Origin of the sequence: Streptomyces sp. NPDC049585 (assembly GCF_040675615.1) — a bacterium.
In the GTDB taxonomy this organism is placed as follows: domain Bacteria; phylum Actinomycetota; class Actinomycetes; order Streptomycetales; family Streptomycetaceae; genus Streptomyces; species Streptomyces luteosporeus.
In genome coordinates this window covers 281164-336714 of sequence record NZ_JBFAPE010000005.1, presented here as the reverse complement: position 1 = coordinate 336714, position 55551 = coordinate 281164, and the positions used below count along the sequence as shown (strand labels likewise).

53 protein-coding genes and 3 riboswitches (2 of these 56 cut by a window edge) are annotated in these 55551 nt (G+C 73.8%); of the genes, 20 read left to right on the top strand and 33 right to left on the bottom strand.

What is annotated here, in order from left to right:
- Positions 1-2633, top strand: the 3' portion of a protein-coding gene (locus AB0K17_RS09080; protein WP_365968143.1) for a BTAD domain-containing putative transcriptional regulator. Its footprint begins 274 nt before the window's first position; the window shows 2633 of its 2907 coding nt (coding positions 275-2907); its start codon lies off the left edge, out of view; it ends in the stop codon at positions 2631-2633.
- Positions 2634-2652: 19 nt separating this feature from the next.
- Here AB0K17_RS09080 and AB0K17_RS09075 read toward each other — a convergent pair whose 3' ends face one another.
- From AB0K17_RS09075 to AB0K17_RS09045, 7 genes are all read right to left on the bottom strand, one after another.
- Positions 2653-2883, bottom strand: a complete 231-nt coding sequence (locus tag AB0K17_RS09075) for a hypothetical protein (protein ID WP_365968144.1) — start codon at positions 2881-2883, stop codon at positions 2653-2655.
- 80 nt (positions 2884-2963) lie between these two features.
- A complete protein-coding gene (locus AB0K17_RS09070; RefSeq protein WP_365968145.1) occupies positions 2964-3191 on the bottom strand; it encodes a hypothetical protein in 228 nt (75 codons plus the stop codon).
- The gene (locus AB0K17_RS09065) at positions 3188-5047 is read right to left on the bottom strand and encodes an ABC transporter ATP-binding protein (protein ID WP_365968146.1); all 1860 of its coding nucleotides are present in this window, start codon (positions 5045-5047) and stop codon (positions 3188-3190) included. Before AB0K17_RS09065 ends, AB0K17_RS09070 begins: the two co-directional genes overlap by 4 nt.
- Positions 5044-6000 carry a cupin domain-containing protein gene (locus tag AB0K17_RS09060; RefSeq protein WP_365968147.1) on the bottom strand — a complete coding sequence of 319 codons (957 nt, stop codon included), beginning with the start codon at positions 5998-6000 and terminating at the stop codon, positions 5044-5046. Before AB0K17_RS09060 ends, AB0K17_RS09065 begins: the two co-directional genes overlap by 4 nt.
- A gap of 103 nt (positions 6001-6103) precedes the next feature.
- A complete protein-coding gene (locus AB0K17_RS09055) occupies positions 6104-7396 on the bottom strand; it encodes a lanthionine synthetase C family protein (protein WP_365968148.1) in 1293 nt (430 codons plus the stop codon).
- A complete protein-coding gene (locus AB0K17_RS09050) occupies positions 7393-10560 on the bottom strand; it encodes a lantibiotic dehydratase (RefSeq protein ID WP_365982608.1) in 3168 nt (1055 codons plus the stop codon). The genes AB0K17_RS09055 and AB0K17_RS09050 overlap by 4 nt, the downstream gene beginning before the upstream one ends.
- Before the next feature lie 100 nt (positions 10561-10660).
- On the bottom strand, positions 10661-10786 hold the full coding sequence (locus AB0K17_RS09045; protein ID WP_344435466.1) for a hypothetical protein: 126 nt from the start codon (positions 10784-10786) through the stop codon (positions 10661-10663).
- A 239-nt stretch (positions 10787-11025) separates the two neighbouring features.
- On the opposite strand from AB0K17_RS09045, the gene AB0K17_RS09040 reads away from it, so the two are divergent.
- Positions 11026-11934: a nuclease gene (locus AB0K17_RS09040; RefSeq protein ID WP_365982607.1), complete on the top strand. Its 909-nt coding sequence runs from the start codon at positions 11026-11028 to the stop codon at positions 11932-11934.
- Between the two features lie 59 nt (positions 11935-11993).
- Here AB0K17_RS09040 and AB0K17_RS09035 read toward each other — a convergent pair whose 3' ends face one another.
- From AB0K17_RS09035 to AB0K17_RS09025, 3 genes are all read right to left on the bottom strand, one after another.
- A complete protein-coding gene (locus AB0K17_RS09035; protein ID WP_365982606.1) occupies positions 11994-12686 on the bottom strand; it encodes a pyridoxamine 5'-phosphate oxidase family protein in 693 nt (230 codons plus the stop codon).
- Between the two features lie 220 nt (positions 12687-12906).
- On the bottom strand, positions 12907-13362 hold the full coding sequence (locus AB0K17_RS09030; RefSeq protein ID WP_365982605.1) for a cyclic nucleotide-binding domain-containing protein: 456 nt from the start codon (positions 13360-13362) through the stop codon (positions 12907-12909).
- Positions 13363-13610: 248 nt separating this feature from the next.
- On the bottom strand, positions 13611-14294 hold the full coding sequence (locus AB0K17_RS09025) for a hypothetical protein (RefSeq protein ID WP_365982604.1): 684 nt from the start codon (positions 14292-14294) through the stop codon (positions 13611-13613).
- 69 nt (positions 14295-14363) lie between these two features.
- Here AB0K17_RS09025 and AB0K17_RS09020 point away from each other — a divergent pair, with 69 nt between their 5' ends.
- Entirely contained in the window at positions 14364-14717 is a 354-nt protein-coding gene (locus tag AB0K17_RS09020; protein WP_365982603.1) for a zinc ribbon domain-containing protein YjdM, read from the top strand.
- A gap of 85 nt (positions 14718-14802) precedes the next feature.
- Here AB0K17_RS09020 and AB0K17_RS09015 read toward each other — a convergent pair whose 3' ends face one another.
- The 7 genes from AB0K17_RS09015 to AB0K17_RS08985 form a co-directional block, all read right to left on the bottom strand.
- Complete coding sequence (locus AB0K17_RS09015; RefSeq protein ID WP_365982602.1) at positions 14803-15987, bottom strand: acyl-CoA dehydrogenase family protein; 1185 nt, start codon at positions 15985-15987, stop codon at positions 14803-14805.
- A 184-nt stretch (positions 15988-16171) separates the two neighbouring features.
- Positions 16172-16675, bottom strand: coding sequence for a CAP domain-containing protein (locus AB0K17_RS09010; protein WP_365982601.1), 504 nt, complete (start codon positions 16673-16675; stop codon positions 16172-16174).
- Positions 16676-16870: 195 nt separating this feature from the next.
- Complete coding sequence (locus tag AB0K17_RS09005; RefSeq protein ID WP_365982600.1) at positions 16871-17431, bottom strand: class F sortase; 561 nt, start codon at positions 17429-17431, stop codon at positions 16871-16873.
- A 26-nt stretch (positions 17432-17457) separates the two neighbouring features.
- Entirely contained in the window at positions 17458-18156 is a 699-nt protein-coding gene (locus tag AB0K17_RS09000) for a DUF4142 domain-containing protein (RefSeq protein WP_365982599.1), read from the bottom strand.
- 258 nt (positions 18157-18414) lie between these two features.
- Positions 18415-18972 carry a phosphatase PAP2 family protein gene (locus tag AB0K17_RS08995; protein ID WP_365968159.1) on the bottom strand — a complete coding sequence of 186 codons (558 nt, stop codon included), beginning with the start codon at positions 18970-18972 and terminating at the stop codon, positions 18415-18417.
- Positions 18969-19934 (bottom strand): YihY/virulence factor BrkB family protein, encoded by a 966-nt coding sequence (locus tag AB0K17_RS08990; RefSeq protein WP_365968160.1) that lies wholly within the window; start codon positions 19932-19934, stop codon positions 18969-18971. Before AB0K17_RS08990 ends, AB0K17_RS08995 begins: the two co-directional genes overlap by 4 nt.
- A 73-nt stretch (positions 19935-20007) precedes the next feature.
- Entirely contained in the window at positions 20008-20556 is a 549-nt protein-coding gene (locus AB0K17_RS08985) for a histidine phosphatase family protein (protein WP_365968161.1), read from the bottom strand.
- Between the two features lie 111 nt (positions 20557-20667).
- A riboswitch (cobalamin riboswitch) is annotated at positions 20668-20801 on the top strand.
- 42 nt (positions 20802-20843) lie between these two features.
- On the opposite strand from AB0K17_RS08985, the gene AB0K17_RS08980 reads away from it, so the two are divergent.
- Complete coding sequence (locus AB0K17_RS08980; protein ID WP_365968162.1) at positions 20844-21068, top strand: CbtB-domain containing protein; 225 nt, start codon at positions 20844-20846, stop codon at positions 21066-21068.
- A 21-nt stretch (positions 21069-21089) separates the two neighbouring features.
- On the top strand, positions 21090-21854 hold the full coding sequence (locus tag AB0K17_RS08975; protein ID WP_365968163.1) for a CbtA family protein: 765 nt from the start codon (positions 21090-21092) through the stop codon (positions 21852-21854).
- Positions 21855-21930: 76 nt separating this feature from the next.
- Here the strand turns inward: AB0K17_RS08975 and AB0K17_RS08970 are convergent, their stop codons facing one another.
- The 5 genes from AB0K17_RS08970 to AB0K17_RS08950 are packed head-to-tail and all read right to left on the bottom strand — an operon-like array spanning position 21931 to position 27416.
- Positions 21931-22722: an enoyl-CoA hydratase gene (locus tag AB0K17_RS08970; RefSeq protein ID WP_365968164.1), complete on the bottom strand. Its 792-nt coding sequence runs from the start codon at positions 22720-22722 to the stop codon at positions 21931-21933.
- Complete coding sequence (gene mmsB / locus AB0K17_RS08965; RefSeq protein ID WP_365968165.1) at positions 22719-23660, bottom strand: 3-hydroxyisobutyrate dehydrogenase; 942 nt, start codon at positions 23658-23660, stop codon at positions 22719-22721. The genes AB0K17_RS08970 and mmsB overlap by 4 nt, the downstream gene beginning before the upstream one ends.
- Positions 23657-24736, bottom strand: a complete 1080-nt coding sequence (locus AB0K17_RS08960; protein WP_365982598.1) for an enoyl-CoA hydratase/isomerase family protein — start codon at positions 24734-24736, stop codon at positions 23657-23659. Before AB0K17_RS08960 ends, mmsB begins: the two co-directional genes overlap by 4 nt.
- Positions 24733-25911, bottom strand: a complete 1179-nt coding sequence (locus AB0K17_RS08955) for an acyl-CoA dehydrogenase family protein (protein ID WP_365982597.1) — start codon at positions 25909-25911, stop codon at positions 24733-24735. Before AB0K17_RS08955 ends, AB0K17_RS08960 begins: the two co-directional genes overlap by 4 nt.
- Before the next feature lie 5 nt (positions 25912-25916).
- Complete coding sequence (locus tag AB0K17_RS08950) at positions 25917-27416, bottom strand: CoA-acylating methylmalonate-semialdehyde dehydrogenase (protein ID WP_365982596.1); 1500 nt, start codon at positions 27414-27416, stop codon at positions 25917-25919.
- A 219-nt stretch (positions 27417-27635) separates the two neighbouring features.
- Positions 27636-27817, bottom strand: a riboswitch (cobalamin riboswitch).
- Between the two features lie 458 nt (positions 27818-28275).
- On the opposite strand from AB0K17_RS08950, the gene AB0K17_RS08945 reads away from it, so the two are divergent.
- Positions 28276-28956 (top strand): hypothetical protein, encoded by a 681-nt coding sequence (locus AB0K17_RS08945; RefSeq protein WP_365982595.1) that lies wholly within the window; start codon positions 28276-28278, stop codon positions 28954-28956.
- Between the two features lie 17 nt (positions 28957-28973).
- Here the strand turns inward: AB0K17_RS08945 and AB0K17_RS08940 are convergent, their stop codons facing one another.
- Positions 28974-29507 (bottom strand): hypothetical protein, encoded by a 534-nt coding sequence (locus AB0K17_RS08940; RefSeq protein ID WP_365982594.1) that lies wholly within the window; start codon positions 29505-29507, stop codon positions 28974-28976.
- 194 nt (positions 29508-29701) lie between these two features.
- Positions 29702-29862: riboswitch (cobalamin riboswitch) on the top strand.
- 190 nt (positions 29863-30052) lie between these two features.
- Here AB0K17_RS08940 and metE point away from each other — a divergent pair.
- The 6 genes from metE (at position 30053) to AB0K17_RS08910 (ending at position 37100) form a co-directional block, all read left to right on the top strand.
- The gene (gene metE, locus AB0K17_RS08935) at positions 30053-32377 is read left to right on the top strand and encodes a 5-methyltetrahydropteroyltriglutamate--homocysteine S-methyltransferase (RefSeq protein ID WP_365982593.1); all 2325 of its coding nucleotides are present in this window, start codon (positions 30053-30055) and stop codon (positions 32375-32377) included.
- 123 nt (positions 32378-32500) lie between these two features.
- Complete coding sequence (locus tag AB0K17_RS08930) at positions 32501-32986, top strand: hypothetical protein (protein WP_365968172.1); 486 nt, start codon at positions 32501-32503, stop codon at positions 32984-32986.
- Between the two features lie 391 nt (positions 32987-33377).
- The gene (locus AB0K17_RS08925; RefSeq protein WP_365982592.1) at positions 33378-35012 is read left to right on the top strand and encodes an alpha/beta hydrolase; all 1635 of its coding nucleotides are present in this window, start codon (positions 33378-33380) and stop codon (positions 35010-35012) included.
- Between the two features lie 91 nt (positions 35013-35103).
- Positions 35104-35766 carry a LysE family translocator gene (locus AB0K17_RS08920; protein ID WP_365982591.1) on the top strand — a complete coding sequence of 221 codons (663 nt, stop codon included), beginning with the start codon at positions 35104-35106 and terminating at the stop codon, positions 35764-35766.
- 8 nt (positions 35767-35774) lie between these two features.
- Entirely contained in the window at positions 35775-36440 is a 666-nt protein-coding gene (locus AB0K17_RS08915) for an HAD family phosphatase (protein WP_365982590.1), read from the top strand.
- A gap of 51 nt (positions 36441-36491) precedes the next feature.
- The gene (locus AB0K17_RS08910) at positions 36492-37100 is read left to right on the top strand and encodes a 2'-5' RNA ligase family protein (RefSeq protein WP_365982589.1); all 609 of its coding nucleotides are present in this window, start codon (positions 36492-36494) and stop codon (positions 37098-37100) included.
- A gap of 349 nt (positions 37101-37449) precedes the next feature.
- On the opposite strand, the gene AB0K17_RS08905 is transcribed toward AB0K17_RS08910, so the two are convergent.
- The 4 genes from AB0K17_RS08905 to AB0K17_RS08890 form a co-directional block, all read right to left on the bottom strand.
- Entirely contained in the window at positions 37450-38064 is a 615-nt protein-coding gene (locus tag AB0K17_RS08905; RefSeq protein ID WP_365968177.1) for a hypothetical protein, read from the bottom strand.
- 28 nt (positions 38065-38092) lie between these two features.
- Positions 38093-38791, bottom strand: a complete 699-nt coding sequence (locus AB0K17_RS08900) for a hypothetical protein (protein WP_365982588.1) — start codon at positions 38789-38791, stop codon at positions 38093-38095.
- A gap of 287 nt (positions 38792-39078) precedes the next feature.
- Positions 39079-40290, bottom strand: coding sequence for a cytochrome P450 (locus tag AB0K17_RS08895; RefSeq protein WP_365968179.1), 1212 nt, complete (start codon positions 40288-40290; stop codon positions 39079-39081).
- A gap of 166 nt (positions 40291-40456) precedes the next feature.
- A complete protein-coding gene (locus tag AB0K17_RS08890) occupies positions 40457-41347 on the bottom strand; it encodes an NAD(P)-binding domain-containing protein (protein WP_365968180.1) in 891 nt (296 codons plus the stop codon).
- Positions 41348-41580: 233 nt separating this feature from the next.
- Between AB0K17_RS08890 and AB0K17_RS08885 the strand changes: the two genes are divergently transcribed.
- On the top strand, positions 41581-42300 hold the full coding sequence (locus AB0K17_RS08885) for a CPBP family intramembrane glutamic endopeptidase (protein WP_365968181.1): 720 nt from the start codon (positions 41581-41583) through the stop codon (positions 42298-42300).
- A gap of 3 nt (positions 42301-42303) precedes the next feature.
- Here AB0K17_RS08885 and AB0K17_RS08880 read toward each other — a convergent pair whose 3' ends face one another.
- The gene (locus AB0K17_RS08880; protein ID WP_365968182.1) at positions 42304-43161 is read right to left on the bottom strand and encodes a methyltransferase domain-containing protein; all 858 of its coding nucleotides are present in this window, start codon (positions 43159-43161) and stop codon (positions 42304-42306) included.
- 140 nt (positions 43162-43301) lie between these two features.
- On the opposite strand from AB0K17_RS08880, the gene AB0K17_RS08875 reads away from it, so the two are divergent.
- Both AB0K17_RS08875 and AB0K17_RS08870 read left to right on the top strand, forming a co-directional pair.
- The gene (locus AB0K17_RS08875; RefSeq protein WP_365968183.1) at positions 43302-44174 is read left to right on the top strand and encodes a MerR family transcriptional regulator; all 873 of its coding nucleotides are present in this window, start codon (positions 43302-43304) and stop codon (positions 44172-44174) included.
- A 48-nt stretch (positions 44175-44222) separates the two neighbouring features.
- Complete coding sequence (locus tag AB0K17_RS08870; protein ID WP_365982587.1) at positions 44223-45485, top strand: glycosyltransferase; 1263 nt, start codon at positions 44223-44225, stop codon at positions 45483-45485.
- Here the strand turns inward: AB0K17_RS08870 and AB0K17_RS08865 are convergent.
- Positions 45451-45993 carry a hypothetical protein gene (locus AB0K17_RS08865; RefSeq protein ID WP_365982586.1) on the bottom strand — a complete coding sequence of 181 codons (543 nt, stop codon included), beginning with the start codon at positions 45991-45993 and terminating at the stop codon, positions 45451-45453. The genes AB0K17_RS08870 and AB0K17_RS08865 overlap by 35 nt on opposite strands.
- Positions 45994-46262: 269 nt before the next feature.
- Here AB0K17_RS08865 and AB0K17_RS08860 point away from each other — a divergent pair, with 269 nt between their 5' ends.
- Complete coding sequence (locus tag AB0K17_RS08860; protein ID WP_365982585.1) at positions 46263-47105, top strand: arylamine N-acetyltransferase; 843 nt, start codon at positions 46263-46265, stop codon at positions 47103-47105.
- 6 nt (positions 47106-47111) lie between these two features.
- On the opposite strand, the gene AB0K17_RS08855 is transcribed toward AB0K17_RS08860, so the two are convergent.
- The 3 genes from AB0K17_RS08855 to AB0K17_RS08845 are packed head-to-tail and all read right to left on the bottom strand — an operon-like array spanning position 47112 to position 50969.
- A complete protein-coding gene (locus AB0K17_RS08855; protein WP_365982584.1) occupies positions 47112-47690 on the bottom strand; it encodes a hypothetical protein in 579 nt (192 codons plus the stop codon).
- 47 nt (positions 47691-47737) lie between these two features.
- A complete protein-coding gene (locus AB0K17_RS08850) occupies positions 47738-50653 on the bottom strand; it encodes a hypothetical protein (protein WP_365982583.1) in 2916 nt (971 codons plus the stop codon).
- A 4-nt stretch (positions 50654-50657) separates the two neighbouring features.
- A complete protein-coding gene (locus tag AB0K17_RS08845) occupies positions 50658-50969 on the bottom strand; it encodes a trypco2 family protein (protein WP_365968189.1) in 312 nt (103 codons plus the stop codon).
- Positions 50970-51116: 147 nt separating this feature from the next.
- On the opposite strand from AB0K17_RS08845, the gene AB0K17_RS08840 reads away from it, so the two are divergent.
- Positions 51117-51695 carry a PadR family transcriptional regulator gene (locus tag AB0K17_RS08840; protein WP_365968190.1) on the top strand — a complete coding sequence of 193 codons (579 nt, stop codon included), beginning with the start codon at positions 51117-51119 and terminating at the stop codon, positions 51693-51695.
- Between the two features lie 77 nt (positions 51696-51772).
- On the top strand, positions 51773-53494 hold the full coding sequence (locus tag AB0K17_RS08835) for an acyl-CoA dehydrogenase family protein (protein ID WP_365968191.1): 1722 nt from the start codon (positions 51773-51775) through the stop codon (positions 53492-53494).
- A 73-nt stretch (positions 53495-53567) separates the two neighbouring features.
- On the opposite strand, the gene AB0K17_RS08830 is transcribed toward AB0K17_RS08835, so the two are convergent.
- Positions 53568-53789, bottom strand: coding sequence for a hypothetical protein (locus AB0K17_RS08830; protein ID WP_365968192.1), 222 nt, complete (start codon positions 53787-53789; stop codon positions 53568-53570).
- A 122-nt stretch (positions 53790-53911) separates the two neighbouring features.
- On the opposite strand from AB0K17_RS08830, the gene AB0K17_RS08825 reads away from it, so the two are divergent.
- Positions 53912-54688 carry a TetR/AcrR family transcriptional regulator gene (locus AB0K17_RS08825; protein WP_365968193.1) on the top strand — a complete coding sequence of 259 codons (777 nt, stop codon included), beginning with the start codon at positions 53912-53914 and terminating at the stop codon, positions 54686-54688.
- A 151-nt stretch (positions 54689-54839) separates the two neighbouring features.
- Positions 54840-55551: the 5' portion of a PP2C family protein-serine/threonine phosphatase gene (locus tag AB0K17_RS08820; protein ID WP_365968194.1), read on the top strand. Its footprint extends 344 nt past the window's final position; 712 of the gene's 1056 nt are visible here — the first part of the coding sequence; it begins with the start codon at positions 54840-54842; its stop codon lies beyond the right edge, outside the window.

Sequence of the window (55551 nt, the reverse complement as noted above, 5' to 3'; positions counted from 1 at the left end):
ACGCCTTCCGGGCCGAGCACCTGGCGGCGCAGGCGGCGCGGGCGCGCGCCGCCGAGGAGTACGACGAGTGCGCCGCGCTGCTGACCGAGGCCGTGGCCCTGTGGCGGGGCGAGCCGCTGGCCGGGGTGCCGGGGCCGTTCGCCGAGCGGCAGCGCTCCCGGCTGGCCGAGCTGCGGCTGACCCTGCTGGAGGAGCGCTTCGACGTCGATCTGCTGCTGGGGCGGCACGCGCAACTGGTGCCGGAGCTGACGGCGTTCATCCGGGAGCAGCCATTGCGGGAGCGTCCGTACGGGTTCCTGATGCGGGCGCTGTACGCCGCCGGGCGGCAGGCCGACGCCCTGGCGGTGTTCGGCAGGGCCCGCGAGGTGCTGTCCACGGAACTCGGCCTGGATCCGGGGCCGGAGCTGCGCGCCCTGCACGAGCGGATCCTGGCCCGCGACCCCGCTCTCGCTCCTGCTCCCGCTCCCGCCGCAAGCGTGTCGGCGACTCCCGCCCGGCCTGCTCAGCTTCCGGCCGACACGGCGGACTTCAGTGGCCGCGACGAGGCGGTCGCCGAGCTGTGCCGGGCCCTGACCGACCCGGACCGCACCGCACTCGCGGTCGCCTCCGTCAGCGGCATGGGCGGCATCGGCAAGAGCACCCTGGCCCTGCGCGTGGCGCACCAGGTCAAGGGGGACTTCCCGGACGGCCAGCTGTACGCCGACCTGCGCGGCACGGGGACGGACGCCGCCGACCCCGGCACCATCCTGGGCAGTTTCCTGTCCGCGCTCGGCGTCCCCCGGCAGGAGATGCCCGGCTCGGTGGAGGACCGCTCCCGGCTGTTCCGTACGCTCCTCGACGGCCGCAAGGTGCTGTTGCTGCTCGACAACGCCCGCGACGCCGCCCAGGTCAGGCCGCTGCTGCCGGGCGCGGCCCGCTGCGCGGTGGTGGTGACCAGCCGGGCGCGCCTGGTGGGCGTGCCGTCCGGCGCCCACGTACGGCTGGCGGAGTTCAGTACGCAGGAGGCGCTGTCCCTGGTGCGGCGCATCGTGGGTGCGTCCCGCACCGACCCGGAGCAGGAGGCCGCGCTGGCGCTGGTCACCGCCTGCGCCTGCCTGCCGCTGGCGGTGCGGATCGTGGCCACGCGGCTGGCGTCCCGGCCGAACTGGACGGTGGCGCACCTGGTGGCCCGGCTCGCCGACGAGCGGCGCCGGCTGGCCGAGCTGCGCGCCGACGACCTCGCCGTCGCCGCCGCGTTCGAGCTGGGCTACCGCCAGCTGACCGACCGGCAGGCGCTGGTCTTCCGGTCGCTGGCGTCGGTGGCCTGGCCGGGCATCGGACTGGGTGCGGCCGCGGCCGCGCTGGGCCTGGACGAGCCGGAGGCGGAGGACCTGCTGGAGCCGCTGGTGGACGCCGCGTTGCTGGAGTCACCGGCGCCGGGCCGCTACCGGTACCACGACCTCGTACGGGACTTCGCCCGACAGCTGGCCCCGGCGCAGGAGACCCTCGCCGTGGAGCGCCGGCTGCTCGACCACCTCCTCGCCATGGCGGGGGAGGCGTTCCGGTGGATGGTGCCCGGCGATCCGGTGCACAGCACCATCGCCGCCGGTGCCGTACGGCCGGGGGGACCGCGCTTCGCGGACCTGGCCGAGGCCCGCGCCTGGGTGATCAGCGAGTGCGACTGCGCGGTGCACGCCGTCCAGTTGCTGGTCAGACGGTGGGAGGCCGCCGAGCCGCAGTCGCTGACGACGGCCGCCGACCTCCTGGTGGCCCTGAGCTCGTTCGGCCAGGACATCCCGTACGCGCAGATGGCCCTGGCCGCCGAGGCCCTGGCCGAGGCCGCCGCGCTCGCGGGCAACCACCGAGCGGCCGGCCGCGCCCACTTCATCTGCGGCAACGCGGCGATCCAGGAGACCCGGCTGGCGCGGGCCCGTACCCACGCGCAGCTGGCCGCCCGGTTCTGCCGGCAGGCCGGCGACCGGGCCATCCTGCAGCAGGCGTGCAACGACCTCGGGGTGATAGCCCAGTTCGAGCAGCGGTACGACGACGCGGCCGGATTCTTCGACGAGGCGCTCGTCCTGGCCCGTGAGTGGGGGCAGCGGTCGGGCGAGCTGATCACCACGCTCAACGCGGCGCTGGCCCGCATCCGCGGCCGCCGCGCCGAGGAGGCGCTGCCCGCCTGCGAGGAGGCCCTGCGCGCCCTGCGCGAGATGGCGGACCAGCACGGGGTGGCCCACGCCCTGTGCGTGCGCGGCCAGGCGCTGCACGAACTCGGCCGGTATCCGGAGGCGCTGGCCGGCTACCGCGAGTGCCTGGAGGTGTGCACGACGGCCGGCATCCCGGGCCAGCAGGCCCAGGCCTGGTACCGGTACGCCGAGACCCTGCGCGTCATGGGCGAGGTCGAGCAGGCGCTGGAGGCGGCCGACCGGGCGGTGGCCTACTACAGGGCCGTGCCCGGCCGCGACCGCGACCGCGGCTACGCGCTGTGGACCCGGGCGCGGGTCTCGCACAGTGCCGGCCACCGTGAACCGGCGCTGGAGCAGGCCCGGGAGGCGCTGGAGGTCTTCACCCGCACCGCGCTGCCCGAGGCCGCGCAGGTGCGGGCGCTCGTCGACGCGCTCGCCGAAGAGGGACGTCCCGCGCCGGCTGCGTGAAGCGCAGGCCGACAGGCCCTCACGCCTTGGTGTTGTACTCCTCGCGGCCCTTGTTGCCGTCGCCGGACCGGTGACCGTCATGCCCGTCGGTGTACGTGAAGTGGGTGACGGGGGAGTCGGCGGAGGTCCGTACGGAGCTGCCGGAGCCGGCGGCGGAGGACAGGGAGCCGGCGAGGGCCACAAGCGCGACCAGGGTGGCCGGGGCGAGAACGGCTGCACGACGCTTGCGGGACACGAAGGAGCGCGACACGGGAGGGTCCTGTCTCTTGGCGGAACACGTGATGCACTGATTGTGCGGGCCGCCGATCTACGTTCGATATACGGCCGCGTTCAGCTCTCCCCTTCCGGACCCTCCCAGGGGCCGCCCGGCTCCAGGGCGCCCGCCAGCCGGATCTTCGCCGCTTCGAGCATTCCCAGCGCGCCCCAGGAACTGGTGCCCGTGTACAGGTAGCGCAGGACCGGGCCCGCTTCGGTGAGGCACTCGACGACCACGACCGCACGCAACGCATGGTGGTCCGAGGGCAGTGGGGGCAGGCCGAGCCCGTAGACGTCGTTCACGCGCGTCCCGCCTCCTGAGGGAGCTGTGAGATGTGAGGGGCGTGCGGGGTCCGAGGGGTGTGCGGGGTCTGCAGCAGCTGGGTGCGCACGAGACGGGCGTAGAGCCCGTCCGAGGCGAGCAGCTCGCCGTGCGTGCCGGCGGCGCGGGCACGGCCCGCCTCCAGGACCACGATCCGGCGGGCCCCGGTGACGGTGGAGAGCCGGTGCGCGATCACCACGACGGTCGTCTCCCGGGCGATGTCGGCGACGGCGTCGCGCAACGCCTGCTCGTTCTCGGCGTCCAGCTGGGAGGTCGCCTCGTCCAGGAGCAGCAGCCGGGGGCGGCGCAGCAGGGCACGGGCGATGGCCACGCGCTGGCGCTGGCCGCCGGACAGGGCCGTGCCGCGGTGGCCGAGGTCCGTGTCCAGGCCCGCGGGCAGCCGGTCGGTCAGCCCGTCGAGGCGGGTGAGCCGCAGGACGGTGCGCAGCTCCTCGGGCGAGGCCCAGGGCGCCGTCCGCAGAAGGTTGTCGCGCAGCGTGCCGGACAGGACCGGAGCGTCCTGCTCCACGTACCCGATGGCGGCCCGCAGCTCGCTCAGCGGCCAGTCCCGCAGGTCCCGGCCGTCGAGCAGGATCCGGCCCGAGGAGGGCTCGTGGAACCGCTCCAGCAGCGCGAACACGGTGCTCTTGCCCGCCCCCGACGGGCCGACGAGCGCCGTGAGCCCGCCGGCCGGGACGTCCAGCGACAGTCCGTCCAGGACGGTGGCGTCCCGGCCCGGGTAGCCGAAGGAGACCTCCCGCAGCTGAAGCGCCACCGGCGCGGGCCGCGGTGCGGGCGGCGCGGGAGCCCGGTCCGCGACGGGCTCGACGGTCAGGGCCTCGATCTCCTCGATGCGCTGCGCGGCGGCCGCGCCCCGCTGCAGCAGCCCGGCGCTCCCCGCCAGTTGGGTGATCAGCGGACCGACGAACAGGATGTAGAAGAGGAAGGCCACGAGCGCCGACATCGTCAGCCGCCCGGTGGCCACCCGCGTGCCCCCGAACCCCAGCACGGTCAGGAACGTCAGCCGTACCGAGAGCCCGGAGGCGACCTCGGCGGCGGCCTCCCAGCCGACGGCACGCACCCCGCTGCGCCAGGCCCGGTGGGCGGCTTCGCGGACGGCGGCGGTCTCCTGCGCCTCCAGGCCGCCCGCCTTGACGGTGCGGAAGGCGCCGAGCGAGCGCTCCAGCACGGCACCGAGCTCGCCGGTGACCTGCTGGGAGCGCCGGGCGGCCCGCCCGATCCGGGGCAGGGTGAGCATGCCGGCCCCGCAGACGGCGCCGATCACGGTGACGGTCACCGCCGTCAGCACGGGGTCGAGCAGGAACATCGCCACCAGCCCGCCGAGCACCATCAGCGTCGAGGTCGCACAGACCGCGAGCGCCTGCCCGGCCGCGGCCCGCAGCTGGACGGTGTCGGACGTCAGCCGGGCCACCAGGTCACCGGGGCGCTGCCGGTCCATCTCGGCCACCGGCAGCCGCAGGACCCGGGCGGCGAGCCGCTCGCGGGTGGTGCGCACCACGCCCTCGGCCGTGCGTTCCAGCAGGTACGAGCCCGCCGCCGTGACCAGGACGGACGCCAGTACGAGCACGGCCAGGCCGACCGCGGACGCGGTGGGCGAGCCGCCCTCGGCGAGCCGGTCGATGAGGGCCTTGGCCGCCAGGGGCTCGGCCAGCCCCGCCAGCCCGCCGAGGAGCGCGAGCGCCGCACCGGCCGCGAGCCGCCCGCGGTGCGGGCGCAGATGACGTGTCAGCAGGATACGCAGCCCGGACGTCGGCCGGGCGGGCGCGGCGGCGCGGGTCGTCGCCGGGGGGCCGGCCGGCGCCTGGGTGCCGCTCATGCGGCGGCCGCCGCCGGGCCGTGGGGCGTGCCGAGGCGCGCGGCCAGCGCGGCGATGCCGGGGTCGGCGCCCAGCCCCGGGACGGTGCCCTCGGCCAGCTGCGCGCGGCGGGCGTGTGCGACGACGGCCGCGGCGGTCACCTCCGGCAGCCGGTCGCGGAACCGGTCCAGCAGCACCTCGGCGGTCGCGTGCAGGGCGTCGTCGTCCAGTGGGCGGCTCGGCAGCGGCAGCGAGTCGAGCAGCAGACGCTGCAGGGAGGCGAACAGCTGCTGGGTGCTCACCTCGCGGATCGTGAGCGAGAGGTGTGCGGAGAGCCCCTCGCCGCCCACCGCCTCATGGGCGAAGCCGCGGGGGATGTAGAGCACCTCCCCGGGGTTCAGGGTCTCCGTCAGCAGCACCGGGCCGCCGTCGGCCACCTCGCCCGGTGCCCAGTCGGGGCCGGTGGGGCCGCCGCGTACCGTCCAGTGCTTGCTGCCGGTGCTCTGCAGCAGCAGGACGTCGGCGTCGTCGCGGTGCAGGTCGAGCCCCTGGGCACCGGACGGGGTGACGAAGAAGAACGCCTCGACCCGGCGGCCGAGTTCGGCCTCCAGCCGGCGGGTCAGCGCGCGCGTGGCCGCGTGCCAGTGCTCGACGTTGCGCAGGACGAGGGTGGCACCGTCGGCGAGCAGCTCGCGTATGCGCTCCGCGTCGGCGTACCCGGGGGTGGTGACCCCCGAGACGGTGCGGGCCCGCGTGTACCGGGAGGAGTGCACCGGGTCGCCGGCCCGGGCGAGTTCGAGATGGGGCACGCGCAGCAGACCGCCCGCCACCGCCGTGTCGATCTCCTCCAGGGTGAGCGGGACCGCCGGTCCGGTGCCGGGCGCGGGCCGGAAGACGGCCGGCATCGTGCGCCAGTACCGGTGCAGGAAGGCGTCCGTGTCGCCCACCCAGCGGGTGAGTTCCTCCCGGTGCATGAATCTCTTCTTTCTGTGGTCCGTGTCGTGCTGCGGTCGCTGTCGTGCTGTGATCTCTGGAGTGCTGTGGTCGCTGTCGTGCTGTGGTCTCTGGCCTGGTGTCTCACGCCAGCAGGAGCGCGCGGTCCCAGCGGGTGTCGGGTGCGGTGTCCGTGGCGAAGGTGTGCAGGGCGAGCGCGGCGCCGGACGCGCCGGTGAGGAAGCCGCCCGGGTGCTCCTCGGGCGGGCGGGCGCCCGGCGCCTCGGCGAAGCCGTACGGCCGGTCCTCGTCGACGAGGTCCAGCAGGCGGGCGGCCAGCCACGGCAGGTGACCGGCGAGTTCGGCGTCACCGCTGTCGCGGGCGACGCGCCAGGTCGTCTGCAGCAGCCCGGCGAGACCGTGGCAGAGCCCGGCCTCGGCAGCCGGCTCCACCTCCCCCGACGCGGCGCGGGCCAGCGCGGCACGCAGCGCGTCGACGCCGGCCTCCTGCCAGCGGGAGACGCCCAGGGCGAGGCCCGCCAGCTGCAGGGCACGGGCGATGCCCGGCGTGCCGTAGCACCAGGACGGCCGTCCGGGCCGCGACGGCGCGGGGCCCGCGGTCACCTGGCCGGGCCACCACGGGCCGACGGCGTCCGTACGGCGCTGCGCGAGGAGCCACTCGGCGAAACCGGTGATCGCGGCCCGCTGACCGGGCACCCGCAGCCCCTGCCGCCAGGCGAGGGCGAGCAGGGCGAGGGGGCCGGGCAGACCGTGGGCCGTGCCCAGGTTGGCGTGCCCCTGCGCCGGGGGCACCGGCCGGTACGCATCCGCGTCGAGCGCCACCCACCAGCCGGGCAGCAGCAGGCCGTCGGCGCGCACGGGCCGGGCCAGCGCCGTCAGCGCCCGTACCGTGCGCACGGCGGCGGCCTTGGGCGCCGGGCCGCCCAGTTCCAGCAGGTGCGCGCCGAGCCCGGCCTGCCCGCTGATCACGTCGTACGCGGTGAGGACGGTGCAGCCCATGCGCTCGCCGGGGCGCATGCCGAGGCGGCGTTCCTCGCGGTCGGCCCGCAGGCCCGCCAGCTCGGCGACCTGTCGCGCGAGGTGGCCCTGGGCGGCGTGCCCTTCCGCCGCCCGGTGCAGGGCGAACGACAGCGCGGCCACCGGCCCGTACAGCCCCTGCGCAGCGGGTACGGTCGCGCGCCCGACGAGCGCGGCGCCGTGGCGCAGCCACCGGTGGGCGGCGCTCCGGTGCGCAGGATCGGCGTACGCCAGCTCGGCGTGGAGCAGCGCGATGCCCGGTGCGCCGTCACCGAGGCCCGCGGCGCGGAAGGCGGACGCGGCCCCGGCTGCGCCGATGGCGGGGTCGGCGAGCCGGTGGGCGACGAGCGCCACGACCTCGGCCGCCCGCCGGCGCAGGGCGCTCACGGGCGCGTTCACCGGGCCGCCTGCCTGCGGCTCGCGCGGCTGCGCAGGGCAACGGTGGCCAGGGCGAAGGAGCGTTCCTCGGCGGCGCGGTCGATGCCGGTGAGCCGGTTGTGGTGCATGTGCAGCAGGGAGCCCAAGGGGCCCGTACCGGCGCCGAGTTCCCGCAGGACCGCCCCGTACGCGGACAGGGCGGGCGCGCGGCGTTCCCAGCAGGCCAGCAGCTTCGCGCCGCCCGGGAGGGCACGCACCTGCTGCCAGCCGCCGAGCGGGTCGACCAGCTCCCGCGCCAGGTCCTTGGCGGCGCGCGAGGGCTCGGCCGCCCCCGCGGGCGCGGGGCGGTCCAGCAGGTACCGGATGCCCTCCTCGGTGCCCGCGACGCGGCAGGCCAGGTCGACGTGGCCGAGCGCGGTCAGCACGGTCCTGTCGAGGTCGACCTCGCCGCCGGCGAGCAGCCCGACCTGTTCGCGGCAGGCGAGGCTGTCGGCGTGGAAGGCACGTTCGGCGGCAGTGGCCGCGGCGGGTCCCCCGTACCGTTCGAGCTCGGGCTCGTAGGTGTCCAGCACCAGCCTGCCCCCGAGCCCCTCGGCGGCAAGGCCGTCGGCCCAGGCGCCCAGCCGCGGCAGCAGGGACCCGGCCAGGACGGCGGGGTCGCCCTGGAAACGCAGCCTCAGGTGGGGGTCCGGGTCGCGGTAGCGAAGGTAGAACCACCGGTCGGCCTCGCTGCCGTCCAGGCCCTCCAGCAGCCGGGGCAGCCTCCGGGCCAGGATCTCGTCCTGCCGCTCGGCCGAGCAGTACACCTTGGCGTACATCCACTGCGAGCCGGGGGAGTGGGCCACGCGCGTCCGGCGCGGCTCGGGGACGGGCACGGGCCGGACCGGGCCGTGCGCCGGAGCGGCCGCCCGGATCATCGGGAAGGCGATCTCGTTGACCCGGCCGGAGCTGTCGACGTCGTCGGCCAGCCAGCCGAAGCCGGGGCCGCAGTCGGTCGGCAGCTCCTGCAGGACACCGCCCGGGCGGCGCAGCCATTCGTCGCGCAGCAGCGCGCGGTGGAAGGGGCGCCGCAGATCGAGGGCGACGCGGTTGTCGCCGTTGACGCTCTCGACGCGGTCGGGCACCCGCCAGCGGGACCGCCAGGCGTCGAAGTGCCGCTCCCACGCGCCGGGTGCGGTGGCCCGGTCCTGCAGCGCGGGGTCCGTCGGGCGCCAGCGGGCCGGGGCGAGGACGGTACGTCCGTGCCGCACCCGGGGCAGGTACGGCAGGCTGTCCGCGGCCCCCCAGCGCCAGCGCGGCCAGGCGGGGAAGCCGTTCTGGGTCACCTCGTGCAGGAACCGGGCCGCGTTCGGCGCGTGCCACACCGTCGCGAGCATGCTGGGGACGACCGGCACGACCTCCTTGCCGAGCCGCGGTGCCACCACGGCGAGCCGGTGCACGTCGGCGACGACGGCCAGGTCGGACACGCCGAGGTCCGTTCCGTCCGTGCGGTCGGCGAACGCGCCGAGCGTGAGGGTCAGCGGCAGGTGGCGCGGCACCAGCGCCACGTTGGCCGTCGCACCGCGCGGCGGCGGGAACCTCATCTGCGCGGTGACGGCACCCGCAACCGTCCCCGGCACCTGCCGCACCAGCGCGCCGAACCGGGCGTCGTCGGCGCCCAGCACGCAGCCGAAGCGCCCCGCGTGCGCGCCGGCCGTACGCGCCCCACCGGTGACCACCAGCCGGAAGTCGCCGTCGGCCAGCGCCCGTGGAGTATCGGCGAGGAGCTGCGCCAGGATCTCGAAGGACGGCGGTGGCACCGGCGTCGGGGCGCTCCCGCTGCCGGCGGCCAGCCGCTCCACGAGCACGTCGTCCAGGACGATCTCCCGCTCACCGCCCATGGACGCCTCCTGGGCGAGCTCGGTCAGCAGTCGGTCCTGCTCCAGGTCAAAGGAATCCTGCGCCGGCTCCCGCGGGGAGGCGGGAAGCCGGTACCCGGCCGGCCCGCCGAGGCCGGTGTCCGGGTCGAGGAGCTCCTTGAGCGGAACAGCGCGCCCGGCTCCGTAGCGCTCGAGGAAGTCGAGGTGGTACTGGCGCAGATGGGCCGGGCCCGGGCGGGCGGCGGCCAGCCGCCACAGGGTCTCGGCGGCCCGTTCCGCCTCGGCCCGCACGGCGGGCGGCAGCCGCACGTCGACGTCGAGCCCGAGGTCGACCTGCAGGAGGTGGTCCGAGGGATGCAGGGCGGCCATCCGCCGGCAGGCGGCGTCGCGGGCGTCGAGACCGTGGCCGAGCGGCGCCGCGGCATAGGTCCTCAGGTCCTTTTCCACTGCCGACAGTTCGGCGGCGAGCGCGGCCACGGGCCCGGGCAGGGACGCGGTGCTACGGCCCCGGCCCGTCAGCAGGTCCAGGACGTGACCGAGCGGATCGGCGCCGTCCAGCGGTGGGCGGAGCTCCGTCAGCAGCACTTCCGCACCGATCAGGTCGACGAGGAGCCGCTCCACGGTGGCGGCCGGCACTCCGGGGTGGGCGGCGAGCAGCTCGTCGGCCAGCTCCCCGAACCGTACGGGCAGGGCGGTGCGCCGCAGGACGTGCAGGACGACCGCTCCGGCCCGTACCGACACCTCCTGCGCGGCCGGGCGGGCGCCCGCCCCGGGAGCGGGCACGTACGGGACGACCAGCCGGTCACCCCGCAGGAAGCACAGGTCGTTGGCGGTGACGCGCAGCGGCCGCAGCACGGCCGGCTCCCGCTCCAGTCGGGCCACCACCTCCGTCAGCCAGCCCATGTCGGGCCGCACCGCCTTGCGGTGGTCCTCGCCCCAGCCGACCGCGGCCGCCCCCGGCTCCTCGGCGAAGCCGATCGCGGCGACCCCCGCCATGGTGCCGAAGGGCGTGGCCCGGCCCGACATCCGCAGCCGGTAGCGCGCCAGGGCCCGCACCGCGCGCCGCAGTTGCTTGGGACGGACCGGTTCCCCGGCGAGTACGGCGTCCAGGGTCCGGTGCAGCGAAGGGCTCGCCAGCGAAACCGCCTCCCGCAACCGGGCATCGGCCGCGGCGGTGCGCAGATGCGCCCGCAGCTCCGCCTCGCCGTCGCCGGGCCCGTCCCGGTGGCCCGAGCCGTCCGCCGGCTCCGGGGGCCGGGCCGCGGCGCGGAACAGCAGGGCGTCCGCGCAACGGAAGGTCGACGGGTGGGCTGCGGGTGCCGCCACGGGGAGCCTCCAGGGAAGTGCGGGGGAACGAGGAAGGCGGCCCGTCGGGGGACCGGGCCGCCTCACCTGTGGGCGTGGTGCCAGAACGCAGGACCGACCGTCAGATGGTGGTCTTGCAGTAGAACGGCCAGGAGCCGGTGGCGGCCTGGGCCTCGACCTGCTCGTCCTCGACGGTGGCGGCGACCTCGATGACGTCCAGCTCGAACAGCTCGTCGAAGTTGTTCATGACGACTCCATCCTCTTCGTGTGCGATGCGCCCCCGTCCCCGGCGGCGGCCCCGGGGCTTGTCCCTGGTGGCGAGTGCCAACCTACGAAGCGCTCTTCTACGCGCGATCCACGCCGGATAAACGCCGCATCGACGCCGGCGCCGCGTTCGGCGGCGTCCCCCGGATGGCGGTGGCGCCCGGGCGGTCGCAGCATGGAAGGGGGCCGGTTCTCTTCCCTGCGCTTGTGGGAGCCGCCACCATGCCCATGCTGCTGATCAAGGGATCGTTCCATCTGTCGGGCCGCACCAGCCCCGACGGGGACACCGTCCCGTTCATCCCGGACTACGTCGGCGAATGGAAACTCGTCCAGGGTTGCCACAAGCTGCAGCCCGCGAAGGACGGCCACATCGACGTGCGCCTCGAAGGCATCGACGCACTGGAGACGCACTACTCGGGCAACTACGGCGCGGAGGAGCGCCAGCCGCCGAAGTTCGGCGACGCCGCCACGGACGCGCTGCTGACGTGGCTCGGCTTCCACGACATCCGGCGCACGTTCGACCCCGAGTCCGGCCACGACACGATCTCCGCGACCCCCGACACGGTCGCGGGCTTCGTCCTCACCCGCGGCAGCGACATCTTCGGCCGCTGCGTGGCCCTCGTCGGCCGGGGCGCGCCACCGGGCCCCAGCGGCTACGAGATCGACGTCAAGCCGGCGCTGCTGAAGAAGACGGCCAACCACCACCTGCTCGGCGAGGGGCTCGCGTATCCGACCTTCTACTCGGGCTTCCCCGCCGAGCTGCGCCGGGAGCTGACCGCCGCCACCGTGCACGCGAGGACCGCACCCGGCAAAGGCGTGTGGAACACCACCGGTGACGCGCTGGGCGACGTGACCCTCACCGGGGCGAAGGTCACCGCAATGACATCGATCACCACGGACGCGGTCATCCTCCCGAAGCTGTTCCGGCGGCTGAAGGAGTACCTGTCACTGGGCAACACCTCTCTGGCCTGCCTGCCCGCCTACTTGGGCGGTGCGGCGGACAAGTTCTTCCTGCTGTCCGATCGTCAATCCCCCGAAGTGACCGGGCTCCACAACGTCGTCGAGATCTCCGACGGCGGGACCGTGAGGATGACCCACCCCTCGGAGGAGATCCTCTTCGTCGAGAAGTAGGCGGGTGACGTTCCTCGCCGGGTCCTCGCCGGGTCCTCACCGGGGCCTCAACCGGGTCCTCACCGGGTGTGGATCGTGCGCCCGGTCACCTCGCCCGGCCGGATGCGGACCCACAGGTCGCGCTCGTCGCCGGCCCAGGGCCGGGCGCCCGGCCGGGTGGCCAGGAGCTCCACCGTGTCCGTGTCGGTGATGTGTTCGGCCGTTCCGGTGACGAGAACGCTCCAGCCGCGGCTGAGATGTTCGTCGATGTGGTCGGCCTCGAACGCCACCTGCTCACCCGCCGCCGGGGCCGCCGTACCGCCGGCCTCGGTCCGGTAGACGACGCTGCGGCCGTCGACCAGGAAGTTCACGGGTACGACGACGGGGGCGGCCCCGGCGGCGCTCAGCCCGACCCGGCCGATGCCGTGCGTACCGAGCCGTCGCCAGCACTCCTCCTCCGCGAGCTGCGCCAGCAGCGGGTGCGCGGCGGCCCCCTGCCGGCCCGGGGGCGCATCGCGCGGGCCTCCGACGAGGTCGTCGTACGGCATCTCCAGCGCCGCGGCCAGCCGCATGAGCGCGGCGGGATCGAAATCCCCGCTGAAGGTCTCCAGCTGGCCCAGGTAGGCGACGGACATCCCGGCGCGGCGCGCCAGGTCCTCCCGCGTCAGCCCCAGCTGCTCACGGCGTACGGCACAGCGCGTGGCCACCGTGTCCTCGCTCGGGCCATCGGGGCCGGGCCCGTCACTGTGCATCACCCGAACCTCCACGTCCACGGCCTTGTCTCCAGGGGACCAGAGGCCGAAGGCGCGTGCCAGTGCTGCGCCGCCGAATGCTGACGGGAGGGCCCATCCACTTCTCGCGGATCCGGATTGCGCGGTGCACGGCTGCGGGCCGCTTCCCCGCGTCTCCTGCGGGGTCCTCCCGCCACTTCCATCACACCACGCCCACAGGCCCAGCGCTACCGCTCCGACCTGCGTCTTTTCCGGCTCACCGTTACTCCTGCGACCCACTGCCGTACGGGCCGTACAGGTCCAGCAACCGGGTGCGGGCGGCACGCAGGCGGCGGCCGATGACCTCGATGACGTACATCAGGAGGGCGTGGTCGAGCTCGGGGTCCCGTGCGCACAGTTCGAGCACGTCCGCCGCGCCGAACTCCCACGCACGCACCGGACTCGCGGCCTCCGCCCCCAGGTGCCACTGGTGCGGCGGACACAGCCAGGACCAGCCCAGCATCCGCCCCGGACCGAGGGTCTCGACGACCGCGGCACGGCGGCCGGGCACGTGGATGTCGAGCTCGATGTTGCCGGTGCGGATGACCCAGAAGCGGTCGGCCCTGCCGCCCTCGTCGAAGATGCGCGTGCCCACATCGAACGTCACCTCGCGGCTCAGCGCCATCAGCCGCTCCCGCGGCTCCTCGGGAAGGGCGGCCAGCACACCGGTGCGCTTCACGACGACGCCCCGTCCGTGCGGGCGGGCGGTGGTGCCGTGACGGAGGACATGCTGGCTCCCGCTGCTCGCTGCATCGCTGCTCGAAAGGCGCTCCTGTACCCCCAGCCTGACGACACCCCCGGCACCCCGCACCCCGAGCGGGCCGGGAGAGGGGCTGAGGCGGGCCGTGCTCCGGCGGGGGACCCGCCGCGCCTCTCCCCGCACCACCACACAGAGGACCGAGTCCGGCCGGACAGCGGGAGGCGGTCTCAGCGGTCTCCCAGGCACGCCACCGCGAAGGCCAGGCGGCGGTCCAGCCATGCGGCTTTGATGCGGAAGTCCTGCCCGGTGGACTGCATGACCTCCACCTCGTCCGCCAGCCACAGCAACGTCCGCTCCCGGGGCCGGTCATCCCCCTCGGCGCCCAGGGACAGCGCAGAATCGAGCACTCCGCCAAGGAGCGTGCCCAGCGCACGGGCCGGTACGTCCTGCCGTGGCATCGCCGTCCACTTGTTGCGGCCCACGATCTCCGGGTGTCCCGGCTGCTCGATGCGCCAGGTGTGGCGGACCAGGTGGTTCGAGGGCGGCACACGGCGTATCACGCCGATCTCGCCGTCCTGCGCGTCGCGGACGACATGGCGCCGCTCCTCGCCGCGGCCTTCTCCCGCCACCCGGTCGATGCGGCACAGGACCCGCTGTCGCTCCGGGTCCGCGTAGACCACGTTCCCGGTGTCGCGCACACCGACCGTGCCGGAACCGACGAAGGCGCAGGGGGGATTGACCCGCACCGAGCCCTCGCGGCGGGGGACGCGGATCGCGTTGCCGCCGAGCACCGGCCGCTTGCGGCCGGGCCCGCTCTCCCGTTCGACGATGTCGATCACGAACCGGTCGATGTTCCGCCAGTCGACCACCGGCAGGGGCGGCTCGGTGCTGGTGTTCCTCCCGAAGAGCATCCGTCGATGCTATCCACGCCGCGCCCATTGCCGGTCGGCAGGCCTGGTGGCCGGATCTAGAATGTCCCTGTGAACGAGAACCTTCCGCCGTGCCCCGAATGCGGTGGCGTGTACAGCTATGAGATGGGCGCGCTCCTGGTGTGCCCCGAGTGCGGCCACGAGTGGACGCCCGTGCCCGCCGAGGCCGCGGAAGAGACCGGTGACAAGGTCGTCCGGGACGCGGTCGGCAATGTTCTGGCCGACGGCGACACCGTCACGGTGGTCAAGAGCCTGAAGGTCAAGGGCCACCCCACCGGTATCAAGGCGGGCACCAAGGTGCGCAACATCCGTCTCGTGGACGGCCCGGACGGCCATGACATCGACTGCAAGGTCGACGGATTCGGCCAGATGCACCTCAAGTCCAGCGTCGTCAAGAAGGCCTGACCGCACCCCGTCCGCGCCCGCAGAGGTCGAGGACCGGGGCACCTTCGAGACCCTGCCGGCCGGCTGCTGACGCTCCCGGAAGGGCTCAGATCAGCGGGGTGATCTGCTCCTCGATGCCGAGCAGGGCCCGGCCGTACAGCTCGCTCGCGACCGCCGGGTTCGTCATGGCGTGCCGGCTCGCGGTCTCCTGGTCGCGCCACAGGCGCTGCAGCGGGTTGGCCTCGGCGAAGCTGCCGGCGCCGTGGAGGGTGAGCAGGATGTCCAGTGCCTCGCGCGAGCGGCGGGCGGCGGTGGCGGTGTCCATGCGGACGCGGGCCCGGTCCAGCAGCGGCATGGCTCTGCCGCTCGCCGCCCAGCCGTCGATGTCGTCCGCCGCGCGCATCAGGTGCAGCGCGGCGGTGTCGATCAGCTGGGCGGCCTCGGCGAGCTGTATCTGGGTCGAGGAGGCTGCGCGGGCCTGCGCGAAGAACGTGTGCGACAGGGGACGTCCCTTGCCGAGGGACGCCGTCACCAGCTCGAGTCCGCCGCGGGCCATGCCCAGTTGGGGGCCCACCAGCACCGAGGAGAGCACCGGCACGAACGCGGAGCGGTACAGGGCTTCGTCCGTGAACTCGGTGGGGTACTCGCCGCGCAGCGCTCCGGTCAGCGACAGGATGCGGTGACCGGGCACGAACGCGTCCTCGGCGACGAGCGTGTGACTGCCCGTCCCGCGCATCCCCACGGTGTGCCAGGTGTCCTCGACCGTCAGCTCGGCCAGCGGCACCAACGCCACGCCCCGGTCCGGCTGCTCGCCGTCCGCGCCGGTGACCGGCGTGCCCAGCAGCGCCCACTGTGCGTCCAGGCAGCCGGACGCGAAGGGCCAGCGCCCGGTGACGACCTGCCCCTCGCCCGCCGCCCTGCTGGTGCCACCCGGCGTCAGAACGGAACAGACCCGGGCGCCGGGGCCCTCCCCGTACACCTCGCGCTGCGCGCGCTCCGGGAAGAGGCCGACGACCCAGCCGCAGACGTTGACCAGGGCGGTGAACCAGGCGGTGGAACCGCAGCCGCGGCCGAGCTCGGCGCTCACCTCCAGGAGGGTGCGGATGCTCGTCTGGTGGCCGCCGAACCGCCGGGGAACGGTGAGCAGGAACAGGTCCGCGTCGGCGAGGGCCTCGATGTTCTCCTCGGTGACGCGCCGGTCCTCCTCGGTCCGGGCGGCGTTGCGGCGCAGGAGGTCGACGAGCGCGGCGGCCCGTTCGGGCAGTGTCGTGCTGCTGTCGCTTGTCGTCATTGCGATGTCCTCCATGCCGCGGTGCCGGAGCGCGCCGGCGCGCGCTGCACGGGCAGCATGGACGATCATGCAGGCGCGGGGGAAGGGACGTGTCCGCGCGTCATTCCGGCCGGCCTTCCTGCCCAGCACTGCTCGCCGATGCATGTGCATGGCGAGGCCGCCGGCGCGGGACGCCTTCGAAGGGCTAGCGGCTGCCGAAGTCCTGCGTCCACAGGGGGCCGTCGGGCGCCGTGCTGACGCCGACGCCGATCTCCTCGAAGGAGCAGTTGAGGATGTTCTCGCGGTGGCCCTCGCTGTCCATCCAGGCGTTCATCACGGAAGCGGGCGTCTTCTGACCGTAGGCGATGTTCTCGCCGTAGGACGCCCAACGGTAGCCGGCCGCGGATATCCGCTTGCCGGGGTCGGTGCCGTCCGGGGCCGTGTGACTGAAGTAGTGGCGCCGGGCCATGTCGTCCGCGTGTTTCTGGGCGGCGGCCGTCAACTGGGCGTTGAGGCGCACGGGGGAACAACCGGCAGCCCTTCGTTGGACGTTGACCAGGTCGACGACCTGCTGCCGGAGCGACTCCACGCTGCCGGCGCGGGCGGCTGCCGCCTGGGCGGGGGACGACCACGCCAGGCTGCCGACGGCGGTGGTGGCGAGCGTGATCGACGCCAGACGCAGGGCACGGACCGCTTTGAATGGACGCACGGGCTACTCCCGGAGGTCGCCAGGCCGACTCCTTGCCGGAGGCTCCAGGATCCGCGGCAGCACCCGTGCGGTTAACCGGCGTTCCGAAGCTCGGGAGGCGCACTTTCCGCAGGTGCGCACCGCCGGCCCGTGCCGCGCCCCGGGTGCGGGGGAAGCCGTACCGGAGCCCGGGGCACGCCGGTCGAGGGGAGCGCGCTACCGGGCCGGTTCCCCGAACAGGACCAGGTTCTGCGCGTAGCGGTGCCGGGCGCGGTCGTACGTACCCGTGCAGGTGACCAGCGCCAGGCGGGCCCTTCCGGCACCGGAGAACAGGTCGCGCGGCAGCTCCTCCTTGCGGTAGGTGCGGCGCGCGACGATGACGTACGCGTGCCGGCGGCCCTCCGCGCCCGTCACCACGGCGCGGGCGCCCGGCCGGACGGCGTACAGCCCGGCGAACGCGCCCAAACCCCGGTCGCGCGAGTCGACGTGCCCGGCCAGCAGGACGGTCCCCTCGGCGGCACCCGGCCGTGCGCCCAGCGCCCACCACCCGACGGTGTCCGGCGACGGCGGGACCTGCAGCGCCCCGTCGGCGTCGGCGGCCACCGGCACCACCGGCGCCCCGAAGCGGCCCCGGACCTCCACGAAGGCGGGAGGCGACGGGGCCTCCTCGCCGCGCACCACCGTCCGCCCGACCGCCGGCGGCAGCCCGTAGAACGGACCCGCGGGCTGGGGCGCCCCCGCGGCCAGGGCCACGGCGACCGCGCCGGCCAGGCACACCGCCAGGCGGCCGCCGCGCAGAGTGCTCAGCGTCGCACGGAGGCCGCCCTCGTACGGCGCCTCCGCAGGACCAGGACGGTGCCGCAGGCCAGGAGCGTGCCGCCGAGCGCCGCGCCGCCGGCCACCGCGGTGACCGTCTCCCCGTAGGCGTCCGCGCCGGCGGCCATGCCGCCGTCCCCCGCGGGGACGGTGCGCACCGGCGCCTGGCCGTGGCAGACACCGCCGCTGACGCGGCCGAGGTGCATGGCCACGACCGGGCGGGCCGCCTTGGCGGCCGCGGTGATCCGGGCGTTGCGCCCGGACGCGATCTGCTCGTCGATCAGGGCCAGGGTCGCGCGGTGGTTCTCGGCCTGCGCGGACAGCCAGGCGCTGTCGTACGCCTTCGTCCCCGCCTTGGCGCGGATGCCGGCCAACTGCTGTTTCTGCTCGGCCGTGGGGCCGCCGGGCAGGGCGATCCTGAGCGAGCCCGCCAGCGCTTTCACGTCGCCGTCCATCCTGGTGTGGTCGCGCACGAACATGGCGCCGGCGTCCTTCACGCACGCGGTGGTGGCGTTGTGCTGCGCGTCGTTGCCCGCCTCGATCTCGGCCAGGTTGCCCTGGTGCACGGTCTTGAGGAAGGCGCCGTCCGTCGGGCCCGGGGCGCCCTCGGCGTGGGCGGGGCCGGTCGTCGCGGTGCACGTCGCCAGAACGGTGACGGCGGCCGCCGCCCACTGTCGGCTCCTCATGGTGGCTCCAATCGTTCGTCTGCGCAGAACGCGGGGAGACGACCGGGTGCCAACGCCGGGGCTCGTCACACGTGCCGGGCCCCGGATCTCATGCGATCGGCCCATGGATTCCACCCGGACGGTGCACTTCAGTCGCCTCCCACTCCGAGGGCCGTCAGCAGGACGAGGACGAGGACGAGGGCGAGGGCGAGGATGAGGACGACGGTGGCGACGACGAGCAGGACGAACACGGTCCAGGCCGGCGCCGGCCGGGTCGTCCTACGCGAGGGCCTTGCGCACCCGGGCGCGCAGTGCCGCGCGCAGCCACGGTGCCGGGCGGGCGGTCCAGGCGGCGGCCGCGCCGAGGGCCGCGCCGGCGACGACGTCGCTGGGGTAGTGGGCGCCGCTGTGCACCCGTTCCAGGGCCACCAGGGCCGCGGGGACCGCGCACAGGGCGCCGGCCCGCGGCCACACCCGGGCCACGGCGACGGTGAAGGCCGTGGCGGCCGCCGTGTGGCCGGAGGGGAAGGACGGGCTGTCGGGACGGTCGTGCACGCCGTCGTGCGGGATCAGCTCCTCCGGCGGCCGGCGCCGCCGCCACAGCGGTTTGACCACGGTGTTGGCGGCGACTTCCGCCGCGCCCATCGCCAGCAGCCCGTTGCCCGCCGCCCGCACGCCCCGCGGTGCGCCGGTGGCGGCGATCAGGGCCGCTGCGGCCCACCACAGCCGGGTGTGCTCGGCCGCCTCCCCGACCAGCGTCCGCGCCCGCCGGACGGGCGCGGCGTCGTACGAGGCCAGGCGGCGGGTCAGGCGTCGTTCCAGCCGCTGCACGTTCACGTGTCCTGCTCGTCCCAGGTGCGGGTGTCCCGTGGCTCGACGTACGGTTCCTCGTCCGGTGGGTGACCGCCGAGGGCGGCGCGCTCGCGGGCGAGCTCCGCGTCGAATTCCAGGCCCAGCAGAATGGCGAGGTTGCTGAGCCAGAGCCACACCAGGAAGACGATGACCGCGGCCAGACTGCCGTACGTCTTGTTGTACGAGCCGAAGTTCGCCACGTACAGCGCGAAGCCCGCCGAGGCGGCCATCCACAGGGCCAGGGCGAGGATGCTGCCGGGCGTGATCCAGCGCAGGCCCCGCCCCCGGACGTTCGGCGCCGCCCAGTACAGCACCGCGATCATGGCGGTGACGAGCAGCACCAGCACCGGCCACTTCCCGTACGACCACACCGTCAGGGCCGCCTCGCCTGCGCCGAGGGCGCTGCCCACCCGGTGGGCGAGCGTGCCGGTGAACACCACGATCAGGGCACTGGCACAGGCCATCACCATCATCACCACCGTCAGTACCAGACGCAGCGGTGTCAGCTTCCACACCGGCCGGCCCTCGGGCAGGTCGTAGACGGCGTTCGAGGCCCGGATGAACGCCGCGATGTACCCCGAGGCCGACCACACCGCTCCCAGCAGACCCACCACCGCCAGGACGGAACCGAGCCCCACCCCGCCCTGCAACTGCCGCACCGCGCCGGTGACCACCTCCCGGGTGGCCCCGGGAGCCAGACGCTGAAAGGCGGTCAGCATCTTCTCGGTGGTCTGCCGCCCGGCCGCCCCCAGGACGGAGACCAGGACGAGCAGGGAGGGGAAGAGGGACAGAACCCCGTAATAGGTCAGGGCGGCGGCACGGTCCGCCAGTTCGTCGTCCTGGAACTCGCCGACGGTACGCCGCAGGACCCTCCACCACGACCGTGCGGGCAGCCCGGTCGGCCGCTCGTACCGGTCCTCGCCTGGTCCGCCTCGCCCTCGCCCCATACCAGGCGGATGACCCGTCCGCCCGCCATGAAACCGGCTGGGCACCGGCGCGTGGGGGCTGGAGTGCCCACCGTCACAGCGGCTGTCCGCACTGCAGATTCCAGCGTCCCGCACGCCCCGTGAGCACCGTCAGCGTCATCGGGGCCACATCGAGCCGCCAGAAGAGAGGCAGGGGCAGGCCGAGTGCGTGTACCATCGCGGCCCGGACGGCGGCAGGTTCCGCGACCACCAGGATCCGGCCACTTCCTGCGGATGCTCCTTCGAGCCAGCCGCCCACCCGCTCCACCAGCGCCGACACCGATTCGCCCCCGTGCGGGGCGGCGTCGGGATCCGACAGCCAGGCGGTCACGGAATCCGCCTCGCAACCGGCGACCTCCTCCAGCGACCGCCCCTTCCAGCGGCCCACGTCGAGGTCGCCGAGCTCGGCCACCGGTTCGGTGTCGAGCCCGAGCGCGGTCGCCGTCTGCCGGCAGCGGAGGGAGGGGGCGCAGCCGTACCGGTCGGCCCGGGGGAGGGTGGCGGCGGCGGTGCGGGCCTTCGCCAGGCCGGCGGGTTCGACAGCGGCTCCGTCGTCGAACCGTGCCTGCCGCAGTGCCGCGTTCATCGCCGGCGATACGAACATCACCCGCACGGTCACTCTGTCTCCCCCTCGCTCTGTCGACATCCCGGCTCCCAGCAGACCATGGCGCCTACTGCCGGGGGCGCACGGGGCCGGGGCGCACTCCGTAGTCATCTTGGCCGATAAGCGGTACGGTCTCGTGGACATGACGACGGGGTGACGGAAGCCGGTGAGAGTCCGGCACGGTCGCGCCACTGTGTACCCGGACGCAAGCCCGGAAGTCAGACCCGCACACCGTCGTTCAGGCACCCCTACGCCCGGGACGCGTGTTCCCTCCAGGAGGTTTGGCCATGGCGCACTCCGCTGCCCCCGCATCCAGCTCTTCCGCCGCACCGGCGATCACCCCCATCTCCCTGAAGGCGATCGCCCCCTGGGCCGTCTTCTTCGGCGTCCTCATGCTGATCCTGCTGTACTTCGTCGGCGCCGAGCAGGGAGCCACCGCCCTCTTCTCCGGCGAGGACGTGCACGAGTGGGTGCACGACGGACGCCACCTGCTCGGTTTCCCCTGCCACTGACGACGGCAGGAGGAACGTGACGTGAATTCCGTCTCCGTACGGGCCCTGCTCGTACGCGGCATGCTCGCCGGCCTCGCGGCCGGCGTCCTCGCCCTGGTCGTCGCCTATCTGCTGGGCGAACCCCATGTGGACGCGGCCATCGCCTTCGAGGAGGCCCACAGCCACGACCACGGCGAGGAACTGGTCAGCCGCAGTCTGCAGTCCACCGCCGGCCTCGCCACCGGCGTCCTCCTCTACGGCGTCGCGATCGGCGGCGTGGCCGCCCTGGCGTTCTGCGTGGCGCTGGGCCGCATCGGCCGGTTCGGCCCTCGTGCGACGGCGGCGCTGGTCGCCGGCGGTGCCCTGCTGGCCGTCTACGTGGTGCCGTTCCTGAAGTACCCGGCCAACCCGCCGTCCGTCGGCGACCCGGACACCATCGCCAAGCGCACCACGCTGTACTTCCTGATGATCGCGCTCAGCGTCCTGCTGAGCGTGGCCGCGGTCATCCTCGGCAGGCGGCTGGCTCCACGCCTGGGCGCCTGGTACGCCACGGTGGCGGCCTCGGCCGCGTTCCTCGTCGTGATCGGCCTCGCCTACGCCTTCCTGCCCGCCGTCAACGAGGTGCCCAAGGACTTCCCGGCCACCGTGCTGTGGCAGTTCCGCCTCGCGGCACTGGCCATCCAGTGCACCCTCTGGGCCGCCTTCGGCCTGTTCTTCGGCTACCTCGCCGAGCGGGTCCTGGGCGCCGCCGCGGCCCCGGGCCGGCGTGGCACCGAGGGGGCGGGCTCTCCCGCCGCGATCGGCTGATCCGGCCGGTCGACGTTCGGTAAGGGGCTCGTCGCCTTGGCGACGAGCCCCTTACCGCGGGCGGCAGGCACGCCCCTCAGCGGTGCGTGAACTCCGGCGGCCGCTTCTCGACGAACGCCGCCATGCCCTCCTTCTGGTCCGCGGTCGCGAACACGGCGTGGAAGAGGCGGCGCTCGAAACGGACGCCCTCCGCCAGGGTGGTCTCGAAGGCGCGGTTGACGGCCTCCTTCGCCATCATGGCCACCGGGGCGGACATCTGCGCCACGGTCGCGGCGACCGCGAGCGCCTCGGCCAGCAGATCCCCGGCCGGCACGATCCGGGACACCAGCCCGGCCCGCTCGGCCTCGGCGGCGTCCATGGTGCGGCCGGTCAGGCACAGCTCCATCGCCTTGGCCTTGCCGACGGCACGGGTCAGCCGCTGGGAGCCGCCGATGCCCGGGACGACACCGAGCTTGATCTCGGGCTGGCCGAAGACGGCGGTGTCGGAGGCGAGCAGGATGTCGCAGAGCATGGCGAGCTCGCACCCGCCGCCCAGCGCATAGCCGCACACGGCGGCGACGGTGGGCGTACGCAGCTGCCCGAGCCGGTCCCAGGCGGTGAACCAGTCGCTGAGATACATGTCCATGTAGCCCTGCGGCCGCATCTCCTTGATGTCGGCGCCGGCCGCGAAGGCCTTCTCCGAGCCGGTGACGACGATGCAGCCGATGCCCGGGTCGCGGTCGAGGGCCTCGGTCGCCGCCACGACCTCGCTCATCACCTGCAGGTTGAGGGCATTGAGCGCCTTCGGCCGGTTGAGGGTCAGCAGGGCCGTGCGGCCCGTGCGCTCGACGAGGATCGTCTCGTACGCCTGGCCGGTGGTCCCGGTCATGGTGTGTGTCCGTTCTGCTGGGCGTTGTCGTTCCGCGGGGCCGGCCGGTCCGAACGCCGGCGGACGGCGTGGATGATGCCGGAGAAGTCCTGGGCGGCGCCCTCGCCCTCGGCGAACTCGGCGAACAGACGCGCGGCCCGCAGGCCCAGTTCGGCGTCCACGCCGCCCGTACGGGCCGCGTTCGCCGCGAGGGCGAGGTCCTTGGCCATCAGGGGAGCGGCGAAGCCCGGCGCGTACGCGCGGTCGGCGGGGCTGCCGGGAACGGGCCCGGGCACCGGGCAGTTGGTGGTCAGGGCCCAGCACTGCCCGGAGGCCGTGGAGGCCACGTCGAACAGGGCCTGGTGGCTCAGGCCGAGGCTCTCGCCGAGGACGAACGCCTCGCTGACCGCGATCATCGAGATGCCCAGGACCATGTTGTTGCAGATCTTCGCGGCCTGTCCCGCGCCGGCGCCGCCGCAGTGCACGGCCTTGCCGCCCATGGTCAGCAGCAGCGCCTCGGCGGCGGCGAAGTCCGCGGCCTCGCCGCCCACCATGAACGTCAGCGTGGCGGCCTCGGCCCCCACGACCCCACCCGAGACGGGGGCGTCGAGGGCCCGGTGCCCGGCGGCGAGCGCCGCCTCGTGCGCGGCGCGGGCGTCGGCGACGTCGATGGTGGAGCAGTCGACGAACAGCGTGCCGGGCCCGGCAGCGGCCAGCAACCCTTCGTCGCGGTAGAGGGCGAGGACGTGCCGTCCGGCGGGCAGCATGGTGATCACCACGTCCGCGCCGGCAACGGCCTGCGTCGCGGACGGCGCGGCGCGTACGCCGGTCCCCGCTGCCGCAGCGAGCAGTTCGGGCACCAGGTCGTACCCCGTGACGCGATGCCCGGCCCGGACGAGGTTGGCGGCCATGGGGCCGCCCATGCGGCCCAGGCCGATGAAGGCGACGGTGCTGCTCACCACGGCACCTCCCGGGCCTCGTCGGCGGGGGCCAGGCGCAGCTCGCAGGCGCCGAGCGGGGCGAAGTACCGTTCCACGTCCGCGGCGGTGACCTCGGCGAGCGTGGCGGGGGACCACCGCGGCGTGCGGTCCTTGTCGACGACCTGGGCCCGGATGCCCTCGACCAGGTCGTGCGAGGACAGCGCCGCGCAGGAGATGCGGTACTCCTGCTCCAGGACCCGCTCCAGCGGACCCAGCGCCCGGGCGCGCCGCAGAGCGGCGAGGGCGACCTTCAGGGCGGTGGGGGACCGGCCGAGGAGGGTCGCGGCGGCCTCGCCGGCCGCGGGGGCGGCCTCGGCACGCAACCGCTCCACAATTTCCTCGACGGTGTCGGCCGCGTAGCACCGGTCGATCCACTCCCGCTGCGCCTGCAGCACACCGGGCGGCGCCTGGCACACGTACCGGGGGAGCACCTCGTGCACGGGGGCGAGCGCGAGGTCGGCCACCAGGTGCGGCAGCCGGTCGGACGGTACGTAGTGGTCGGCGAGCCCGCACAGCAGGGCGTCGGCCGCCCCCACCGCCGTACCGGTCAGGGCGAGGTGGGTGCCGAGGCCGCCGGGGGCGAGCCCGAGGAGGTGGGTGCCGCCGACGTCGGGCGCGAAGCCGATGCCGGTCTCGGGCATGGCGACGCGGGAGCGTTCGGTGACGATCCGTACGCTGCCGTGGGCGGAGACGCCGACGCCGCCACCCATGACGATGCCGTCCATGACGGCCACGTACGGCTTGGGGTAGCGGGCGATCAGGGCGTTGAGCCGGTACTCGTCCCGCCAGAACTCTGCCGAGGCGCGGCCGCCGCCGGTGCGGGCGTCCTCGTGGATGGCACGGATGTCACCGCCCGCGCACAGCCCGCGCTCGCCCGCCCCCGTGAGGACCACCGTCTCGACGGCGGGGTCCTTCTCCCATTCCGCGAGGGCCTGGTCGATGCGGGTCACCATGGCGTGGGTGAGGGCGTTGAGGGCGCGGGGCCGGTTGAGGGTCAGGTACGCCGCGAGGCCCTCGGTGCGCAGCAGGACGTCGGTGTCGCCGGGGGCCGTCATCGCCGGCCGCCCGTCAGGTCCCGGGCCACGATCAGACGCATGATCTCGTTCGTTCCTTCCAGGATGCGGTGCACCCGAAGATCGCGGACGATCTTCTCGATGCCGTACTCGCTGAGGTAGCCGTAACCGCCGTGCAGTTGCAGGGCGCGGTCGGCGACCTCGTAGCCGGTGTCGGTGGCGAAGCGCTTGGCCATCGCGCACAGCTGCGCGGCCTGCGGCAGGCCGCGGTCCAGGGCTTCCGCCGCCTGCCGGACCAGGGCGCGGGCCGCCGCCAGTTCGGTGGCCATGTCGGCCAGCTGGAACTGCAGCGCCTGCGCGTCCAGCAGCGGCGCGCCGAAGGCTTCGCGGTCGGCGAGGTGGGCCAGCGCCCGGTGCAGGGCGCTGCGGGCGCCGCCGAGGGAGCAGGCGGCGATGCCGAGCCGGCCGCCGTTGAGCCCGTTCATCGCGATGCGGAAGCCGTCGCCCTCCGCGCCGAGGCGGCGGTCGGCGCTCACGCGGACGCCGTCGAGGACCACCTGGCGGGTGGGCTGGGCGTTCCAGCCCATCTTCTTCTCGTTCGGGCCGAACGAGACCCCCGCGTCGCCGCGTTCGACGACGAAGGCCGAGATGCCGCGCGGGCCGTCCTCGCCGGTGCGGGCCATGACGACGTAGACCTTGGAGGCGCCCGCGCCGGAGACGAACTGCTTGACACCGGTCAGGACGTAGTGGTCGCCGTCGCGCTCGGCGCGGGTGCGCAGCGCGGCGGCGTCGGAGCCGGCGCCCGGCTCGGTCAGGCAGTAGCTGCCCAGCGCCTCCATGGCGCACAGCGCCGGCAGCCAGCGCCTGCGCTGGGCGTCGTCGCCGTAGCGGTCGATCATCCAGGCGACCATGTTGTGGATGGAGAGGTAGCCGGCCAGTGAGGGGCAGCCGGTGGCCAGTGTCTCGAAGACCAGGACGCCGTCGGAGCGCGTCAGGCCCGAGCCGCCGGACTCCTCGCGCACGTAGGCGCCGCCGAGGCCGAGGTCCGCGCCCTTGCGCAGGACGTCGACGGGGAAGTGCTTGTCCCGGTCCCAGGCGACGGCGTGCGGGGCGAGGTGTTCCTCGGCGAAGTCGAGCGTCGTCTCGGCGATGGCGAGCTGGTCGTCCGTCAGGAAAGTGCCGGACAGGGCGGTGTTCGTCCGGGTGGCGGTCGTCATCGGCGTCAGCCCATCGTCGGCAGGGTGAAGCTCGCGCCCTCCTTGACCCCGGAGGGCCAGCGCGAGGTGACGGTCTTGGTGCGGGTGCAGAAGCGGACGGCGTCCGGTCCGTGCTGGTTCAGGTCGCCGAAGCCGGACCGCTTCCAGCCGCCGAAGGTGTGGTATGCCACGGGCACCGGGATCGGCACGTTGACGCCGACCATGCCGGCGGTGACCCGGCGGGTGAAGTCGCGGGCGGTGTCCCCGTCCCGGGTGAAGATCGCCACGCCGTTGCCGTACGGGTGCTCGCTGGGCAGCCGCAGCGCCTCCTCGTAGTCGGCGGCGCGGACCACGCACAGCACCGGGCCGAAGATCTCCTCACGGTAGATCCGCATGGCGGGGGTGACGCGGTCGAAGAGCGAGGGTCCGGCGAAGAAGCCGTTCTCGTGCCCGGGCAGGACGAAGCCGCGCCCGTCCACGACGAGTTCGGCGCCCTCCGTGGCGCCGATGTCGACGTACCGGCGCACACGGTCGAGGGCGTCGCGGCCGACCAGGGGGCCGAAGTCGGCGTCCGGGTCGTCGCTGCGGCCGATGCGCAGCGAACCGATGCGTTCCTTGAGCCGGGCGACCAGCGCGTCGGCGGTCTCCTCGCCGACGGGGACGGCCACGGAGATCGCCATGCAGCGTTCGCCCGCGGAACCGTAGCCGGCGCCGATCAGCGCGTCGACGGCCTGGTCGAGGTCGGCGTCCGGCATCACGATCAGATGGTTCTTGGCGCCGCCGAAGCACTGGGCACGCTTGCCGTGCGCCGCTGCGGTGGCGTAGACGTGCGCGGCGACGGAGGTGGAGCCGACGAAGCCGACGGCCTGTACGCGGGCGTCCTCCAGCAGCGTGCCGACCGCCTCCTTGCCGCCGTTGACCACGTTGAACACGCCCGGCGGCAGCCCCGCCTCGACGAACAGCTCCGCGAGCCGCAGTGGCACGGACGGGTCGCGCTCGGACGGCTTGAGGACGAAGGCGTTGCCGCAGGCGATGGCGGGCGCGGCCTGCCACAGCGGGATCATCGCGGGGAAGTTGAACGGGCTGATGCCCGCCATGACGCCGAGCGGGGCGCGCAGCGAGTGGACGTCGATGCCGGTGCCGGCATTGTCGGTGAACTCGCCCTTGAGCAGGTGCGGGATGCCGGCGGCGAACTCCACGACCTCCAGGCCGCGCTGCAGGTCGCCGTGCGCGTCGGCGACCGTCTTGCCGTGCTCGGCGGAGAGCAGCCGCGCGAGCACGTCGCGTTCACCGTCCACCAGCTGGAGGAACCGCAGCAGGACGCGGGCGCGACGCTGGGGGTTCCACTGCGCCCACTGCGGCTGCGCAGCCGCCGCGTCGGCGATCGCCAACGCGGTCTCCTCCCGCCCGGCCAGGGGCACCTTGGCCTGGACGGCACCGGTGTTGGGGTCGTACACGTCGGTGAAGAGCCCCGACGTTCCGTGGACGTGCTTGCCGCCGATGAAATGGGTCAGTTCGCGGACCATGAACAGCCTGCTCCCGTCGATGGGGATCCGAGGACGGCACGGCGGGCCGGCGGACGGCACCGGGCGAGGTGCACGCGCCGCTGCGGCGGGCCGTGGGACGCGAAGGCCAGGGGATCGAGGGGAGCGTTACGAACGTGCGGGCGTGCCCGCGTGCTCCGCCGGGGATCCCGGGTCGTGGGTACGGACCGGTGCCATGCGTGTCTGCTCCATCCTCGTGGACAACACGGAACATCCCGCGGCCGGTATCCTGACTCCCGGATCACCGCATGCCGCCCGCCTTCCCGACGCGCCTCGCGTCAGTGGCGTGCTACTCGACGGCACACTCCCCGGTCACAGTGGCGGGACCGTCCCGGATTCGCACCGGCTTCCCTGCACCGCGGGCCTTGCCCCGAACATATAGTTGGACGTCCTACTAAGTCCAGCCCACGGGTGGTCGGGCAGCCGCCCCTCGGGAGATGGACCAGCAGGACCGCGAGCTCCCCGGCCGGCCCGACGCTCCACCACAGGGCCCGGTACCCCGCCCGGGCATCGGCAGCGGGAACCCGCCACACCTCGTGTGTCGCACTATCGGAACGAGCAGTCGTGGAACGGAGATCCATGGGCCCTCGCCTTCGGGAATCCGGCAGCCGGTACAGACAAATCCCATACTGTTTTCCCCCGTTGTGTGATCACATCGGGAGCGTCCCCTGCGCGGGCGGTTTCCTCCGCGTTCACCCGTTGCGAAGCATCAAGGATGAGGTCTGGATGTCGAGGAAGTACGGCGCTGCTCTGACGGTCGCCTGTGTGGCCGTGGCCGCCATGGGGCTCTCGGCTTGTGGCGACGGCGGCAAGAAGGAGGCCCCGTGCCACGGCGACCGGCATGCCGGAGCGGCGGCTCGGCACCCTGACCGCCAAGGAGATAGCCGACAAGGCCTTGCACGAGCTGGCCGCGGCATCCTCCATGCACATCACCATGACCACCGCCTCGGCGGCGGAGCAGGAGGGCATGACCGTGGACCTGGCCGTGGACGTCAAGGGCAACTGTGCCGGCAAGGTCAGCTCGGGCAGCGGCGCAGCCGACGTCATCAAGCAGGGCAACGACATCTGGGTGCGCCCGGACCAGAGCTGGTTACGCACGCATGTCGGGGCCGACGGCATGGAGAAGTTCACAGATCTGTACCTCCACGGCACGACCACCAGCCCCTGGCTCAAGCCCATCGCGGCCAGCTGTGACTTCCACCGGCTGCAGGACGTCGGTCGAGGGTACGCGCCCTTCGATGTACTGACCGTCAAAGGGGAGCCGATCAGGATCAAAGACATGGAGGTCGTGCCCATCACCGACCGGCGGGCGCGCAACGCGGTCTACGTGGCCGCAGAGGGCAAGCCCTACCCCGTCCGTATCGTTCATGAAGGGCGCGACTCCTACGAGATGACCTTCACCGACTGGGACCGACCGGTCCCGAGCGCCACCCCGCCCACCGCGCAGACCGTCGACGTCAACAAGGTCGCCGAATTCGCGCACTGGCCCTCGGACGGCGACGAACCCGACCTGCTCGTGTGATACCCGGTAGCGGGCGGCTACTTCCAGGTGGCGAGCGTCTCGCTGCGCCGTGTCCATGTGACGGTGGACGGTGCCTTCGCGTCGTCGGGTGCGACGAAGACGGCGCAGCCGCCGACGCTCGCTCCCGTGGGGGCTTCCTTGAACGTGGTGTGGTCGGCCCCGACGCATTTGTCGAAGTGGCCGGTGGTCAGGGGTTCGGTCGGGTCGCCCGTGGCTTCCATGGAGGGGAGGACGATCAGCTCCGTCAGGCGCTTGCCGTCGCTCCACACCTCGAAGTGCGAGGTCTCGTCGTTGTCGTTTCCCTCGGCCGTCTTCGTGAGCTTGAAGCGGACGTAGTAAGGGGTTTTGCCCGAGTACTTCGATGCGTCCTGGAGCAGGGAGAGGTCGGCGTGGCTGCCCTTTTCCACGCGTACGACGGTCACGCCGACGGAACCGCTCCTGTCGCCGGCGACGGTCGCCTTCTCGCCGAATTCCAGGGACTGGCCCGAGTCGGCGCAGCCGGCCAGGGCCAGTATTCCCACGGCAGCCGTCCACAGTGCCCGGCGCTTCATGTCGTCTCCCCAGCAGCATTTTCCTCGTGCCCGCCGGAGCCTACCCCTCAGCTGGGCATGCTCCCGACAAGGAGCGGCCGGCCGATCCGCCGTCGTCCGTGACCGGCATACGAACAACCCTGTGCGCCAAGGGGCTTCTGCCTCTAGGGTGGCGGTGCAGCTGGTTCGCCCCGTCCGCCAGGCGGGAGGCGTCGTAAGAGGGAACCCGGTGGGAATCCGGGACTGCCCCGCAGCGGTGAGCGGGAACGACCGCCGTCATACGCACTGGGTCCGTACGGGCCCGGGAAGCGACGGCCAGTAGGTGTCCGCCGGGAGGTGTTCTTCCCGGCAGGCGTGCCCGCGAGTCCGAAGACCTGCCGCTGCCCGCGTGCGAGCGTTCGTGCGCGGCCATCCCGGTGACCTCGAGGGCGGGTCGGCGTACACAGGCGTACCGCAGCGGACAGCCACACGCTACGACGGTGGTGTCCCGGGCGGGCCTGTCGTCACCCCTTCGCGCCCTCCTCACGCACCGGGCTTTCCGGAAGAAACTCGCGAAGGAGAGTTCCGTGACCAGCACGTCCGCAGCCGCGGCAGCACACGCCACCGTGCACGGCTACCCCCGCCAGGGGCAGGGCCGTGAACTGAAGAAGGCGATCGAGGGCTACTGGAAGGGCGGGGTCACCGCCGACGCCCTGCGCCGGACGGCCACCGCGCTGCGCCGCACCAACTGGCTGCAGCTCGCCGACGCCGGCATCCACGAGGTGCCGACCGGCGACTTCTCGTACTACGACCACGTCCTGGACACCAGCGTCATGGTCGGCGCGATCCCCGCCCGGCACCGCGCCGCCGTCGCCGCCGACGCCCTGGACGGGTACTTCGCCATGGCCCGCGGCACCCAGGAGGTGGCACCGCTGGAGATGACCAAGTGGTTCGACACCAACTACCACTACCTCGTCCCGGAGCTCGGCCCCGACACCGTCTTCACCGCCGACTCCACCGAGCAGGTCACGCAGCTGAAGGAGGCCCTCGCGCTCGGCCTCGACGCCCGCCCCGTCCTCGTCGGACCGGTCACCTACCTCCTGCTGGCCAAGCCCGCGCCCGACGTCGCCGCCGGCTTCCAGCCGCTCACCCTGCTGGAGCGGCTGCTGCCCGTGTACGCCGAGGTCCTCGCCGATCTGCGGGCCGCCGGCGCCGCGTGGGTCCAGCTGGACGAGCCCGCCCTCGTGCAGGACCGCACCCCGGCCGAGCTGAACGCGGCCGCCCGTGCCTACCGCGAGCTCGGTGCCCTCACCGACCGCCCGCAGCTGCTGGTCGCCTCCTACTTCGACCGCCTCGGCGAGGCCCTGCCCGTCCTGGCCAAGGCCCCCGTCGAGGGCCTCGCCCTGGACTTCACCCGCTCCGCCGCCGCCAACCTCGACGACCTCGCGGCCGTCGGCGGCCTGCCCGGCAAGCGCCTGGTCGCCGGCGTCGTCAACGGCCGCAACGTGTGGATCGACGACCTCGAGAAGTCCCTGGCCACCCTCGGCACCCTCCTCGGTCTCGCCGAACGGGTCGACGTCGCCGCCTCCTGCTCCCTGCTGCACGTCCCCCTCGACGCCACCGCCGAGCGGGACATCGACCCGCAGATCGTCCGCTGGTTCTCCTTCGCCCGCCAGAAGGCCCGCGAGGTCGCGACCCTCGCCAAGGGCCTCGCCCACGGCACCGACTCCATCGCCGCTGAACTCGCCGCCAACCGCGCCGACCTCGCCTCCCGCACGCACTCGGCGATCACCCGGGACCCGGCGGTGCGCGCCCGCGCCGCCGCCGTCACCGCCGCCGACACCCACCGCTTCCACCCGTACGCCGAACGGGCCGCCGCCCAGCGCGCCCACCTGGGTCTGCCGCCCCTGCCGACCACCACCATCGGCTCCTTCCCCCAGACCGGCGAGCTGCGCACCGTCCGCGCCGACCTGCGCGCCGGACGCATCGGCACCGCGGCCTACGAGGAGCGCATCGAGGCGGAGATCCGCGAAGTGATCTCCTTCCAGGAGAAGACCGGCATCGACGTCCTCGTGCACGGCGAGCCCGAGCGCAACGACATGGTGCAGTACTTCGCCGAGCAGCTCACCGGCTACCTGGCCACCCGGCACGGCTGGGTGCAGTCCTACGGCACCCGCTACGTCCGCCCGCCGATCCTCGCCGGCGACATCTCCCGCTCCGAGCCCATGACCGTCCGCTGGACCCGCTACGCCCAGTCGCTCACCCGGCGCCCGGTCAAGGGCATGCTCACCGGGCCCGTCACCATGCTCGCCTGGTCCTTCGTCCGCGACGACCAGCCGCTGGCCGACACCGCCCGGCAGGTCGCCCTCGCCCTGCGCGACGAGGTCGAGGACCTGGAGGCCGCCGGCACGTCGGTGATCCAGGTGGACGAGCCCGCCCTGCGCGAGACCCTGCCGCTGCGCGCCGCCGACCACGCCGCGTACCTCGCCTGGGCCACCGAGGCCTTCCGCCTGGCCACGAGCGGCGTCCGGCCCGAGACCCAGATCCACACCCACATGTGCTACGCCGAGTTCGGCGACATCCTGGCGGCCATCGACGACCTCGACGCCGACGTCATCAGCCTGGAGGCCGCCCGCTCGCACATGCAGGTCGCCGCCGAGCTGGCCACGGCGGGATACCCGCGCGAGGTCGGGCCGGGGGTGTACGACATCCACTCGCCGCGCGTGCCCGGTGCGGGCGAGGCGGCGGAGCTGCTGCGCACGGCCCTGACCGCGATTCCCGCGGACCGCCTGTGGGTCAACCCGGACTGCGGCCTGAAGACGCGCGGCTGGCCCGAGGTCCGCGCCTCCCTGGAGAACCTGGTGGCGGCGGCCGGTGAGGTGCGCAAGGAAGTGGAGCACAGGGCCTCCTGACGCCCCGTCCTGGACGGCACCGGCAGCCGGCGCCCGAGTGCCGGTGCCGGTCCGGGCGTCACGCACAATAGTGCGGTACGGCGTGGCCGCACGGGGGCGGCGCCGCGATGGGGGAGTGGACACATGCACAGTACGAACGGCGGCTTCGTCATGGCCGTGGTGATCGTGGGCCTGGTGGTGCTGCAGCAGCTGCGCCCCCGTCCGATACGGCGCATCGGCTCCCTGATAGCACCGGTGATCTTTGCCGTCCTGGGCGTCGCGGGCCTCGCCTTCGGTGTCCTCTCCGTCGTCAAGGACCGCCCCCTGACCGCGCTGCCCATCGCCCTGCTGGTGGTGAGCTTCGTCGTCGCGACGGGCTTCGGCGCGGCCAGGTCCCGGACCGTACGCGTCTGGCGCGACCCCGAGGGGGTGGTGCTCCGCAAGGGGACGGCGGCCACGACCGCACTGTGGCTGGCCTCGGTGTGCGCGCACATCGCACTGGGCCTGTGGATCGACCATGCGGCCGGCACCGGACTGCTGGGAACGGCGTCCCTGTACGCGTACGTGGCGTTCGGCCTGGGCACCCAGAACCTCCTCCTGCGCGGCCGGGCGGCAGCCACCGACCGCTGACCCGACCGGTCCGCTCAGGCGGTCCTGGCACGCCAGTGCGACGGGCTGGTACGCGGGGCGTGGCTGGTGTCGTGCCCGGTGTAGGCCGACCACCTCCTCGTCCTGGCGCCGGCCGCGCGACCCCGTCCTGGTGATCGGGCCCGAGCCGGCGGCCTGGGCCGGGCGGCTGCTCGCACCCCTGCGCGCGTACACGCCCCGGCGTCCCCAGGACCCCGACGGCGCGGAGCTCGCGGCCACCGCGGCCTCCTGGCGCCCGCCCTCCGCGCGGAATCCCTTCCCGGGGCCGGGATCGGGGTCGAGGACCGGGCGACGCGGCGGCGGCAGTCACGGTTGGGTAACACCCACCTCAGAAGCGCGGTGTGTGACATTTTACATGTCACATCATTCATTCATGAGAAGAGCAAGAGCCGTGCTGACGGCCCTCGTTGCCATGGGCGGCATCCTCGCGAGCGTCACTCCCGCCTCCTCGTCCTCACCGGTGGGGCAGGCGGGGCAGGTGGAGCAGGACACGGGGCAGGGGAAGCTCGTGTGGATCTCCTGCAACGACCCGGCCACCCCCGCGCTGCAGTGCGCGATGCTCGACGTGCCGCTGGACTACGCGCACCCCGACGGCAGGAAAATCAAGATCAAGGTGAACCGGCTCCCGGCCACCGCGCCCAAGAGCAGGCAGCAGGGGCCGATCCTGCTGAACCCCGGCGGGCCCGGCGACTCCGGCCTGTGGATGCCGGTCTCCATCTCCGGGAAGATCCCGCAGGACGTCGCCTCCACCTACGACTGGATCGGCTTCGATCCCCGCGGCACCAACGCCAGCGAGCCGCATGTCACCTGCGACGCCCACTACTTCGACGGCGAACGGCCGGACTACCAGGTCGCCAAGGGGTCCTCGAAGGCGTGGCTGGAGAAGTCGGCCAAGTACGCCGCCGACTGCGCCGCGAACTGGAGCTGGTTCCTGCCGCACATGACCACCGTCGACAACGCCCGCGACATGGACAGCATCCGGCGGGCCCTCGGCGTCAAGAAGATCAACTTCTACGGCGGGTCGTGGGGCACCACCCTCGGCTCGACGTACGGCGAGCTCTTCCCCTCGCACGTGCGCCGGATGGTGCTCGACAGCATCGTCGGCCCCACCATCAGCTGGTACGACCACAACATCCTGCAGGACAAGGAGCATCAGCGGCGCTTCGACGCCTTCGCGGCGTGGACCGCCAAGGCCGACTCCGTCTACCACCTCGGCACCGACGCCGCCGCCGTGAAGCGCACGTACTACCAGGTGGAGGAGGCGCTGCGCAGCCACCCGGTGGACGCGGCGCCGGCACCCGGCAGGATCGGGCCCGCCGAGTTCGAGGACACCTTCTACGGCGGCGGCTACACCTTCCTGCGCTGGCCGCGGATGGCGACCGTCCTGTCGGCCTACGTCACCAAGAACGACACCCGGCCGCTGCAGATCGCCTACAACACGTACGCGGCCCCGGGCGCCGACGACGGCACCTTCCCGGCGTACAACGCCGTCCAGTGCACGGAGAACGCCTGGCCTCGCGACTGGGAGTTCTGGAAGAAGGACCAGGCCGCGGTCGACGCCGTCGCGCCCTTCTACACCTACAACAACATGTGGTACAACGCCGCCTGCATGTTCTGGCCCTACCAGGGCAACCAGGCCGGCCGGCTGAAGATCACCGGCAAGGGCCTGCCGCCCGTCCTGCTCTTCCAGGCCACCGAGGACGCCGCCACCCCGTACGAGGGTGGCGTTGCCATGCACAAGGCGCTGCCCGGCTCCAAGCTCGTCGTCCAGAACGGCGGCAGCTTCCACGAGATCCTCTTCCGCGGCAACTCCTGCCTGGACGGCACCTTCACCGCGTACCTGCGGGACGGCAGCCTCCCGGCGGGCAAGGGCTTCATCGCCAAGACCTGCGCCCCCCAGCCCGATCCGGCCCCGGTCTACGTCACCCCGCCCCCCGCCGCGCTGAAGGCCCAGGCGCCCACCGCGCTCCCGCCCACGCATCCCGAGGCCGTCCGCGGCGTCCGGTAAGCGGAGCGACCGCACCCAACTCCCCGATTCCTGCCCGATTCCGGGCAGGAATTGTGGACCCGGAAGGTGTCCCGACCTAGGGTGATCGCTCATGATCACCCTGAACGCCATAGGGGCCTTCACCCTGATCGTGGGACTCCTCACCCTCACCCCCGGACTGGACACCGCACTGATCCTGCGCACCGCCGCGCTCGGCCACCGCCGTCGCGCCTGGGGCGTGGTCCTCGGCATACAGAGCGGCACGCTGGTCTGGGGCGTGCTCACCTCGCTCGGCGTGACCGCTCTCCTGACCGCCTCCCACCTCGCGTACGAGACGCTGCGGTGGGCCGGAGCCGCGTACCTGCTGTGGATGGGCGGCAAGCTGCTGTGGGCCACCTGGCGGCGCCGCTCGCCGGGCGAAAGCCCGCAGCCGGCGGACGCCGAGGACGCGGCCGGCGCCGGGACGGGCGCCGGCGACACCCTGCTCGGCGGCTGGCGGCAAGGGCTGGTGACCAACCTCCTCAACCCGAAAATGGGCGCCTTCTACATCGCCGTACTGCCGCAGTTCATGCCCGCCGGCGCCTCGCACCTCGTCTCCGGCGTCCTCCTGGCCGGCGTGCACGTCGCCCTGGCCCTCGTCTGGTCCTGCGCGCTGATCGCCTTCGCGCACCTGCTCCGGGACCGCCTGCAACGACCCTCGGCCCGGCGCTTCCTCGACCGCGTCACCGGCACCGTCATCGCCGCCTTCGGCATCCGGCTCGCACTCGGCCAGTGAGGACCCCCATGAACCACCCGCTCCCCGCCCGCCCCGACGCCGTCGTCTTCGACTGCGACGGGCTGCTGGTCGACACCGAATCCCGCTGGACCGTTGCCGAAACAGCCGTCTTCGCAGCGCACGGCCACCCCTTCGGCCCCGCACAGAAGGCCCTGGTCGTCGGCCGCACCCTGGAGTCCGCCGCGGAGGCCATGGCCGCGTACTTCGGCTGCCCCGACGCCGGTGCCGACATCGCCGCCGACCTCCTCGCACGCGTCCGCCGGGAGCTCGCCCGGGGCGCCGAGGCCCTGCCCGGCGCGGTCGAGCTGGTGCGCGCCTGCCGGGCCGCCGTCCCCGTCGCCGTCGCCAGCAACAGCCCCCGGGAACTGCTGGACGCCGCCCTGTGGTCGGCCGGCCTGACCGACTTCTTCCCCCACTCCTTCGCCGCCGACGAGGTCCTTTCCCCCAAGCCCGCCCCGGAGCTCTACCTCACGGCATGCGAGGCCCTCGGCGCGAACCCGCGGCGCTCCGTCGCCTTCGAGGACTCCGCGACGGGCATTGCCGCGGCCCGCGCCGCCGGACTGTACGTCGCGGTCGTACCCTCCCTCGAGGGAGCCACCCTCGACCACGACTGGCTGGGCACCAGCCTGGCCGACCCCGCCCTGCAGACCTGGGCCGGGGCGCTCCCCACCTGACGCCGCCCCTCCGCGCATGCGCAGCCCATGCGGGATGCGGACCATGGAAGCGTGGACGCAATCGCGGACTACGGCGGGGCAGGGCCGGCCGGCGTGCTGGAGGTGGCGCCGACGGCCCGGACGGCGGTGGCGTGGCTGCCGCCGCAGGAGCTGTGGCCGGCGATCCAGGACATCCGCTGGGAGCACGATCCCCAGGTGCGGCGCTGGCCGCCGCACGTGAACCTGCTGTTCGGCTTCGTACCGGAGGAGGAGTTCCCGCAGGCCATGCCGCTGCTGTCCGCCGCGGCGGCGGACAGCGCGCCGTTCACCGTACGCATGACGGGCGTACGGTACTTCCGGCACCGGCACTACGCCACGATCTGGCTCGACCCGGCCGCGGCGGACCCGGCACCGTGGGCCCGCCTCCACCGGCAGCTGGCACTGCGGTTCCCGCCGTGCCGCGGCCGCGGCGGCCGCTTCGTCCCGCACCTTTCGCTGGGCCGCACGCAGGACCCGAAGCGCCTGGCCGCCGAGTGCGCGGCCCGTCTCGGCACCCTGCAGGCCACGGTCGAGGAGCTCGTCCTGCTCTCCCGGTGCGGCGAGGAGCCGATGCGGCCCCGCGCGGCGATCCGGCTGGGCACGGGGGAGTCCCTCCCACCTGGCGGGTGCAGCGCCCCGTAGGGGGCGCGGGGCCCCTTGTCGATTTGTGGCTGCCGCCGCGCCCCTGGGGTGGTGTGTCGGCTGCAAGCCGCCGGTGGCTGATCGCGCAGTTCCCCGCGCCCCTTACGGGGCGTCCCCGATGGGGCACCCGCCCAGGCCGTGTCCGGCGGATCATGCAGTGCCCCGTAGGGGCGCGAGGAACTGCGCGATCAGCCGGCGACGGCCCGCAGCCGACACGCCACCCCGGGGGGGGCCGACTGCGGGCACGTCGTGGCTTGTCGCGCCCACGCGGCGGCAGCCGCACATCGACACAGCCCCGCGCCCCTAGGGCGCCGTGGTGGCGCGTGGGCGAAGAACCGCCGGACAGGCCCTAGTCCTCGCCCGGGAGGCCGGTGGAGAAAGCGGGCCGGCCTTGCAGCGAGCCGGCCGGGCGGAGGTCGTCCGCCGCGGCGGTCACCGCGCGCTCGACGATGGTGTAGGTGAGACCGACGTCCATGCCGTCCGCCCCCAGCCCCGCCAGGGGGACACGGACCCCCACCACGTCGCCGCGCGCGGTGCGCGCCACCGCGACGTCCGTGGCCCGGTGGCCGTCGGTCTCCACCCGGAGCAGCTCGACCGGTTCGGCGAGGTACGCGTACCAGGCGTCGCTGCGGCGCCCGAGTTCGTCGAGCAGCCAGCCGTGGCCGGCGAGCGGTGCGGACGGTGCGTCGGCCGGCTCGTCGTCGACGAGCCGGGCGGGGCCGACCGCGGCGATCGCCTGCAGGAGCGCGTCGCGGCCGGCCTCGGGGTCGGGCAGGAGGGTGGTGGCGGGGATGCCGGGCCATTGCACGGTCACCCGTGCGCGGCCGGTGGTGAGGTCGACATCCCGGACGCACAGGCCGAGTTCGGCGCTCCCGCGCTGCACGGCCCCCAGGTCGACGAGCAACGGCGCCCACCATTCGGCCGCGGGCAGGATGCGGGACGGCCGGACCGGACGTCTGCTCATCGGGGAGACCCTCCTGGCGCGGGACGGATCAGATGTTGACGGCGTTCTTGACCCAGTCGGGGCAACGCCCCTGCACACCCTCGCAGTAGGCGGTGATGACGCCCTTGGGCAGCATCGGGATCTTGACGCTGAAGTCTACTCCCGCACGGACCGGCTGGACCTTGTCGACGCGGCAGGTCCTGAAGATCCACCAGCCGCTGCACTTCACGTGCAGCACGTCGGTGAAGTAGTTCCAGGTGTCCGGATACCCGGCGAACTTCTGCTTCCCCGCGGCTCCCGGGCGCGGGTACTGCGTGGTGGCCCGGACGGCCTTCATGGTGAGGTTGTGTTTCTGTTCTATCTTGGTGAGTCCGAAGCCCTTGTCCTTGACGGGGTCGTAGTACCCCCGCCGCATGTAGACGGTCCAGCCGTCACGGTCCTTCCACTGCCCCACCAGGTCGTCGGGGCCGCTGAGCGTCGCGTTCTGCGTCCCGGCGGCAGCGGGCGCCTTCCCGGCGCCGAGCTGCTTCACCGCGGAATCCGCTATCCCGTGCCGGGCGAGGTCGGCCAGCCGGAACGAGGAGTTTCTCGGGATTCCGGATCCGTTGTCGAAGACGGAGAACTCCACGTCCCCGGACGCGCCCTGTGCGGAGGGCGCCGCTGCCGTTGCGGACGCCGGCGCCGCTGCGAACAACCCCGCCGCCAGGCCGAGTGCCGCCGAGGCGACGGCGTACCGGCGTGCATTCACCTTACGCATGGTCCCCCTTGAGGTGACTGCCGTGTGTTTCCGTTGCCGGACCCTCACGATGCGATCCGGCCACCTGCACGCTAGGGAGGCCACGCGTGACACGTCGACCTCGGTGGGGCCGAATCGGCCAGCCTCAGTTGCTGCCCCCACCAATCGCCATTTGCATCAAGGGGTTTGTGCGTCGCACAGCTCACGTGTGCGGGGTCATGGGCGGGGGGAAGGTTCCGTTTTCAGTAGGCCGGCGCCCGCAAGGTGACCGAAAGGTTTCGGACACGGACTGCATTGCGTCACCAGGCGACGGGCAGCCGGTGCACGCCGTAGATGTTCGAGGTGGTGCGCAGGGGGACGTCCTCGGGCGCGACGGCCAGCCGCAGGCGCGGGAAGCGGGCGAGCAGGGCGGGGAAGGCCACGCGCATCTCGACGCGGGCGAGTTGCTGGCCGAGGCACTGGTGGGGGCCGTGACCGAAGCCGACGTGGCCGGTGGCGCCACGGCGGACGTCGAGGGTGTCGGGGTCGGGGAAGCGGGCCGGGTCGCGGTTGGCGGCCTGGAGCGAGAGGGTCACGCACTCGCCCGCCTCGACGAGGTGGCCGTCGACCTCCACGTCCTCCAGGGCCGCGCGGACGCCGGTGTCCGTGATGGTCAGATAGCGCATCAGTTCCTCGACCGCCCGGTCGGCGAGGCCGGGGTCGTCGCGGAGGGCGGCGAGCTGCCCCGGGTTGCTCAGCAGGGCGAAGGTGCCCAGGGCCAGCATGTTGGCCGTGGTGTCCAGACCGGCGCCCAGCAGGAACGTACCGACGCCGGCCAGCTCCTCGTCGGTCAGGTCGCTGTCGTGCGCGAGGTCGCCCAGCAGATCGTCGGTGGGCGCCGCCCGCTTGGCCGGGACGAGCGCGTGGAGGGTGTCCTGCAGGGCGGTGTAGGCGGCGTCCCGTTCCTCCGACGAACTGCTCATGTCGGTCAGCGTGGTCGTGTGGTGCTGGAAGACGTCGCGGTCGTCGGCGGGCACGCCGAGCAGCTCGCAGATCACCAGAGCGGGGACGGGCTGGGCGAACGCCGTCACCAGGTCCGCCGGAGGGCCCTGCCGCTCCATGGTGTCCAGGCAGGCCGTGGTGAACTCCTCCACGCGCTCGGTCAGTGCGCGCATCCGCCGGACGGTGAACTTGCCCATGAGCAGCCGTCGGTAGCGGGTGTGGCCGGGGGCGTCGATGCCGCTCATGTCGCCGGGCTGGGCCGGCGGCAGCGGGCCGTCGAAGCCGCTCGCGACCGGCAGGTGCAGCAGCTCGTAGCGGGAGCTGAACCGGGGATCGGCCAGGATCGCGCGGACCGTGGCGTGCCCGGTGGCCAGCCAGCCCAGGTGACCGTCGGGGTAGCGCATCCGGCGCAGGGGCTGCTCCTCGCGCAGGCGCGCCAGTTCGGCGGGCGGGTCGAAGGGACAGCCCACGGGGCGGGTCACCGGCAGGGCGGCGACGGGCGCGGGCTGTAAGGACGGGTGCTGGGGCATGGAGTCCTCCGTGCGGTGGGTCGTACGGGAAGAAGGCGGTCGGCGCCGTCAGCGAGCGTGCGGGTGAACTACCGGTGCAGGCAGCCGACATGGAGCGCCGCGACAGTGGTGCCATCATGGCGCCATGTTGGTGCCATGCGCAAGCCTGCGCGGTGCGCAGGTGGTGTCACGCCGGGCGTTCGCGCACGTAGCCGATCAGTCGCGCGAAACTGTCGCTCCCGTGGCCCTCCGTGACGGCCCTGCGTACCAGGGCCCGGTAGGCCCGGGGGAGTTGCGGGTCGATGCCGCGGAGCTCGCAGGCGTGCACGAGGACGTCCATCGTCATCAGGTGCAGGTCGAGCGGGAACTGTCCGCCCGGCGTGTGCCCGGCATCCACCTGCCGGGCGCCGTCGCGCATGAACGTCTCCACGGTCTTCATCCAGCGCGCCGCGACGTCCGTGAAGGTGATCGCCGGCACGCCGCCGCCCGGCCCGTCGGCGCCGATCAGCGCGGTGCCGAGGAGCCAGCCGGTCAGGGTGGACCACATCAGCCCCAGCAACGCCGTGTCGTACACGGACGGCAGCCCGTGGTCCCCGCCGACGTGCAGCGCGTCGCCCAGCGCCGCGAGCGTCGTCTCGTGCGCACGGAAGAGGGCCGCGGGGCCGGCGTAGAGCTGCAGGGCGTCGGGGGTGCCGACCCTGTTCGGTGTCGTCATCAGCACCCCGTCGAGGTACCCGGCGCCGCACTGCTCGGCCCACTGCGCCATCCGCTGCCCGTCCACGGGCGGACCGGAGGTGAGGTTGACGACGGTACGGCCGGCAACGGCGCCCGGCAGCGGCTCCAGGACCTCGCGGACCGCATCGTACGTGGACAGGCACACCACGGTCAGCGGGCTCGCCGCGAGAGCCTCCGCCGCCGAGCCCGCCACCACGGCGCCGCGCAGGGCCGGGGCCGCCGCCCGGCCCGGGGTGCGGTTCCACACGGTCGTACGGTGGCCGGCGGCCAGGAAGCCGGCTGCCAGGGCGGAGCCCATGGCTCCCAGCCCGAGCACGCTCACCCCGTCCGGGCTGGTATCCATTGACGCTCCTCGTTCACCGGGGTGTCCGTGCCTGCACTCAGGCCTACCGTCATGGGCGCCGGGCGCGGTAGTGCTCATCGGGCGCGCGGCAGTCGTGCGCCGGCGCGCCGGCAGGGCGCACGGCTGCCGGAGCACGTTGCGCATCGGCCACACCGCTGCTGGCCGGCGGTTTCCAGCGCACCGACGCGCGGGAGCAGCCCGGCGCGCTGGAGAACGTCTGCATCTCCGCCGCCATGTTCGCCCCCGCGCTCGCCGCCCTCCTCGTCCTGCGTCAGGTCGAGCGCACCGGCCGGCTGCGCGACGCCCTCGCCCTGCGGTGGCCTCGGCCCTGGGGGCGCGCCGTGCGGTCGTGCCTGCTGGCCGTGGCCGTTCCCGCAGGTCTGACGGGGGCCGCCCTCGCGCTCGGGACGTTCGTGGGCCGCTACCCCTTCGACGGAATGCAGGCAAGCGGGCTCGGCACCCGGGCCGCCGAGGGCCTGGCCGGCATGCTCATCTCGCTGCCGCTGTTCTTCGGCGAGGAACTGGGCCGGCAGGGCTACCTGTTCCCACGCCTGCTGCGGGACGGCAGCCGCGCCGCCCTGGTCCGGGCGTACCTGCTCACCGGCACGGCCTTCGCCCTGTGGCACCTGCCGACGCTGCTGATGGGCGGCCAGTACCCGGGCCGGCCCTGGTACGTCTCCGTCCCCGCGATGCTGATCAGCTGCCTCCTGGTGCTGCCGGTCCTCGGCTGGCTGCGGCTGCGTTCCGGCTCGGTCGTGCCGGCGGTCCTCGGGCACGCCTTCGTGAGCACCATGAGCGTGGGCATGGTCCGGCACTTCGCCGATCCCGACGCTTCTCTCGACCCCCTGCACATGGGCATCGCCGGCTGGCCCGGCTGGCTCGTCACGGGCGCGTTCGTCGCCTTCCTGGCCCTGACGGGCCGCCTCCGGCCGGGCGCCACCCCGCGGGCATGAGGGTCAGGGCTTGACGGCGACGCTGATGGTGTAGCGCCAGGTTTCCTGGTGCCGGTACATCTCCACCCCGCTCATCGCGTTGACCAGGGCGTCCCCGCGGCCCACCGCGCGGGCGAGCGCGTACGGCAGGCGGCCGAGCACCGAGAACGCGTACAGCATGGGCAGGATGTTCGCCGTCACGTCGTGGACCGACTCGACCGCGAAGCCCGTCCGCCCCAGGAGCCGCTCCAACTCGCCGTGCGTCATCGCGAGCATCCCCGCCATGCCGGACAGCTCGCAGACCCGCACCAGCGCGGATCGCGCCTTCGGCGTGAGCCGGTCCTGCGGGGTGCTCGCGTACTCGAACATCACCAGCCTGCCGCCGGGCCGCAGGACGCGGAAGAACTCGGCGAGCCCCCGCGCCGGCTCGGGCGAGTGGACGAACGACTCCATGGTGTAGACGCCGTCGAACGAGGCATCGGCGAACGGGAGTGCGTGATAGTCGGCCCGCAGGAAGCGCGTGCGCCCGCCCGGGCCGCCCGCCCGGGCCGAGCGCTGCCGGGCGATGGCCAGGTCCGGCTCGATCCCGTCGATCCCCGTGACGTACGCCCCGCTCGCCCGGGCCACCGTACGGGCCGTGTCGCCCACCCCGCACCCCGCGTCGAGCACCGACGACCCTGCGGGCAGGGCCAGCTTGCGGGCGGTGACGAGCTCCATGCGACGCATGGCGGCCGTGAACCGCCAGGGCGGGTCACCGGGCTCGTACCAGCCGAAGTGCCGCGTCCGGCCGAGGAGAGCCGCATAGCCGAAGCGCGAGCCGAACGCCCGGTAGTACGGCAGTACGTTCTGACGGTAGTGGGCATCCGTCGAGCAGGTCGCCATGCCCGTCATCCTTCCCCCGCCACCCCTGCGAATGCGGGCCGCCCCCCGCTTCAGTCCTGCGGGTGACGGCGGCAGGCCGGGCCGGTTGACCCTTCCCTTACGTCAGGCTGCAGGCTGTACGCCGACGAAAGGGCAGGTGCATGAGCTATTCCGTGGGACAGGTGTCGGCCTTCGCCGGGGTGACGGTGCGGACGCTGCACCACTACGACCGGGCGGGGCTGCTCACGCCGCGCGGCCGCAGCCACGCCGGCTACCGCCTCTACAGCGACGCCGATCTGGCCCGCCTGCAGCAGATCCTCTTCTACCGGGAACTCGGCTTCTGTCTGGAGGAGATCGCCACCATCCTGCAGGACCCGCAGGCCAACGCCCTGGACCACCTCAGGGCCCGGCAACGGCAGCTGCGCGAGGAGGCCGCCCGGCTGCAACGGCTCGCCGAGGTCGCCGAGCGGGCCATCGAGGTCCAGCAGACGGGGGTGTCCCTGAGCCCGCAGGAGCGCTTCGAGGTCTTCGGCGAGGTCGCCTTCGACCTCAGCTATGCCACCGAGGCCCACCTGAAGTGGGCCGGCTCCGAGGGTCACCGCGAGTCGATGGCGCGGGCCGCGGCCCACAGCAAGGAGGACTGGCGGCAGCTGATGAGCGAAGCCACCGCCTGGCGCGCCGAACTGCTCGCCGCCTTCGACGAGCGCGAGCCCGCCGACGGCGAGCGGGTCATGGACCTCGCCGAGGAGCACCGCCTGCACATCTCGCGCTGGTTCACCTCGTGCCCGCCCCTCATGCACCGGCGCATCGCCGACGACTTCGCCGCCGACCCGCGCGCCTTCGCCCTCGTCGTCCCGCCCTCGCAGCAGCGGCCGGGCCTCGCCGCCTACCTGCGCAAGGCCGTGCACGCCAACGCCGCCCGCCGCGAGGCGCGCACCGTACCGACCGGCGTGGGAGGGCCGGCTGATCAGCAGCCAGGGCGCCCCGGCGAGCCGGGCGGCCACTGCTCGGAAGCCACTCAAGGCGCGCACTGACACGCCACACCCGGCCCTCCCGGCCGTATCACACCTGATGGAGCACTGATGAGGATCCTGATCGCCGCGGCCGGCTCGCGCGGTGACATCGCCCCCTACACGGGCCTGGGCGCCGCGCTGCGCCGGGCCGGCCACGACGTCGCCCTTGCCGCCCCGGAGCCCTTCGCGGACCTGGTGGCACGCGCCGGCCTCGACTTCCGCCGCCTGCCCGGCCGCCCCGAGGCCCACGGCGACGTCGGCGACCGGCGCGCCCTGATGCGCAGCGCCGCCACCTTCGTCACCGAGCTCGGCCAGGGCTTCGCCGACGCCGTCACCGACGACACCGACCTGCTGTTGCTGTCCGCCACCACGGCCCCGCTCGGCTGGCACCTCACCGAGGCCACGGGCACCGCGAGCCTCGGCGTCTACCTCCAGCCCACCGCACCGACCGGCGACTTCCCGCCCGTCGTCACCGGCGCCCGCTCCCTGGGGCGCCTGGGCAACCGCGCGGCCGGCCGCTTCGCGCTGCGCATGGCCGACCGCGTCTTCGCACCCGCCACCGCCGCCCTGCGCCGCCGCCTCGGCCTTCCCCCGCTCACCCCCGCAGCGGCCCGGCGCCGGCAGGAAGCGGCGAACTGGCCCGTCCTGCACGGCTTCAGCACCGCCCTCGTCCCGCGCCCGTCCGACTGGCGCGACGGTCTTCAGGTCGTCGGCACCTGGTGGCCGCACGTCGACGAGAGCGAGCGGCTGCCCGCGGACCTGGAGGACTTCCTCGCCGCCGGACCACCGCCCGTGGTCGTCGGTTTCGGCTCCATGGCCGGCAGCGAGGGGGAGCGGCTGAGCGAGCTCGCCGTGGCCGCCCTGCGCCGGGCCGGGCTGCGCGGCATCCTGCAGAACGGCAGCGCGGGCCTCGCGGCCGCGGGCGACGACCTGCTGACCGTGGGCGACCTGCCGCACGCGCTGCTGTTCCCGCGCGTCGCCGCGGTGGTCCACCACGCCGGCGCGGGCACCTCGGCGGCCGCGCTGCGCGCCGGCGTCCCGGCGGTGCCCGTCCCGGTGGCCGCGGACCAACCGTTCTGGGCCGGCCGGCTCGCCGCCCTCGGCGCGGCCACCGCACCGATCCCCTTCAAGGAACTGACCGCGCAGCGCCTCGGCGACGCCCTCCGCGACGCCGTACGGGACGGAACGTACGCCCGCGCCGCCGCCACCGCGGCCCGGCACATGGCGAGCGAGGACGCCGCGGCCCGCACCCTGCAGGCCGTCGAGCGGCTGGCGCAGCCGCCCTCCGGAGCGTCCGTCACCGGCAACGGCGCCGCCAGTAGCCGTAGGTGAGCGCCAGGACCAGCGGCCCCCATGTCACGAACAGGGCGCTGACCGTGTCGGCCAGGATCTGCCACCACACGTTGTCGTACGGTCCGGCCGCCCAGCCCTCGACGCGGAAGACGGCCAACCACCAGTCGACCAACAGGTACATCAGGCCCAGGCCCGCGACCGTCGCGGGGACGATCACGGCCATCGGCGGAATGCGCCGTCCCCCCAGCCGTGGCACCCACGTGGGAACGGTCTCCCCCCACCGGCTCACCAGTCCGCGGCACGCCAGGGCGAACAGCTCGGTGAGGAGACTGAGCGTGCCGACGTAGAGGACGCCCGCCCACACCGGCCCCGGCATGGGGCCGAGGTCGAGCCCCATCGTGTACCCGAAGCCGATGGGCAGCCGCCACAGGCACACGGGCAGCGCGAGCCATGGCAGGAGCCGGGCGATCCGCGTCGCCCACGGCGGCACGGGCCGCTCGGTGGTCGGGGCGGGAACCGTCATGGTCGGTGAGGGGGCTGCACGCATCGGGATCGTCCTTCGGCCGGGCGCCGGGGCGGCCCCGGGCGCTGACTCGAAGATCGCAAACGGTCCTCGCCGGCGGCGTCGGCCGCGCGCAGGAGGCCGCTCCGCCGCGCGGCGGAGCGGCCTCCTGCCGACCGTACGGCCTGCGACCAAGGTCCCGGGCGGGACGGGACCGCACGCACAGGCGCCCGGTGCGCTCGGGCCCGTAGGGTCGGCAGGGCGGCGTTCGGGAACGGGAAGAACGCGGCGCACGGAACGTGAGAGAGCACACGATGACTTCGCACCTCCCCACCGGCACGGGCACCTGGCACGGCGACGAGCTCGACGTGGACGCCTACCTCGGCCGCATCGGCTTCACCGGTGAGCGCACCGCGACGCTCGCCACGCTGCGCCGCCTGGTGCGGGCCCACACCACGTCGATCCCCTTCGAGAACGTCCACGCGGTCCTGGGCCGGCCGCTGCCCCTGGACCTCGCCTCCCTCCAGGAGCGGATCGTCCGCAGGCGCCGGGGCGGGTACTGCTTCGAGCACGTGCTGCTCCTCGCGGCGGCGCTGGAGCGCCTCGGGTTCGAGGTCGACGGGATCTCCGGGCGGGTGACGCTCGGCAGCGGCCGGTGGACCCCGGCGACCCACGCCATGCTGGTCGTGCGCAGCACCGACGACGACCGCCACTGGCTGTGCGACGTGGGCTTCGGCGGCGGCCCCACCGAGCCGGTCGAGCTCGCCGACGGAGCCGAAGTGGACGCCGACGGCTGGCGGTTCCGGCTCGAACGGCGGCCCGGCACCCTCGTCGACGCGTGGTGGCTCCACCAGCACGGCCCGGACGGCTGGACGGACCGGCACACCTTCTCCCTCGCGCCGCGCTATCCCATCGACTACGTGATGGGAAGCCACTACGTGGGCACGCACCCGCGCTCGCCGTTCGTCAAGCGGATCTTCGCCCAGCGGTTCACCGGGACCGAGCACCACCAGCTGGACGCCACCACGTGGACGACGATCCGCCCCGACGGCTCCCGGACGTCCAAGGAGATCGCCCCGTCCGAGCTGGGGCAGGTCCTGAAGGAGACGTTCGACATCGCGCTGGAGCCGGACGAGCTCGCCCAACTCACCGCCTGAAGGCCGTCAGTGGCCGCCGCGGGGCGGCTCGCAGCCGGTGCCGTCGGGGTAGCCGCCGAAGGCCTCCGCCCGGATCGAGCCGGAACTCATCGTGCCTTCCAGGCACAGCGAGGCGGCGTCGACGAGGAAGCCGACGCCGGTGGCGCCGTTCTGGTACGAGCGCACCTTCTCGGCGGGGTAGCCGAGGGCGATGAGCGCGCGGCGGGTGCTCTCCGGGGCGAAGTCGCCGCGCCCGCGCAGGGGTTCCAGGGCGCCCTTGACGCGGCCGGCGGCCGCCAGTCCCTCGCACCGCTTCTGCCCGTGCAGGGGGAGGGGCACCTTGAAGCCGTGGTTCTCGGCGTAGTGGTCGGCGGGCGGCCCCTCCGGGGTCGAGGAGCCCGACGTCGAGCGCGGGGTCGCAAGACGGCTCTCGCCCGGGCAGGGGAAGTCCGCCGCTGCGCTCGCCGCCGCCGACGCGCTCGGCGAGGCCTTGGCACCGGCGGCGTCGCTGCCTGCCCGTTCCGTCCCGCACCCGGCCGCCAGCACGGCCAGCACCGCCACCGGCAGCACCCCGAGCCGTGCCCTCGTCGCCTTGATCCTCGTCATGTCCCGACCCTCCCCGGGGCAACGGTGGTTGTCATGAGTACGCGTACTCATACGCGCTCGCGCTCGCGCAGCCACGCCAGCAGGTCCTCGTGCCGGAACTGGTAGACCGTGCCGGCCGAGCGCAGCAGGCCGATGCGGTGGCACCAGCGCAGGAAGCCCACGACGTTCCAGGGGAGCCGGCCGCGGGTGGCCAGGACCACGCCGGCGTACTGGCGGGTGACGTCGGCGACGAAGCCGGGGCCGGCCGCCAGGCCGCAGGCGAGGGACGTGGGCACGGCCAGCGGCCAGCCGACGCGGAGCCAGGGCACGCTCAGCGTGGCGTACAGCGCGATGCCGGTGACGATGACGCCGGCGACCAGGCCGGCCGCCGCGTCGCCCCGCAAGGGGGCGAGCGGGGTGGGGGCGCCGGGCGGGTCCGGGTCGGGGGCGCCGCCGTCGGCGCGACGGGCGGCCCACAGGCCCAGCGGGACACCTACTGCCAGGGCCAGCGCCCCGCCGCCGCAGCCCGCGATCACCCCGATGACGTCGCCGAGGGGGCCGGCGAGGCGGCCGGCGGCGACCGTCGGGCCCAGGGCGACGGGCAGCCCGCCGGCCACCAGGAACCGGCGGTCGATGTCGGCCCGGACCGACAGGGCCAGGCCGAAGCCGAAGACGAGCGCGAAGGCGGTGGCGGCCGCACCCGCGTACCCCGCGCCGAACAGCGGGACGAGCGGCGGCATCAGCACACAACCGAGCAGGGCACCGAGGCCGATCCGCTGCCAGCCGAGCGCGCTGCGCAGACGCTGGTGCAGGACGCGCCGGGGCTGGATGGCACGGGCCCGAGCGCCCCACGCGGCCACGAGCGGGGCGGGAACCAGCAGGAGCAGCAGCAGGGTGCCGGGGAAGGGGAAGCCCCCTCGCTGCCGCAGGCACAGCGCGAGCAGCACGAACGCCGGCAGCCAGCAGACCAGGGTGAGCGCGGCGGCGGCGTACCGGGCCGCGCGCGGGCCCGCCACCGGCCACAGGCGGTGGACGGCCAGGTCCCGGCCGGCCGGGCCGCCGTGCAGATGGGCGGCGAACAGGCGCAGCCAGCGCGTGACCGCCTCCGCGTCGGGATACGGCTGGGCGCCGTGCCCGGGGTCCGGCCGGCACAAGGTCGGCACGAGCCGGGCGAGCAGCACGTCGCGCAGCCGGCGCACCTGCGCCTCGCAGGCCGGTACGCCGATGAACGACCGCAGGACGCGGGCCCCCTCCTCGGACTGGGAGGTGATCGACGCAAGGGTGAGCATCCAGGGTGAGCCGAGCGTTGCGCCGAGCGCGGTGTCCGGCTCCGACAGTTCGGCGTCCAGCCCGGCGAGCCGGGACCGGTCGTGGGCCCGCTGGTGGAGGTAGTGCCGGCGGTCCGGCGCGCCGACCGCGTCGATGCGTACCGTGGCGCAGTCGAGCAGCCGCTCGCCGTCCCGGCCGAGGGCGGTGTAGTCCTCCTCCCGGCAGGTCAGCACGAGCGGCCCCGTGAACTCGTTGAACTGTGCGAGCGCGGCCGCGGCGTGGCGCCGGCCGGTGCCGGCCTCGTCCATCTCGTCCAGCCCGTCGAGCACGGGCAGGACCCGGCCGAAGGCGAGCAGGTCACGGGCCGCGGTCTCGGAACCGCCCAGGTACTCGCGGGCCAGGAGGGCGGCGAACCAGTCGGCGAACGGCGTGGCGGTGTCCCACCCGGCGAGCCCGGCCGGTACGGGCACCGGGCCCTCGGAGCGCTCCTGCGCCAGCAGCCGGTGGGCGAGCTCGTTGGCGAGCAGCGTCTTGCCCGCACCGGGCCCACCGGTGACGACGAGCCGCTGCGGCCGCAGGGCGGCGAAGTAGCGGGCGATGCCCTCGAAGTCGCCCGCGGGCGGGGCGGAGCGGGGCCCGCGGCCGGTGTCCGGCAGCGTGGTGAAGGTGACGTTGATGGCCACCGTGTCCCGGCCCAGCAGTTGCCTGCGCCGCTCGCCCGCCTCCTGGCGGACGGTCTCGGCGAGGGCCTGCCGGGCGGCCGCCCTGGCCGCGCCGGGCCACCGGGGCCGCCGCACCCGGACGACGGCCCACGCCGCCAGGGTGCCGGCGGCCGCCGCGGCGGGCAGCCGGACGGCCTCCGGCTGCCGGGCGAGGAGGCCGAGGAGGACGACCAGTGCCGCAAGGACGGCCGCGGCCCCGGCCGCCGCGGCCGTCCGCGCCCGGTGGGCACGGGAGACGGGGGCCATCGCGAGGGGCGAGAACGCGGGCTCGGCAGCCTCCTCGCTGCTCATGGGCGCGGGGACGTCCTCGGCGAAGCAGCGGACGCCCTCCTCATCGAGGACCCGGCGAAAGCCCGGCAGGGCGAGGAGCGTGGTGACGGGGACGGCGTCCAGGACGTTCGCGGTGTCCCCGATCTTCCTGTCCGTGGCCAGGACGGCCACCAGCAGGGAGCCGCAGAAGACGGCCGTGCCCGAGGCGCCGCTCCAGTGGGAGCCGCCACCGGCCGCGCGCCGGGGGACGATGCCCGTGTCCACGTGCACGGTGACCATGCCGGACTTGAGCGCGTGCAACGGATCCACGTGGCCGCGCACCGCCAGAGTGTCGCGCCGCCTCGGCCTCGCGCGGTCCGTGGCGGCGTCGGGGAAGCCCAGCCCCAGGCACGGCACGCGGGCCTCGCCGGCGATCCGGCCGAACCGTACGGGCTCCCCGCCCGGGGGCCGCCACGCGGGATCGACGATCCGCAGCAGCGCGCCGTCCTGTTCGGGGTGGACGGTGAGGTTGACGGGGCCGGCGGGCCAGACCCGCTCGGCCGCCATCCAGGTCGTACCGCCCGTGGGGTCCAGGAGCCGGACCCGCACCTGCTGCTGCGCCGGGGTGTCGGCCACCGCGTGGTGGGCGGTGAGCACCAGCCGGGAGGAGATCAGGTAGCCGGTGCCGACGCGGTGGCGGTCCGGGGAGGGAGCCCAGACCTCCACGACCCGTGACCGTTCCACCGGCCTACTCCGGCAGCCCGTCCACGGTGCCGGAGATCTTCGCGTCCTCGTCGTCGGCGTCGACGGGCTGGAGGGTGAAGGTGATCCGGTGGGTGCGCTCCGAGGTCCGTCTGCCGTCGGCCTCGCCGGTCCAGGGCAGGACGAACACCTTCGTCCGCGCCCCGGCCTCCTTCTTCACGGCCACGGTCATCTCCAGCTCCACCGGGCCCACCTTGAACTTCAGCGGCTCGTCCCGGCCGTCCTGCATGGCCTGCTGCAACTGGGCGCGGATCGCGCCGACGGTTTCCCCCAACTCCGCCCAAGGTTCCTGCGACATGCCCCGCCCCACCCCTGTCGATCCGGTCCGTTGATCCGATCGGCGTCGAAGATAGCCGATGCCGGCGCGCCCGCCCGTGCGTGAGCCGCGTCTCACCGTGCCGGGGCCCTCTTGCCTATGAAACGAGTTGCATAGAGGATCCGGCGTATGGCGCTCGAGCACGCGATCCTCGTCTCCCTGCTGGAGAAGCCGGGTTCCGGATATGAGCTGGCCCGGCGGTTCGACCGCTCCATCGGCTACTTCTGGACCGCGACCCACCAGCAGATCTACCGCGTCCTCAAGCGGATGGAGGGCGACGGCTGGGTCGAGGCGCGCGAGGTGGCGCAGCAGGGCAGGCCGGACAAGAAGCACTATGCGGTGGCCGGCCCCGGACGGGCCGCGCTCGCCGCATGGCTGCACGAGCCGATCGAGCCCGAGAGCGTCCGGCACGACCTCGCCGTGAAGATCCGCGGTGCCGCCTTCGACGACCCGTCCGCCCTCATGCGCCAGGTCGAGCGCTACCACCAGCTGCACTCCGAACGCCTGGCGCACTACCTCGCGGGGGAGTCGCGCGACTTCACCGGTCCCGACGCCCCCGCGCCCCTGGACGACATGCAGGAGCTGCAGCACGTCGTGCTGCGCGGCGGCATCGCCTACGAGCGGATGACGCTCGCCTGGCTGGAGGACGTGCTCGCCACCCTCCGCCGCATCCGGGCGGCACGGGCCGCCGGGCGTCCGGGCCCGTAGGACCGCACTCCACGCCCCCACCGACAGCGCCACCCACCGTCCCTCACCCCCGACCCCAGCCGGAAAGGCGACCAGTCATGGCCGACCAGCTCCTGTTCAACCCGCGCACCTACGACCCGGCGCACTTCGACCCCGAGACCCGCCGGCTGCTGCGCGCCACCGTCGACTGGTTCGAGACGCGCGGCAAGCGCAAGCTGATCGAGGACTACCGCTCCCGCGCCTGGCTGTCCGACTTCCTCGCCTTCTCCGCCAAGGAGGGTCTGTTCGCGACCTTCCTCACCCCCGCCGCTGCCGCCGGCGACAGCGCGGACAAGCGCTGGGACACCGCCCGCATCGCCGCCCTCAACGAGATATTCGGCTTCTACGGGCTCGACTACTGGTACGCCTGGCAGGTCACCATGCTCGGCCTCGGCCCGGTCTGGCAGAGCGACAACGCCGCCGCCCGCACCCGCGCCGCCGAACTGCTCGACCAGGGCGAGGTGTTCGCCTTCGGCCTGTCGGAGAAGACCCACGGCGCCGACATCTACTCCACCGACATGCTGCTGGAGCCCGACGGCGAGGGCGGCTTCCGTGCCACCGGCTCGAAGTACTACATCGGCAACGGCAACGCCGCCGGCCTCGTCTCCGTCTTCGGTCGCCGCACCGACGTCGAGGGCCCCGACGGCTACGTCTTCTTCGCCGCCGACAGCCGCCACGCGGCGTACCACCTGGTCAAGAACGTCGTCGACTCCTCGAAGTACGTCAGCGAGTTCCGCCTGGAGAACTACCCCGTCGCCGCCGAGGACGTCCTGCACACCGGGCAGGCCGCGTTCGACGCCGCCCTGAACACCGTCAACGTCGGCAAGTTCAACCTGTGCACCGCCTCCATCGGCATCTGCGAGCACGCGATGTACGAGGCCGTCACCCACGCCCACAACCGCATCCTCTACGGCCGCCCCGTCACCGCCTTCCCGCACGTGCGCCGCGAGCTGACCGATGCGTACGTCCGCCTCGTCGGCATGAAGCTCTTCAGCGACCGCGCCGTGGACTACTTCCGCACCGCCGGCCCCGACGACCGCCGCTACCTGCTCTTCAACCCCATGACGAAGATGAAGGTGACGACCGAGGGCGAGAAGGTCATCGACCTCATGTGGGACGTCATCGCCGCCAAGGGCTTCGAGAAGGACACCTACTTCGCCCAGGCCGCCAGCGAGATCCGCGGCCTGCCGAAGCTGGAGGGCACGGTCCACGTCAACCTCGCGCTGATCCTCAAGTTCATGGGCAACCACCTGCTGAACCCGGCGCAGTACGCGCCCGTCCCCACGCGCCTCGACGCGGCCGACGACGCCTTCCTCTTCCGGCAGGGACCGGCCCGCGGCCTGGGCTCCGTGCGCTTCCACGACTGGCGCACCGCCTACGACGGCTACGCGCACCTGCCGAACGTCGCCCGCTTCCGCGAGCAGGCCGACGCCCTGTGCACCTTCGTCACCACCGCGGCCCCCGACAAGGAGCAGAGCCGCGACCTGGACCTGCTGCTCGCCGTCGGCCAGCTCTTCGCCCTGGTCGTGCACGGCCAGCTGATCCTGGAGCAGGCCGCCCTGACCGGCGCCGAGGAGGACGTGCTCGACGAGCTGTTCGCCGTCCTCGTCCGCGACTTCTCCGCCTACGCCGTCGAGCTGCATGGCAAGGACTCCGCCACCGAGCAGCAGCAGACCTGGGCCCTGGGCGCGGTACGCCGTCCCGTGGTCGACGCGGCCCGCTCGGCACGGGTCTGGGAGCGTGTCGAGGCGCTGGCGGGCGCCTACGAGATGGCGCCGTAAGCGCGCCGGAACGGGCGAACGCCGGGGGAAGCACGGCTTCCCCCGGCGTTCGTCTCCTCCCCCGTTTCCTCCTTCACCCCCGGCGGCCCAGCGCCTTGGCGCGCCCGTGCGCCCAGCCCGTGAGCACCACGCCGACGGCGACGAGGACGGCATGCCCCACCAGAGCCGGCCACAGGCCGCCGGGCAGCCAGGCCAGCAGCCCCCGGTCGTCGTGGTGGACCAGGAGCCGGATGAGCCCCTGGAGGAAGAGCGTCGCCAGGATGGCGCCGAGCCCCTGCAGGGCGTCGTACTTCATGATCTCTGCTACCCCCTCGGTGATGACGTTACGAACGTATCAACCGGAGAGTGGGAAAAGCCTGCCCAGCAGGCGTGGAATTGCCTTTGCGTCACACTATTTTCGACGCTAGGTTGCGTCTCGTGCGTGACGAAAATGCGGCCCGCTGCGCCATGTGCGCCACCGGCCTGGCCCCCGCACGGCGGGGCCGGCCCGCCCTGTACTGCTCCCGCAGCTGCCAGGCCCGCGCGTACCGCCGGCGCAGGCAGCACCTGCCCGCCCCCGGCGGCCCACCGGCACCCCAGCCGCCGCCGAGCGGCACCCGGGAGCGGCAGCGGCGCCGGATCGCCGAGGCGGTGTGGCGCATCGCCGCCGAGGAGGGCCTGGACGCGGCGAGCATGCGCCGGATCGCGGCCGGGGCCGGGGTGTCGCTGCGCGTGGTGCAGTACCACTTCGACAGCAAGCACGCCCTCTTCGTCGACGCGCTGCGGATGCTGCACGAGGAGAACGAACGGCTGGCCCTCACCCGCGTACCGGCAGGCAGGCAGGATCCGCGGGGGCTGCTGCGGGCGCTGCTGGACGAGTTCCTGCCGCTGGACGAGCAACGGGCGCGCGCCCTGCGGGTCTTCGCGGCCTACTACGCCCGCAGCCTGACCGACCCCGCCCTCGCCGCCGTCTTCCTCGCCGCCGAAGCGCCGCTCGAGGAGCTGGTCGCCGGCATCGTCGAGGCCGGCCGGGAGGCCGGCGGCACGGCACCCGGCATCGACGCGCGGCACGAGGCCGACCTGCTCGTGTCGGGCGCCACCGGCCTGGGCATGGACGTCGTGCACGGGCGCCGCTCCCTGGCCGACGCGCGCGCGGTACTGGACTACCACCTGGCCCGCATCTTCCCGCCGCCCGCCCCCGGCGGGACGCCCTGACGGCCGCCGTCGGTCACTCGTTCGCACCGCTTGTCCGCCGACTGCGGTCATCAGAGCGCTATGTTCACTGTGTGTAGATATGCTATGAATCGTGATCAAGTCAGGAGGGCCGAGGTCCCGTCGACACCCCGGCCGCAGGCGGCTCACCCTGATGTCCCCCGTGGTCCTGACCGTCGTCATCGCCGGCCTGGCGTACGCCACCCCGCCGAGCATGGCCTTCAGCCGCCTGCTCCCCGCGGCCCCCGCCTTCGCCGCCGCCATGTGGCCCGTGCTCCCCACCGTCCTGCTGGGCACGGTCTGCCTCTTCCTCATGATCGGCCTCGGCTTCGTCTTCCCGGGCCTGAACACGTGGTGGACCTCCGCCGGGATCGTCGCCGTCACCGTGGCGGCCGCCTACGGAAGCCACGTGCGGCTCCTGCGCGAACGCACCCTCTTCCAGGTCCGGCTCGTCGCCGACGCCGCCCAGCAGGTCGTCCTCAGCCCCATGCCGCGCCGCTGCGCCGGCATCGACATCGAATCCCTGTACCTCGCGGCCGCCGCCGAGGCCCGCATCGGAGGCGACTTCTACGAGGTCGTCGAGTCCCGGCACGGCGTGCGGCTGCTCATCGGCGACGTGCGGGGCAAGGGACTGCCGGCGGTGGGCTCGGCCGCGGCGATCGTCAACGCCTTCCGTGAGGCCGCCTACGACGAGACCGACCTGGCCGACATCGCACGCCGTCTGGAGGCCAGCAGCACCCGCTACAGCGCCGCCTTCCCGCCCGACGACATGATGGAGCGCTTCGCCACCGTCCTCCTCGTCGAGGTCCCCCACGAGGGCACCCGCGTCCGCGTCCTGAACTGCGGGCACCCCCCGCCCCTGCTGC

What these genes read in the sequence shown, in the direction of transcription:
- AB0K17_RS09065 (WP_365968146.1), bottom strand. Translation starts at nt 5,047, where the DNA reads ATGAGCGGCACCCAGGCGCCGGCCGGCCCCCCGGCGACGACCCGCGCC.
- AB0K17_RS09060 (WP_365968147.1), bottom strand. Translation starts at nt 6,000, where the DNA reads ATGCACCGGGAGGAACTCACCCGCTGGGTGGGCGACACGGACGCCTTC.
- AB0K17_RS09045 (WP_344435466.1), bottom strand. Translation starts at nt 10,786, where the DNA reads ATGAACAACTTCGACGAGCTGTTCGAGCTGGACGTCATCGAGGTCGCC.
- AB0K17_RS09040 (WP_365982607.1), top strand. Translation starts at nt 11,026, where the DNA reads ATGCCCATGCTGCTGATCAAGGGATCGTTCCATCTGTCGGGCCGCACC.
- AB0K17_RS09025 (WP_365982604.1), bottom strand. Translation starts at nt 14,294, where the DNA reads ATGCTCTTCGGGAGGAACACCAGCACCGAGCCGCCCCTGCCGGTGGTC.
- AB0K17_RS09015 (WP_365982602.1), bottom strand. Translation starts at nt 15,987, where the DNA reads ATGACGACAAGCGACAGCAGCACGACACTGCCCGAACGGGCCGCCGCG.
- AB0K17_RS09000 (WP_365982599.1), bottom strand. Translation starts at nt 18,156, where the DNA reads ATGAGGAGCCGACAGTGGGCGGCGGCCGCCGTCACCGTTCTGGCGACG.
- AB0K17_RS08990 (WP_365968160.1), bottom strand. Translation starts at nt 19,934, where the DNA reads ATGGGGCGAGGGCGAGGCGGACCAGGCGAGGACCGGTACGAGCGGCCG.
- AB0K17_RS08985 (WP_365968161.1), bottom strand. Translation starts at nt 20,556, where the DNA reads ATGTTCGTATCGCCGGCGATGAACGCGGCACTGCGGCAGGCACGGTTC.
- AB0K17_RS08980 (WP_365968162.1), top strand. Translation starts at nt 20,844, where the DNA reads ATGGCGCACTCCGCTGCCCCCGCATCCAGCTCTTCCGCCGCACCGGCG.
- AB0K17_RS08970 (WP_365968164.1), bottom strand. Translation starts at nt 22,722, where the DNA reads ATGACCGGGACCACCGGCCAGGCGTACGAGACGATCCTCGTCGAGCGC.
- AB0K17_RS08960 (WP_365982598.1), bottom strand. Translation starts at nt 24,736, where the DNA reads ATGACGGCCCCCGGCGACACCGACGTCCTGCTGCGCACCGAGGGCCTC.
- AB0K17_RS08955 (WP_365982597.1), bottom strand. Translation starts at nt 25,911, where the DNA reads ATGACGACCGCCACCCGGACGAACACCGCCCTGTCCGGCACTTTCCTG.
- AB0K17_RS08950 (WP_365982596.1), bottom strand. Translation starts at nt 27,416, where the DNA reads ATGGTCCGCGAACTGACCCATTTCATCGGCGGCAAGCACGTCCACGGA.
- AB0K17_RS08945 (WP_365982595.1), top strand. Translation starts at nt 28,276, where the DNA reads ATGCCGGAGCGGCGGCTCGGCACCCTGACCGCCAAGGAGATAGCCGAC.
- AB0K17_RS08940 (WP_365982594.1), bottom strand. Translation starts at nt 29,507, where the DNA reads ATGAAGCGCCGGGCACTGTGGACGGCTGCCGTGGGAATACTGGCCCTG.
- AB0K17_RS08930 (WP_365968172.1), top strand. Translation starts at nt 32,501, where the DNA reads ATGCACAGTACGAACGGCGGCTTCGTCATGGCCGTGGTGATCGTGGGC.
- AB0K17_RS08925 (WP_365982592.1), top strand. Translation starts at nt 33,378, where the DNA reads ATGAGAAGAGCAAGAGCCGTGCTGACGGCCCTCGTTGCCATGGGCGGC.
- AB0K17_RS08920 (WP_365982591.1), top strand. Translation starts at nt 35,104, where the DNA reads ATGATCACCCTGAACGCCATAGGGGCCTTCACCCTGATCGTGGGACTC.
- AB0K17_RS08915 (WP_365982590.1), top strand. Translation starts at nt 35,775, where the DNA reads ATGAACCACCCGCTCCCCGCCCGCCCCGACGCCGTCGTCTTCGACTGC.
- AB0K17_RS08905 (WP_365968177.1), bottom strand. Translation starts at nt 38,064, where the DNA reads ATGAGCAGACGTCCGGTCCGGCCGTCCCGCATCCTGCCCGCGGCCGAA.
- AB0K17_RS08895 (WP_365968179.1), bottom strand. Translation starts at nt 40,290, where the DNA reads ATGCCCCAGCACCCGTCCTTACAGCCCGCGCCCGTCGCCGCCCTGCCG.
- AB0K17_RS08890 (WP_365968180.1), bottom strand. Translation starts at nt 41,347, where the DNA reads ATGGATACCAGCCCGGACGGGGTGAGCGTGCTCGGGCTGGGAGCCATG.
- AB0K17_RS08885 (WP_365968181.1), top strand. Translation starts at nt 41,581, where the DNA reads ATGTTCGCCCCCGCGCTCGCCGCCCTCCTCGTCCTGCGTCAGGTCGAG.
- AB0K17_RS08880 (WP_365968182.1), bottom strand. Translation starts at nt 43,161, where the DNA reads ATGGCGACCTGCTCGACGGATGCCCACTACCGTCAGAACGTACTGCCG.
- AB0K17_RS08875 (WP_365968183.1), top strand. Translation starts at nt 43,302, where the DNA reads ATGAGCTATTCCGTGGGACAGGTGTCGGCCTTCGCCGGGGTGACGGTG.
- AB0K17_RS08870 (WP_365982587.1), top strand. Translation starts at nt 44,223, where the DNA reads ATGAGGATCCTGATCGCCGCGGCCGGCTCGCGCGGTGACATCGCCCCC.
- AB0K17_RS08865 (WP_365982586.1), bottom strand. Translation starts at nt 45,993, where the DNA reads ATGCGTGCAGCCCCCTCACCGACCATGACGGTTCCCGCCCCGACCACC.
- AB0K17_RS08860 (WP_365982585.1), top strand. Translation starts at nt 46,263, where the DNA reads ATGACTTCGCACCTCCCCACCGGCACGGGCACCTGGCACGGCGACGAG.
- AB0K17_RS08855 (WP_365982584.1), bottom strand. Translation starts at nt 47,690, where the DNA reads ATGACGAGGATCAAGGCGACGAGGGCACGGCTCGGGGTGCTGCCGGTG.
- AB0K17_RS08845 (WP_365968189.1), bottom strand. Translation starts at nt 50,969, where the DNA reads ATGTCGCAGGAACCTTGGGCGGAGTTGGGGGAAACCGTCGGCGCGATC.
- AB0K17_RS08840 (WP_365968190.1), top strand. Translation starts at nt 51,117, where the DNA reads ATGGCGCTCGAGCACGCGATCCTCGTCTCCCTGCTGGAGAAGCCGGGT.
- AB0K17_RS08835 (WP_365968191.1), top strand. Translation starts at nt 51,773, where the DNA reads ATGGCCGACCAGCTCCTGTTCAACCCGCGCACCTACGACCCGGCGCAC.
- AB0K17_RS08830 (WP_365968192.1), bottom strand. Translation starts at nt 53,789, where the DNA reads ATGAAGTACGACGCCCTGCAGGGGCTCGGCGCCATCCTGGCGACGCTC.